Origin of the sequence: Citreicoccus inhibens (assembly GCF_019039035.1) — a bacterium.
Taxonomy (GTDB): Bacteria; Myxococcota; Myxococcia; order Myxococcales; family Myxococcaceae; genus Citreicoccus; species Citreicoccus inhibens.
In genome coordinates this window covers 456,270-501,331 of the sequence record NZ_JAHNZT010000002.1, presented here as the reverse complement: position 1 = coordinate 501,331, position 45,062 = coordinate 456,270, and the positions used below count along the sequence as shown (strand labels likewise).

General features: G+C 69.0%; 37 protein-coding genes (1 of these 37 only partly in view). 20 read left to right on the top strand and 17 right to left on the bottom strand.

The genetic code is table 11. The features are described 5' to 3' along the window. From KRR26_RS04565 to KRR26_RS04555, 3 genes are all read left to right on the top strand, one after another. A partial coding sequence (locus KRR26_RS04565) for a hypothetical protein (protein ID WP_217079196.1) occupies positions 1-357 on the top strand: 357 nt, incomplete at its 5' end. A 193-nt stretch (positions 358-550) separates the two neighbouring features. Beyond that, positions 551-2,023: a right-handed parallel beta-helix repeat-containing protein gene (locus tag KRR26_RS04560; protein ID WP_217079195.1), complete on the top strand. Its 1,473-nt coding sequence runs from the start codon at positions 551-553 to the stop codon at positions 2,021-2,023. A 201-nt stretch (positions 2,024-2,224) separates the two neighbouring features. After that, positions 2,225-2,380 (top strand): hypothetical protein, encoded by a 156-nt coding sequence (locus KRR26_RS04555; protein ID WP_217079194.1) that lies wholly within the window; start codon positions 2,225-2,227, stop codon positions 2,378-2,380. A 20-nt stretch (positions 2,381-2,400) separates the two neighbouring features. On the opposite strand, the gene KRR26_RS04550 is transcribed toward KRR26_RS04555, so the two are convergent. Beyond that, positions 2,401-2,835, bottom strand: a complete 435-nt coding sequence (locus KRR26_RS04550; protein ID WP_236068263.1) for a hypothetical protein — start codon at positions 2,833-2,835, stop codon at positions 2,401-2,403. Between the two features lie 219 nt (positions 2,836-3,054). Here KRR26_RS04550 and KRR26_RS04545 point away from each other — a divergent pair, with 219 nt between their 5' ends. The 5 genes from KRR26_RS04545 to glsA all read left to right on the top strand — a co-directional run bounded on the left by KRR26_RS04545 (position 3,055) and on the right by glsA (position 9,277). Further along, positions 3,055-3,954: a CorA family divalent cation transporter gene (locus tag KRR26_RS04545; protein WP_158611558.1), complete on the top strand. Its 900-nt coding sequence runs from the start codon at positions 3,055-3,057 to the stop codon at positions 3,952-3,954. An 18-nt stretch (positions 3,955-3,972) separates the two neighbouring features. Beyond that, complete coding sequence (locus KRR26_RS04540) at positions 3,973-5,304, top strand: APC family permease (protein WP_217079193.1); 1,332 nt, start codon at positions 3,973-3,975, stop codon at positions 5,302-5,304. A gap of 144 nt (positions 5,305-5,448) precedes the next feature. Then, positions 5,449-6,744 carry a hypothetical protein gene (locus tag KRR26_RS04535; RefSeq protein ID WP_217079192.1) on the top strand — a complete coding sequence of 432 codons (1,296 nt, stop codon included), beginning with the start codon at positions 5,449-5,451 and terminating at the stop codon, positions 6,742-6,744. 30 nt (positions 6,745-6,774) lie between these two features. Beyond that, entirely contained in the window at positions 6,775-8,382 is a 1,608-nt protein-coding gene (gene gadC / locus KRR26_RS04530) for a putative glutamine/gamma-aminobutyrate antiporter GadC (protein WP_217079191.1), read from the top strand. After that, complete coding sequence (gene glsA, locus KRR26_RS04525; protein WP_120209526.1) at positions 8,336-9,277, top strand: glutaminase A; 942 nt, start codon at positions 8,336-8,338, stop codon at positions 9,275-9,277. Before gadC ends, glsA begins: the two co-directional genes overlap by 47 nt. Before the next feature lie 47 nt (positions 9,278-9,324). Here glsA and KRR26_RS04520 read toward each other — a convergent pair whose 3' ends face one another. Further along, complete coding sequence (locus tag KRR26_RS04520) at positions 9,325-12,126, bottom strand: aminotransferase class I/II-fold pyridoxal phosphate-dependent enzyme (RefSeq protein ID WP_217079190.1); 2,802 nt, start codon at positions 12,124-12,126, stop codon at positions 9,325-9,327. A gap of 54 nt (positions 12,127-12,180) precedes the next feature. Then, the gene (locus tag KRR26_RS04515; RefSeq protein ID WP_217079189.1) at positions 12,181-14,004 is read right to left on the bottom strand and encodes an aspartate:alanine exchanger family transporter; all 1,824 of its coding nucleotides are present in this window, start codon (positions 14,002-14,004) and stop codon (positions 12,181-12,183) included. Positions 14,005-14,254: 250 nt separating this feature from the next. Here KRR26_RS04515 and KRR26_RS04510 point away from each other — a divergent pair, with 250 nt between their 5' ends. Then, positions 14,255-15,586, top strand: a complete 1,332-nt coding sequence (locus KRR26_RS04510; RefSeq protein WP_217079188.1) for an OprO/OprP family phosphate-selective porin — start codon at positions 14,255-14,257, stop codon at positions 15,584-15,586. Between the two features lie 44 nt (positions 15,587-15,630). On the opposite strand, the gene KRR26_RS04505 is transcribed toward KRR26_RS04510, so the two are convergent. Continuing rightward, the gene (locus KRR26_RS04505) at positions 15,631-17,091 is read right to left on the bottom strand and encodes a right-handed parallel beta-helix repeat-containing protein (protein ID WP_158611557.1); all 1,461 of its coding nucleotides are present in this window, start codon (positions 17,089-17,091) and stop codon (positions 15,631-15,633) included. A gap of 387 nt (positions 17,092-17,478) precedes the next feature. On the opposite strand from KRR26_RS04505, the gene KRR26_RS04500 reads away from it, so the two are divergent. From KRR26_RS04500 to KRR26_RS04485, 4 genes are all read left to right on the top strand, one after another. Then, positions 17,479-18,726, top strand: coding sequence for a hybrid sensor histidine kinase/response regulator (locus tag KRR26_RS04500; protein ID WP_233577391.1), 1,248 nt, complete (start codon positions 17,479-17,481; stop codon positions 18,724-18,726). A gap of 207 nt (positions 18,727-18,933) precedes the next feature. Next, positions 18,934-20,121, top strand: a complete 1,188-nt coding sequence (locus tag KRR26_RS04495; RefSeq protein ID WP_120209520.1) for an alpha/beta fold hydrolase — start codon at positions 18,934-18,936, stop codon at positions 20,119-20,121. Between the two features lie 93 nt (positions 20,122-20,214). After that, positions 20,215-21,387, top strand: a complete 1,173-nt coding sequence (locus KRR26_RS04490) for an acyltransferase family protein (RefSeq protein ID WP_217079187.1) — start codon at positions 20,215-20,217, stop codon at positions 21,385-21,387. Between the two features lie 208 nt (positions 21,388-21,595). Continuing rightward, the gene (locus tag KRR26_RS04485; protein ID WP_120209518.1) at positions 21,596-23,128 is read left to right on the top strand and encodes a methyl-accepting chemotaxis protein; all 1,533 of its coding nucleotides are present in this window, start codon (positions 21,596-21,598) and stop codon (positions 23,126-23,128) included. 15 nt (positions 23,129-23,143) lie between these two features. Here KRR26_RS04485 and KRR26_RS04480 read toward each other — a convergent pair whose 3' ends face one another. Continuing rightward, positions 23,144-24,532, bottom strand: a complete 1,389-nt coding sequence (locus tag KRR26_RS04480) for an MFS transporter (protein WP_236068313.1) — start codon at positions 24,530-24,532, stop codon at positions 23,144-23,146. Between the two features lie 324 nt (positions 24,533-24,856). On the opposite strand from KRR26_RS04480, the gene KRR26_RS04475 reads away from it, so the two are divergent. The 3 genes from KRR26_RS04475 to KRR26_RS04465 are packed head-to-tail and all read left to right on the top strand — an operon-like array spanning position 24,857 to position 26,974. After that, positions 24,857-25,855 (top strand): polyprenyl synthetase family protein, encoded by a 999-nt coding sequence (locus KRR26_RS04475; protein ID WP_120209516.1) that lies wholly within the window; start codon positions 24,857-24,859, stop codon positions 25,853-25,855. Next, on the top strand, positions 25,852-26,442 hold the full coding sequence (locus tag KRR26_RS04470) for a GbsR/MarR family transcriptional regulator (RefSeq protein ID WP_120209515.1): 591 nt from the start codon (positions 25,852-25,854) through the stop codon (positions 26,440-26,442). Before KRR26_RS04475 ends, KRR26_RS04470 begins: the two co-directional genes overlap by 4 nt. 10 nt (positions 26,443-26,452) lie before the next feature. After that, positions 26,453-26,974, top strand: a complete 522-nt coding sequence (locus tag KRR26_RS04465; protein WP_217079185.1) for a gamma-glutamylcyclotransferase — start codon at positions 26,453-26,455, stop codon at positions 26,972-26,974. Between the two features lie 465 nt (positions 26,975-27,439). Here the strand turns inward: KRR26_RS04465 and KRR26_RS04460 are convergent, their stop codons facing one another. Beyond that, a complete protein-coding gene (locus tag KRR26_RS04460; RefSeq protein ID WP_120209513.1) occupies positions 27,440-27,727 on the bottom strand; it encodes a hypothetical protein in 288 nt (95 codons plus the stop codon). A gap of 151 nt (positions 27,728-27,878) precedes the next feature. Here KRR26_RS04460 and KRR26_RS04455 point away from each other — a divergent pair, with 151 nt between their 5' ends. Continuing rightward, positions 27,879-28,637, top strand: a complete 759-nt coding sequence (locus KRR26_RS04455; RefSeq protein WP_217079184.1) for a class I SAM-dependent methyltransferase — start codon at positions 27,879-27,881, stop codon at positions 28,635-28,637. 3 nt (positions 28,638-28,640) lie between these two features. Here KRR26_RS04455 and KRR26_RS04450 read toward each other — a convergent pair whose 3' ends face one another. The 10 genes from KRR26_RS04450 to KRR26_RS04405 form a co-directional block, all read right to left on the bottom strand. Then, positions 28,641-30,818 carry an FUSC family protein gene (locus KRR26_RS04450; protein ID WP_217079183.1) on the bottom strand — a complete coding sequence of 726 codons (2,178 nt, stop codon included), beginning with the start codon at positions 30,816-30,818 and terminating at the stop codon, positions 28,641-28,643. Positions 30,819-30,871: 53 nt separating this feature from the next. Next, positions 30,872-31,906, bottom strand: coding sequence for an oxidoreductase (locus tag KRR26_RS04445; RefSeq protein ID WP_217079182.1), 1,035 nt, complete (start codon positions 31,904-31,906; stop codon positions 30,872-30,874). Between the two features lie 5 nt (positions 31,907-31,911). After that, on the bottom strand, positions 31,912-32,916 hold the full coding sequence (locus KRR26_RS04440) for a hypothetical protein (RefSeq protein WP_217079181.1): 1,005 nt from the start codon (positions 32,914-32,916) through the stop codon (positions 31,912-31,914). 133 nt (positions 32,917-33,049) lie between these two features. Continuing rightward, positions 33,050-33,613 (bottom strand): dienelactone hydrolase family protein, encoded by a 564-nt coding sequence (locus KRR26_RS04435; protein WP_120209509.1) that lies wholly within the window; start codon positions 33,611-33,613, stop codon positions 33,050-33,052. 56 nt (positions 33,614-33,669) lie between these two features. Next, positions 33,670-34,266, bottom strand: a complete 597-nt coding sequence (locus KRR26_RS04430) for a hypothetical protein (protein WP_217079180.1) — start codon at positions 34,264-34,266, stop codon at positions 33,670-33,672. Positions 34,267-34,310: 44 nt separating this feature from the next. Continuing rightward, positions 34,311-35,003, bottom strand: a complete 693-nt coding sequence (locus tag KRR26_RS04425; protein ID WP_120209507.1) for an STAS domain-containing protein — start codon at positions 35,001-35,003, stop codon at positions 34,311-34,313. Positions 35,004-35,241: 238 nt separating this feature from the next. After that, a complete protein-coding gene (gene glgB, locus KRR26_RS04420; RefSeq protein ID WP_120209506.1) occupies positions 35,242-37,449 on the bottom strand; it encodes a 1,4-alpha-glucan branching protein GlgB in 2,208 nt (735 codons plus the stop codon). Beyond that, positions 37,446-38,774 carry a phosphotransferase gene (locus KRR26_RS04415; RefSeq protein WP_120209505.1) on the bottom strand — a complete coding sequence of 443 codons (1,329 nt, stop codon included), beginning with the start codon at positions 38,772-38,774 and terminating at the stop codon, positions 37,446-37,448. Before KRR26_RS04415 ends, glgB begins: the two co-directional genes overlap by 4 nt. Next, positions 38,771-40,426 (bottom strand): maltose alpha-D-glucosyltransferase, encoded by a 1,656-nt coding sequence (treS, locus tag KRR26_RS04410; RefSeq protein ID WP_120209504.1) that lies wholly within the window; start codon positions 40,424-40,426, stop codon positions 38,771-38,773. The genes KRR26_RS04415 and treS overlap by 4 nt, the downstream gene beginning before the upstream one ends. 16 nt (positions 40,427-40,442) lie before the next feature. Continuing rightward, complete coding sequence (locus KRR26_RS04405) at positions 40,443-42,440, bottom strand: alpha-1,4-glucan--maltose-1-phosphate maltosyltransferase (RefSeq protein WP_120209503.1); 1,998 nt, start codon at positions 42,438-42,440, stop codon at positions 40,443-40,445. 214 nt (positions 42,441-42,654) lie between these two features. On the opposite strand from KRR26_RS04405, the gene KRR26_RS04400 reads away from it, so the two are divergent. Continuing rightward, the gene (locus KRR26_RS04400) at positions 42,655-43,248 is read left to right on the top strand and encodes a sigma-70 family RNA polymerase sigma factor (protein WP_120209502.1); all 594 of its coding nucleotides are present in this window, start codon (positions 42,655-42,657) and stop codon (positions 43,246-43,248) included. 7 nt (positions 43,249-43,255) lie between these two features. On the opposite strand, the gene KRR26_RS04395 is transcribed toward KRR26_RS04400, so the two are convergent. Continuing rightward, positions 43,256-43,603, bottom strand: coding sequence for a hypothetical protein (locus tag KRR26_RS04395; protein WP_120209501.1), 348 nt, complete (start codon positions 43,601-43,603; stop codon positions 43,256-43,258). Between the two features lie 347 nt (positions 43,604-43,950). Here KRR26_RS04395 and KRR26_RS04390 point away from each other — a divergent pair, with 347 nt between their 5' ends. Further along, positions 43,951-44,646, top strand: coding sequence for a hypothetical protein (locus KRR26_RS04390; protein ID WP_233577399.1), 696 nt, complete (start codon positions 43,951-43,953; stop codon positions 44,644-44,646). A 29-nt stretch (positions 44,647-44,675) separates the two neighbouring features. Beyond that, positions 44,676-45,062 carry the beginning of a hypothetical protein gene (locus tag KRR26_RS04385; RefSeq protein ID WP_120209500.1) on the top strand. The gene runs 570 nt beyond the window's last position, so the window shows 387 of its 957 coding nt (coding positions 1-387); it begins with the start codon at positions 44,676-44,678; its stop codon lies off the right edge, out of view.

Below are 45,062 nucleotides of genomic sequence, written 5' to 3'. Positions count from 1 at the left end.
GTGTTCCAGGAGGTCTTCGGGCGCGCGCCGTCGGGCTCGGAGCTGGCGAAGTGGAAGGGCGTGGCGCAGGAGATGGTGGACAAGGACAAGATGAACGCGTCCTCGGTGAAGCTGAACCTGCCGTCGCGCATGCGCGAGGTCCGCGACGGGCTGGACAAGACGGATGACTCGACGCTCCGCGGCCTCATCGACAACGCGTACCAGGAGGTGCTCGGCAAGGGAGGCCGCGCGCCCAGCTCGCTGGAGCGGGATGCCTGGTTGAAGTTCGCCCGCGGCATGGTCGACGACAAGGCGAACGCCACGCAGATCAAGTCCGCGCTCGTCAGCCAGCTGCGCGTCGCCTACTCCAACCTCTGAGTCGCGTCCGCCGCTGGGGTGGGGCTGCCACCCTCGCGGCGCTCCCTCGGCTTGCGTCCCAGCCTGAAGCCCGTTGAGGCGCGCCACGTGCCCTGGCGCGACCGCGAGTGCCCTCCGGGGCATGGTGGTTGATCCAGCCCCAGCGCATGGAGAGCTTGTCGGTCGCTTCCAGACAGACAGCTCAGGGGTGTCCATGATGATGCGGCGGCGAGGATGGGCGGAGCGCGGGTGGGCGATGGCGATGGCGGGGTTGGGGGGACTCCTCCTCGCCTGTGGTCAGGAGCACCCCACTCACGAACCACCGCCGGAGATGCCCCGGGTCACCCAGGCGCAGCGCGTGGAGCCCGGAGACGCGGAGGACATCTTTCGCGCGCGCTGCCCCACGACGGTCCCGCCCCAGTCCGAGACCCTCTTCGTCGCGAACACGGGTACTCACCACGAAGACAGTCCCCTCGGCTCGAGCGACAACCCCTTCACGACCATCACCGCCGCCGTCAAGGCCGCTCGCCCTGGGAGCATCGTCCAGGTGAGTCCGGGCACCTATCCGGAACAGGTCTCCATCACCCCGGACGTCGCCAGGGCGGGAACGGCCACGGCCCCCATCATCCTGCGAGGCGCCACCTCCTCGCGTCCGCTCATCGTCCCGGGGGCGGGGCGCGTGGTGGGCAGTCTCCTGGTCGTGAGCCAGCCGTATTGGATCATCGAGTCATTGGAAGTGGATGTGCGCGGCAATCCCTCGTTCGCGGCGCTCTTCGAGGGCAGCACGTATTGCTCGCAGCTCATCGACTCGCATCTGCACGGCGGCAGGACGGGCAGCGGCGTGGTCGTGAATCGCGCGTCCAACCTGCTCATTGGTGGCAGTGAGATCCACGACTTCTGGAAGGTGGGGCAGGACTCCCACGGCGTGACGGCGAAGGGCATGTCGAGCGACGTGTTCGTGGTGCGCAACAACATCCATGACGTGGCGGGGGACGCGGTGCAGTGCCAGGAGGCGAGTGGCCGGCCGGCCGGTCTCTATGTGGAGCGCAACGAGCTGCACGACGCGGGCGAGAACGCGGTCGACGTGAAGGGCTGCGACGTCGTGGCGATCCGGAAGAACACCATCCATGACTTCCCGAACCTGGCCTTGTTCCCCTGGCAAGCGGACACGTCCGCCGCGGAGGCGGTGCTCGTGCATGAGGACGCGACGAACGTCTCCATCGTGGGCAACGTCATCTCTCGCGCGGGCCGAGGCGTGTCCGTGGGAGGGACGGCGGCGACGGACCATCCCGTGGGGGTGATGATCCAGGACAACACCATCCGCGACATCTTCAACTACGCGAACCGCTTCAACGGGCAGGGCATCCGCATCGTCAAGGCGAGCGGGGTCATCGTCACGGGGAATACCATCGAGCGCACCGCCGACGCGGGGTTGCGCCTGGCCGCGGACGAGCCGCTCGTCGTGGACGGGCTCTCGGTCTTCAACAACACCCTGCGCGACATGGGCCTCTTCGTGATGTTGGGGCGCACCGAGCACCATCCCAACCTTCAGATGGACCGGAACCGGTACGAGGGACCGAGCGGCAAGTTCGTCGCCGCCGGGTTGCTCTACCAGGGGGACTTCTCGGTGTGGCAAGCCAGGCTGGCACCCCAGGGATTGGAACTGAACTCGGTGAGAGTCCCCTGAGCGCGCCCGGCGGGAAGTGTTGCGGCACCTCGCGCATTCAGTAGAGTCCCACGGCGTGGTAGCCACCTGGCGTTCCCGATGGCGGCCCGCTCCTCACCCGAGGGCAGGCCGTAGGGCGTCCCCGGTGGCGCGCGCACCCTTACGCGGCCCTTCACCCACCGGGTAGCTCACGGGCCGTCGCGGTTGGAGGTGCTTGTGGAGATGTGGATTGGACTCGTGGTGATGGTGGTCATCAGCGTCATGATCAGCCCCGCCCTCTGGAGCTCCAGCATGAGCTTGCGCAAGGAAGAGCGGGAGCGCCGCAAGCAGGAGGAGCAGCGCCACAAGGACGCGGAGCAGCAGGCCAAGTCCGAGTGAGCGCTCCCGTCTGAGGGCGCTTACTCGAACCAGGTCGGAACCACCCGCTGAACCTCGGGGAGCGCGGCGACGCGACACAGCCGCTCCCACGCGGGCTCCTGGAGTGCACCGTGCCGCTCGGTGCACTCGGACGTGGGCGTGGGCAGTTGGACGAGCACCTGCGCTGGGACATCGCAGCGAGCCCGCCCGCCCGAGGGCAGGGTCCGCGCATCGGGCACGATGGCCCGAACGCGAGCGAGCGCCTCCGTGTCGTCGCTCGGCAAGCAGAACTCCACCCAGCCATCATTCCGGCAGCTCTGCTCTCGCGTGAAGGCGAACTTCCGCGTGGGACATTCAAGCGGTGGCGGAGGCCGGGAGGCCGCGCAGCCGCTGAGCCCCAGGGCCGCGAGCAAGAGCGTCAGGTGGGACAGCCGGCGCAACGGGTGAGTCGTCGGCATGCGGACAGGGGAGGGCATGGGTCCTCGTCTCGGGGGCTCGGTGGCAGCCCCGGGCCTCGGTGACTGTACCCCGTTCGACGGGCACGGCGGGCCCTGCCTCGTGACGCGCCCCCTCGGTTGTGTCGCCGCGAAGCGCACCCCATCGTCGCCGTGACGACGTGTCTCGGGAGGTGCGGAGTGACGGAACCGTCGCGATCCCACGCGTGGCTCCTCGATGGCCGAGGTGGAGCCCGCCCCGTGTCATTCGATGCGCTGGAGCGTTGGACCCCCGTGGATGGGCCGCTGTGGATCCACCTCCACTGGGACCTCCCCAACCTCGCCGAGCTGCTCGCGAAGCCATGCGGCCTCTCCGATGCGCTGCGCGACCGCCTGCTGGACGTCTCGCATCGCGTCCAGGTGGAGGGGCTCGACCAGGGCGAGGTCCTGCTCGTCGTGCGTCCGCCGGAAGTGACGCCCGAGCACGCGGAGCGGCGGGTGGTGCGCGCCCTGGTCTCTCCCGAACGTTGCATCACCATCGCCGACCTGCGGCAGCCCGCGCTCATCGCGCTCGAGACGCGCCTGTCCCGTGGGACGGGCCCGCGCACCGCGGCCATGTTGCAGGACTTGGGGGAGGCGGTGGCCTCGAACGCCACCTTGCGGGACGCCGAGCTGGACGAAGCGCTGGCGGACCTGGAGGAGCGACTCGAAGCGCAGCGGGCGGATTCCAGTGACGAGCTGCGCGCCTTGCGCCGCGCCCTCATCGCGCAGCGCCGCTTCGTCTCGCTCTGTCGGGATGCGCTCGTTCGAGTGGACCTGCTGGACATCGACTGGGTCCACGATGAGGGCCGCTCGCTTCAACTCGTCGCGGACCGCACGGGCAGTCAGCTCAAGGAGCTGGACACCTTGATCGAACGGGGGCGCATCCTGAATGACGAGCTGAAGTCTCGCCAGGACGCGAAGACGCAGCGGACGCTGTACCTGCTCACCCTCATCTCGGGGGTCTTCCTGCCGCTGTCCTTCATCACCGGCCTGTTGGGCGTGAACGTGGCGGGTATCCCGGGACGAACCTGGCCGGGTTCGTTCCTCATCCTCTGCGCCGCCCTCGTCGCGTTGGCCGTAGGCGAGTGGCGGGCGCTTCGCCGGCGAGAGCTGGTGTGACTGTCTTGGGAGGTCGTCATGGCTGAAGCTTCCACCCCCAATCCACCCGGGCGCCGGGGCACCATGACCGTCTGGGCGGTCGCCGCGCTCGGCATCGGCTCGATGGTGGGCGCGGGCATCTTCGCCTTGCTCGGGCAGGCCGCGGTGCTCGTGGGCCCCGAGACGTGGCTCGCCTTCGCGCTCGCGGGCGTGGTGGCCGCGCTGTCGGGCTACTCGTACGCGAAGCTCAGCGCGCGATACCCCAGCTCCGGAGGCATCACGCTCTTCTATGAGAAGGGCTTCGGCCGGGGCGTGCTCTCGGGCACCTTGTCCCTCATCTACCTGGTCACCCTCGCCATCAGCGTGGCCATGGTGGCGAAGACCTTCGGCGCGTATGCCACGCGGCTGTTCCTCCCGAGGGGCGGCCACGTCTGGTTCGGTGTCCTCGGGTCGCTCATCGTCATCGTCCTCGCGGGGCTCAACGCGGCGGGTTCGGGCGCGGTGGGACGGGCCGAGGTGTTCCTGGTGTCGATCAAACTCACCATCCTGGTGGGCCTCCTGGCCGTGGGGCTCTGGTCCATGTCCCAAGAGGGCTCGCACCACCTCACCGAGCATCTGGACCTGGGGCCCGCGGCCTTCGTGTCGAGCGTGGGCCTGTGCTTCTTCGCCTACTCGGGCTTTGGAATGATGGCCAACGCGGGCGCGGACGTGGCCGAGCCGCGCAAGACGATTCCGAAGGCCATCTATCTGGCCATTGGCGTGGTGACGCTGCTGTACGTGGGCTTGTCCATCACCGTCCTGTCCCAGGTGTCGCCGGCCGAGTTGGCGCGTGACGCGGACACCGCGGTCGCTCAAGCGGCCCGCCCAGTGCTCGGCAACGCGGGCTTCACGGTGGTCGCGCTCGGCGCGCTGCTGGCGACCGCGTCCGCCATCAACGCCACGTTGTTCGCCGCGCTCAATGTCTCGACCGCGCTGGCCCGCGCCGAGCAACTCCCCAAGGCCTTCTCGACGCCGCTGGAGGGCAAGAGCACCCGGGGCTTCACCTGGGGCGTCGTCGCCATCCTGGTGATGATCAACACCTTGAGCCTGGGGGCGATCGCGAACATCGCCAGCGCCACCTTCCTCATCTGTTACCTGGCCGCGTTCGTGGCGTGTTGGAAGCTCTCGCGCCAGACGGGGGCCTCGCGGGCGGTGATTGGAACGGGCCTGGTGCTCATGGGCATCGTCCTGCTCACGTTCCTGGCCAGCACGGCGCGCAAGCAGCCCGTGTCGCTGTTGCTGGTGGTCGTCGCGGTGGGGGGCAGCGCGTTGGTGCAGTGGCTGTTGAAGTCGCGGCATCACCCGGAGTTGCCGCACTCCCAACCTCGCTGACAGGCGTCGGCGGTCCGACAGCGGCGTGCCCTCCGCGCGCAGGGTGCCGGGCACTCAGGGGCCCTCTACGTTCGCGACCACTCCGCCATGGTCACGAACGCGATGGGTCCTTTACATTCCCGGTGTCCTCGCCGTCCTCGCTGGATGGGGCTTGCCCTGGCGTCGCTCGGGCTCTGTCTGGGCGAAGCCCGAGCGCAGAGCGTGGGGCCGGGGGTCGCCTCCGCGAACCCCACCCCGGGCGAACAGATGGCGCTGGACGCGCTGCCGTTCCTCGACCAGCAGCTTCCGTCCAATGTGCAGTACTTCGCGCCCCGCCCGGACCACGCGACGTTCGATCCTTCGTTGCCAGGCTACTTCCAGGTTCCGAACACGAAGGTGTTCGTGAAGCTGGGGCTCGGGGCCACCACCGACTTCATGGTGACCTCGAAGGTGTTGGGCACGCCCACCTGGTTCACCACGTCCTCGATTCCCGTGCGCGGCCAGCCGCTGTTCCACTCGGCGGGCGCGCAGACGGTGGCCACGGCGAACCCGTCGGATGTCTCGGTGGAGATGCGCGGCAAGACCGAGCTGGGCCCCATGCGGATGCTCTTCAAGACGAGCTTCGCGCAGGCGCGGCCCACCTTCGGGTTCCATCCAGACTACTTCTACGCCCAGATCGGCAGCGTGCTCGCGGGCTTCACTGACTCGACGTTCGTGGATGTGGACGCCTACCCGAGCACCCTCGACTTCGAGGGCCCCAACGCGCTCGTGTTCTCCCGCCACGCCGTGGTGCGCTACAGCCACAAGCTGTCGGCGGATCCGCATCGGCGCATGTTCCTCCACCTCTCGCTGGAGCAGCCCGAGGTGGACGTCCCGACGGACGCGGGCACCGCGCGCTCGTGGATGCCCGACGTGGTCGCCGCGTGGCGAGCCGAGGGGGCCTGGGGCCACGCGCAGCTCGCGGGGATCGTGCGCGTCATTGGCACGCAGGCCGAGAACCGGAATGAGAGCCACTCGGTGGCGGGCGTGGGCGGCAACCTGACGGGGGCGGTGCACCTGTCGCATCGGCACACGCTGCTCGTGGGGGTCGCGGGCGGGCAGGGGCTGGGCGCCTACTTCAACGACACGGGGGGCGCGCAGTACGACGCGGCCCTGAACGCGGCGGGTGACCTCAAGGCCCTCCCGCTCCTCGGGGCATACGTCGGCGCGAAGGTCGAGTGGTGTCCCATGCTCAGCTCGACCGCGACCTATGGCTGGTTGGAGCTGTGGGACCGGAACGAGGAGCGGTCGCTCACGTCCAAGGGCTTGCGGCGCTCGCAGTACGCGTCCCTGAACCTGGTGGCGCGGCCCATGAAAGGTGTGCTCGCGGGCATCGAGGGGCTGTGGGGCTACAACCGCGCCATCGACGGCCTCTCCGGGCAGGCGGTCCGGGGACAGCTCACCCTCCAGTATCGCTACTGATTCATCGCAGGACTCGAGGAGAGAGTGTCCATGGCGTCTGGGAAACCGAGCGCGTCCACCGTCGCCAAAGCGGCGCCTGGGCTGGGCGTGCTCACGTTGGCCATCATGAACGTGACGGCGGTGGTGAGCCTGCGCGGCCTGCCCGCCGAGGCGGAGTACGGCCTCACGTCCATTTTCTATTACACTTTCGCGGCGCTGTTCTTCCTCATCCCGGTCTCGTTGGTGGCGGCCGAGTTGGCCACGGGCTGGCCCGAGCAGGGCGGCGTGTTCCGCTGGGTGGGCGAGGCGTTCGGACCGCGCTGGGGCTTCCTCGCCATCTGTCTGGTGTGGCTCGAGTCCACCATCTGGTTCCCGACCGTGCTCACGTACGGCGCGGTGTCGCTGGCCTTCGTGGGGCCCAACCAGCGGTGGGATCAGGCGCTGTCGTCGAACAAGTTCTACACCATCGTCATCGTGCTGGGCCTGTACTGGGCCGCGACGATTGTCGCCATGCGAGGGCTCAAGGCGTCCGCCACGGTGTCCAAGTGGGCGGGGCTCATCGGCACCATCATCCCGGCCGGCGTGCTCATCCTCCTGGGGTTGACGTACCTGTTCCAAGGACGGCCGCTGCAGATCCACCTGGGCTGGGACAAGGTGATCCCGGACTTCACTCAGTTCGGGAACCTGGTGCTCGCGGCCAGCATCTTCCTGTTCTACGCGGGCATGGAGATGAACGCGATCCACGTCAAGGACGCGAAGGACCCCTCGCGCACCTATCCGCTCGCCATCCTCATCGCGTCGGTGACGACGGTGGCCGTCTTCGTGCTCGGCACGCTGGCCATCAGCTTCATCATCCCCAAGACGCAGATCAACCTGACGCAGAGCTTGCTCGTGTCGTACCGCGACTTCTTCAAGGCGTTCGGCCTGGGGTGGCTGTCGCCCGTGGTGGCCGCGGCGCTGTTCCTCGGCGTGCTCGGCAGCGTGACGGTGTGGGTCTCGGGTCCCTCGACGGCGCTGGGCGTGGTGGGGCGCGCGGGCTACCTGCCGCCGTTCTTCCAGCGGGTGAACGCGCATGGAGCGCCCAGCCACATTCTGCTCGCGCAGGGGCTGCTGGTGACGTTCCTCGCGCTGATGTTCGTCATCCTTCCGTCCGTGCAGTCGGCGTATCAAATCCTCAGCCAGCTCACGTCCACGCTCTACCTCATCATGTACATGCTGATGTTCGCGGCGGCCATCTACCTGCGCTACAGCGAGCCCCACACGCCGCGCTCGTACCGCGTGCCTGGCGGCGAGGCCGGCATGTGGGTGATTGGTGGCGCGGGCCTCATCGGCTCGCTCGTCGCGTTCGTCCTGAGCTTCATCCCGCCGTCGCAGATCAAGGTCGGGAGCCCCGTGACGTATGTGCTCATCCTCGTCGCGGGCAACATCCTCTTCGTGGCCATCCCGCTCGTCTTGTACGCGCGGCGCAGGCCCGACTGGCGCAGCGCCTCTCGCATGCAGGACCTGGCGCCCTTCAACTGGGAGAAGCCTGGCGCGCCAGGGCGGCCCGGAGTGCCGCAGGGGGCGGACGAGGGCGAAGCGCTGGATCACCCGCACGTGAGGAGGGGACCCAATGGGCACGGCGTTGACGTTGACCGCCATCCAAGCGGCGACCACTGAGGCGCATCGCGCGTTCCAAGGTGTCACCGACGGGCAGAACGCCGACTACATCCCGGTGCTGGCGAAGGTGGACCCCTCGCGCTTCGGCATCGTGGTCATGCTCGCGGATGGGAAGGCCGCCGAGGCGGGGGACACGCGCTCTCTCTTCGCCATCGAGTCCATCTCCAAGGTCTTCACGCTCGCTCGGGCGCTCGACACGGTGGGGGCGGACGGCGTTCGCCAGAAGATTGGTGATAACCCCACGGGAGAGTCGTTCTCGTCGGTGCACGCGCTCGTCGTGCATGGCGGCAAGCCGCTCAATCCGTTCGTGAACGCAGGCGCCATCGCGACGGTCAGCCTGCTCGCCGCTGATTCGGCGGCGCATCGCTGGGAGCAGATCCTCGGGACGCAGCGCGCCTTCGCGGGCCGCGACCTGGAGGTGATGGACGAGGTGTATCGCTCCGAGTCGGCCACCAATCAGCACAACCGCGCGCTGGCCTGGTTGCTCGACAGCGCTCACACCCTCTACAGCGATCCCACCGAGGCCACCGACGTCTATACCCGGCAGTGCTCGGTGGGCATCACGACGTGGGACCTCGCGGTGATGGGGGCCACGCTCGCGGCGGGCGGCATCAACCCGGTGACGCGGCAGCGCGCGATCCGCGCGGAGCATGTCCCGCGCATCCTGGCCGAGATGACCATGAGCGGTCTCTATGACAACACCGGGACGTGGCAGTACGAAGTGGGCCTGCCGGGCAAGAGTGGCGTGGGCGGGGGAATCCTCGCGGTCGTTCCGGGCAGGTTGGCCATCGCCACGTTCAGCCCGCCGTTGGATCGCTTCGGTAACAGCGTGCGCGGACAGCTCGCGTCGCGTCAGCTCTCCGCCGTGCTGGGGCTCAACCTCTTCGCGACGTGAGCCGCCGACGGGGCGCCCCCCTGACGCTGGGCGGCGCCCCGAGGACGTCAGTGTGGGAGCGGCGCGCCCGCCTCGGCGGCGCGGCGGCCTCGGGCCACGAGCGCGCGTCCCTGTCGGCCCGCGTAGTCCGCGAGGGCTCGGTCGGTGAAGACGGACAGGCCCAGGTCGGCGCGGTACCCGTGCACCTCCTTCACGTCCAGCTTGAGCATGAAGTCGAGGATCTGCGGGCTGATGACCTGACCCGGGACGAGGATGGGGAAGCCCGGCGGATAGGGGACGACGAGGCTGGTGGAGACCAGCTCGCGACCGGACTCCACCGCGTCCAGGGCCTGGGCCAGCGGAATGTGCTCACGGTTCTCTTCGCCGTAGGCGAGGAAGAACGCGCCGCGCATCTCGCCCTCGGGGCTGCCAGGGTACGGACGGAAGGCCTCGTGGAAGGCGCTGAAGTCCGGCAGCGGCGGCAGGCCCGTGGTGAGCGCGCTGACGTGGCGCTCATGCAGCCGGCGCTCCGCGGCGCTCGCGCCCGCCAGCTCGCGGTCCAAGTGCTCCGCGTAGTCGCGCAGGCCATCCATGAGGAACGACAGGGAGCCCCACGTGGCGCCGATGGTCGCGATGAACAGCACGCTGTTGATGGACGTCTTGTTGACCTGGATGCCCAGCCGGTTCATCAGGACGCGCGTGCGGAACTCCGTACCGCCGATGCCGGCGTCCCCCAGGAAGAGCGTCATGCGGGTGGGGTCGAGCACGAACTCGTCGTGGCCCCAGGCCTGGGTCACCGAGCGCAGGTGGTCCGCCGAGCCCGAGCGATCGCGGAAGCCCGCGAGCCCCGAGCGACGGAAGGCCTCGGGCACGAGGTCCGCGGGCTCCAGGAAGCGGTAGTAGCGCTTGAGCAAGGGATCGTCATGCACGCGTTCGCGGCAGCGCAGCGCGAGCTGATACACGCGCTTCACCATGCCGTAGCCCTCCAGCTCCACCTGCCGGCGCGCGAGGTCCAACGACGCGACGAGTTGGTAGTTGGGGGACGTGCTGGTGTGCGTGAAGTACGCCTCCTCGAAGGGCTCGGCGGCGCGGCGCTCGAAGTCCTGATCCCACGCGTGGATCATCGAGCCTTGCCGGAACGCGGACAGGGACTTGTGCGTGGACTGCGTGGAGTAGACGCGCACCCGGGCCTTGTCGGGATCCGGCATGAGCCGCTGATTCAGCCAGGCGGACTCATTGCCTTCCATCGCGGGCATGCGGGCCTTCCAGGCGGCGTACTCCTCGCGGTACTCGCGGCTCGCCAGCCGTCGTGACAGCTCCTGGGCGGCGAACATCGCCGTGCGCAGGCGCGACAGCGGCATGAAGCCGGCGAAGCCATACCAGGCCTCGTCCCAGAGGAAGCAGACGTCGGGTTTGATCGCCAGCACCTCCTCCATCACGTGCAGCGGGTGGTAGGTGATGCCGTCGAAGGTGCAGTTGGTGAGCAGCACCATCTTCACGGCGTCCAGGCGCCCGGCGCGCTTCAACTCGAGGAGCTTCTCCTTGAGGGTGCGCAGCGGCACCGCGCCGTAGATGGCGAAGGGCTGGAGCGGATACGCGTCCAGGTAGACCGGATGGGCGCCGACCAGCGCGAGCCCGTAGTGGTGCGACTTGTGGCAGTTGCGATCGATGAGGACGATGTCGCCCGGCTTGGTGAGCGCCTGCAGGACGATCTTGTTCGAGGTCGACGTGCCGTTGGTGACGAACCAGCTTCGCTGCGCGCCGAACGCGCGGGCCGCCTTCTCCTGGGCGCGCTTGATGGCCCCCGTGGGTTCCAAGAGCGAGTCCAGGCCGCCGCTGGTCGAGCTGGACTCGGCCATGAAGATGTTGGGCCCGTAGAAGTCGCCCATGTCGCGGATCCACTTGGAGTTGAAGACCGAGTGGCCGCGCGCGACGGGCAGGGCGTGGAAGTTGCCGATGGGCCGGGAGGCGTAGTGGCGGAGGGCGTCGAAGAAGGGCGTCTCGTAGCGGTCGCGCACGCCATCCACGAGCGTGGCGTGCAGCTCGTTGGAGGACTCGTAGCGGTAGAAGACGCGCCGGAAGAGGCGCTCGGTCGGCGCGCCACGCTCGGCCAGGGACTCGTCGGTGAGCAGGTAGAGGTCCAGGTTCGGCATGTAGCGGCGCAGCAACTCCGCCAGCACGTAGCCGCGCGGACGGGTGGCGGCGCGCACCTCCTGGCGGATCTCCTCCATCGCCTCGCGCAGCACTTCCAGCGGCTGGCTCGACGCCAGGGGGAAGTCATGGCGCAGCACGCACGCCTGGATGTCCGAGTTGAAGAGCGCGGCGAGCAGCGCGTCCTCCAGGCTGTGCACGGGCAGCAGCTGATAGACGAACTCGTGCTCGCCGCGCTGGGCCTCTCGCAGCTCGCGGCGCAGCTCATCCATCGCTTCGGGCGAGAGCGTGTCCACCACCATCACGGTGAAGTAGTGCGGCGCCCCGGGGCCGAAGAGGCGCTCCTCCTCGCGGCGCGCGGTCTGGAGGTTGTCGCCGAGCAGGCACGCGCGGTCCTCATAGCGGCTGAGCAGCCGCACCATCTCGCGGATGTCGGAGGCGAGCAGATCGAAGTCGCCATGCTGCGAGCGCTCCTCCAGCCGCGCGAGCAGGCGCGGGCCTGGGAAGGCCCACAGCCGCTCCAGGGGCCGCAGGAGGTTGAACTGCGCGAGCAGCTCGCCGCGCAGCCGTGACATGTCCTCTCCCGCGGATTGCCGCGCCGCGAGGCGGACGGCCTCCTCGCGGATGCGGTTCCACAAGTCCAGCCGCGTCTGCTGCGGGTCCGCGAGCGCGGAGAGCAGCCGGGCCTTGAGGGGCGTGTGCGTCAGGGGCGTCGTCATGGTGGGCGACCTCGGTGCGAGTGGAAGGCAATGGCTCGGGCGGAGCGCGGCGGCTCAGCCCATCAGCGCGAACACGTAGGCGATCAGCGTGAGGACGAGGTTGGAGACCGCGAAGGTCACCGGGTAGCCAATGGCCGGGACGATGCTGCCCGTGGCCTCCTGCGAGGCGCGCATGCCGGCGCTGTTGCAGCGGGCCCCGGCGATGGCGCCCATGAGGACGGCCGTGTTCATCTTCATCGCGTACTGGCCAATGGCCCAGCAGATGAACGTGGGCACCAGCATGGACACCAGCCCGACGATGAGGACCGGGCCGATGGTGCCTCCGGCGATGGCGCTGGCGACGCCCGCGCCCGAGTTGATGCCCAGGATGGCGATGAAGACGTTGAGGCCCAGGTCTTCGAGCAGTTCGCGCGCGGGCTCGGGGAACGGGCCACCGAGCGCCGGGTTGTGGGTGCGCAGCGTGCTCAACGTGATGCTGACGATGAGCAGCCCCACCGCGGAGCCGAGGCTGAGCTTCACGCCGAACATGGACACGGTGAAGGTGCCGAGCAGCGCACCGGCCGAGAGCCCGAGGCCCAGGGTGATGATGTCCGTGGCGAGGCTGGGCCGCAAAAGGGTGCCCACCTTCGCCTGGATGGCATTGAGGCGGCGCTTGGTGCCGGTGACGCGCAGCACGTCGCCCTTGCGGATGACCTGATCGCGGCTGATGGGGAGCTGATCGCCGGCGCGGAAGATGGCGTTGAGGTAGAGCCCCTCGCCCTCCTCGCGGCCCAGCTCGCCCAGGGTGTGGCCCACCAACTCGGGCCGGTGCGCGATCATCTCCACCGTCTCGAAGCGGATGTCCCGCAGCTTCGAGTCGTCCACCTCGGGCCCGATCTTCGCGGGGCTGGTGAGCAGCTGCGACAAGGGGCCGGCCAGCGCCAGCTCCGCGCCTTTGTGGAGCACCAGGTCCGGCGGCGGATTGTAGACGCGCCCGTCCTGCAGCACGCGCTCGACGGCCACGCGCGGGAACGCATGGTAGACGTCCGCCACGGTGCGCCCCTCGAACTCGGACTTCTCCATCCGGTAGACGCGCACGTCCATGGGGACGTAGCCGCGGAGGAACGAATCCGAGGTGCCGGGCAAGGGCGCCTGCTCCGAGCCGGACAGCTCCTTCTCCATCTTCTTCGCGTCCGCCACCGCGTCACGGCCGAACCAGCCCGGCATGAACTTCACCATCACCGTGAAGAGCACCATGCTGACGCAGTACATGAGCGCATAGGACGTGGTGAGGTTCGCGGCTGCCTGCGGGTTTGCGTTGCTACGTTCACTCAGCGCGGCCTGGGCCGCGCCGAAGCCAGGCGTGGCGGTGTTGGCGCCGGAGAGGATGCCCGAGAGGAGCCCGGGCCCCAGGTGCATCACCGAGCGGAAGGCCAGGACGATGGCCGCGGAGAGGATGGGCAACAGCAGCGACAGGACGATGAGGTGGCGGCCTTCGCGCTCGAGCCCACCGATGAATTGCGGCCCCACCTTCATGCCGATGGCGAAGATGAAGAGGTTGAAGAAGACGGTGCTGGTGAACTCCGGGATGGTGTATTGGATGTGATGGCCGTGGTAGGCCCACAGGCTCACGGCCAGCGCCAGCAAGAGCGTGGCGGCGGTGGTGCCGAGCCCCACGCCTTTGATCTTCAGCTCGCCGAGCGCGTATCCCGCCGCGACGACGACGAAGAGCAGGATGAACGGCTGGAGGTGCAGGAAGTACAACACCGAGCCGAAGAGCCCGCTGGGACGTGCCTCGGGTTGCGCGGCCGGTGCTCCGCCTTGTGCGAAGGCGAGCGCCGCGAGACCGACGACGGTCCCCGCCGTGAGCAGGACGGTGTGACGGGTAGCAGGTCGCATCAGGGGAAACCTCCCGAGTCGTGGCCCATGGGCTCACGGTAGGGACCGGCGTCAGCGCGGAGCATGTTCTTCAGGGTGGGGCGGACGGGCCGCCGGGGCCTCGCATGGCGCGAGTCCGCCCACCGCTTCCGCCCCTCGCTGGGGCGTCTGCTGGCGGACAGGCGTTCATACTGGCGGCGGTGATGCCGCCCCCTTGGGTTCGCTCCACCATCCTCCGAGTCCTTGACCGGGAAAGCGTGGGAGCGGGCGCATGCGGCGGTGGTGGGGCGCGGGCTGGGTGGTCGCGGGGTGGATGGGCTTGATGGGCCTGGGGGCGCGCGCCGAGGCGCAGCAGTCCGATCCCCCGGTGGAGAACCCCCTGTCCGCGGTGCCCGAAGGGGATGCCTCCGCGTCCCAGGAGGGCGCGAAGCCCCCAGCGGCCGAGGGCACTGGCGGCTCGGGCACGTCCGAGGACTCCGGCGCCTCGGACGAGAAGAAGGACGCGCCTCCCAAGACGGGCTTCACCAAGGAGAAGGGCTTCCGCATCGTGTCGGACGATGGGAACTACTCTCTGGGAATCGGCCTCCAGAGCGCCTACAAGCTCGAGCCGGTCTGGGTGGATGGAAAGGGGCAGTCGCGCACCGCCTTCCCGTTCCTGCGGCCCCGTCTGTTCGGCACCATCTACCGGCCGTGGATCAGCTTCTGGACGTCGCTGGAGCTGGCGTCCCCGCTGGCGCCGTACCTGCTGGACTCGTTCATCGACCTCCAGCCGTTCAAGCCCGCGGGCTTGCGCGTGGGGCAGTACTACACGCCCCTCAGCCGGCACGAGTCCTGGGGGCCGCAGCAGATCCTCTTCCCCGAGTTCGCGCCGGTGGCGAACTACTTCTGGACCGGCCGCGACAAGGGCATCACGTTCCTGGGGACGACGGACACGCTGGAGTACTACGCCGGCATCTACAGCGGCTCGCCGCTGCGCTCGATCCGCTCCATGCCCGGGCGCTGGGTGTCCAACCTGCGCCTCACCGTCAGCCCCATGGGGCCCATGGGCTACGGCGAGCTGCCGTACATCATGTCCGGGAAGGAGGGCGCGCCGTTCCGCGTGTCCTTCACGGTGCAGGGCGCGGGCGGGAAGATCGAGCAGATCGACGAGAACTTCAACATCGAGTCCGGCGTGTTCCAACTCGTGCCCAAGGGGCCGCGCAAGTTCGTCACGGGCGGCGTGGACCTGATGGTGCAGGCCCAGCGCTTCACGTTCTTTGGAGAGGCCTACTTGCGGCGCACCGAGCCGGAGGGGGACGGCGCGCCGCGGTTCACCAGCGTGGGCGCGTGGGTGCAGGCCGACTACGTCGTCTACAAGAAGGTCGTCGACGTGGGCGTGCGACTGAGCTTCCTGAACCCCAGCACCGAGCTGGCCCACGATCTGCTGTACATCGAAGAGGTCCAGCTCGCCTGGTTCGTGGACGCGCCCACCCTGGCGTTCAAGCTGCGCTATCAGCTTGCGCACCAGCAGTCGCCTGACCCCGCGCTCGTGGGCGACGTGCAGCTGGCCAAGGACGTGGGCACCACCAACGTCATCACGTTGCAGGTCAACCTGGCCTTCTGAGGCCGGGCCGGCGAGACGCGGGTCCACCGGCCCGGTGGCGCCCGTTACTGGATGTGTTGTGTCTGGGATTGATGCAGCTCGGCGTTCGAGACCTTCAGCGTCACCATGCCGGGACGCACCGCCCGGAAGTAGAAGGTCGCCTCGGCCTGGGGATTGGACAGCTCGACGTGCGAGAGGGTGGGGCCGGAGCACGTCGGGTCCGCGTAGAAGTGGAAGCCCGGGGACGCCGCGCCCGTCGCGGTGAGGGTGAAGCGAGTCTCGCGAGGGACGACGAGGTTGCGGTTGGCGTCCTGGCTCTGCACGAGCACTTCGCTCGAACAGGCGCCCACGGGCACGGTCTGCTCGGTGGTGACGAAGTCCACGCGCGCGGGAGCGCCCGCCGTTACGTCCACCGCGAAGGTGGCGCCGGGCCGGGTGGCCGGGTCGTAGCCCGGGCCCGAGATGAGGTTGTGGTGGATGTGGTTGTGCGTGCCGAGGTCCGCGATGGCCGACTGGTAGACGAAGCCGTTCGTCACCCCGGCGGAGCGCAGGACGTTGTTGGTCACCTCGATGTCTGTTCGACGTGAGGGCGGATCTCCCTCCGCCTCGGCCTGCGCCAGGTTGATGCCGACGTCGTTGTCCTCGAGCCGGTTGTGCTGGATGGTGAGCTTGTGGGTGAGCGGCTGTTCATACAGTTCACCGCCCACCACCAGGATGCCGCTGGCCACGGTGGCGCCCGTATACGAGTGACCCGCGATGTCGTTCGCGATGATGGTGCCGGTGGCGCCGCCGCTGAACTCGATGCCGATCTGCGCGATGTCATGCGTGGGGCCCACGCCCGCGAGCACGTTGTCGGAGACGTTCACCTTCACGGCGCCGTCCGCCCGGATGCCGCACTTCTGATAGGTCGAAACGATGTTGCCGCGGACATCCACCTGCCGGAGCTGCGCGTTGTGGCCGTGGTTGCGCACCTCGATGGCGGTGCCTTCCTGACAGCCGCTGTGGCCGCCGCCCTGGTTGATTCCCGAGACCTCTGAATCGAAGACGGAGCCGGAGGCGCCGTCGAGCAGGATGCCGCGGAGCGCGTCCTCACCCGCGTCACAGATGTCCTTGAGTCCCTCGGCGGCGATCCGCAGGTTCCTCAAGTACGCCGCCTTCCCGCAGTTGCGGACGATGGCGCCCCGGAAGTGATCCTGGGGCGGATCCACCGCCGTCACCGTGTAGCCGGCGCCATCCAAGGTGAACCCATTGGGCACGGCGATGCCCGTGTCCGTCGTGCAGTCCGCGGCCAGCTTCAACACCGAGCCCGCGATGACCACCGGACACGGCACGAAGCCGCACTCGTCCGCGTAGCCCTGGGGCAGCAGCACGCCTGTCTCCGTCTTGCCGCGTGACGGACACTCCTCGCCCACGCAGGTCTCCGCGGGCGGATCCACGGTGGCGGCGTCCTCCGGTCCCAGACATCCGGTGAGCGGCAGCGCGCAGGCCTCGACGAGCAACGCCAGAATTGTCTTCCCGAGCTTCATGTCATCTCCCATGCAGGGCCGCTTGGACTCGCGGCGCGACGAGAGGTAGGGACGATGGGCCCCGCATCAACCCGGGCACGCGGGGAGGGCAGCCCTGTTGAATCGTGGCCTGAGGCCGGACCCCACGGTGGCGGACAGGCAAGGGGGCAGGGCGAGAACACGCCGAGCCCGGGTGTCTTCCGGCTTCAATCCATCAGTCACATCATCCCTGGGACTGATGAGGTGTTGGCTGGCGAACAACCGCACCGTCGTGTTTCGAAATAAACGGCGGGCGGTGCGTTACGAGGAAGAGAGTCTTTCGCGCGCGCTGTTGGACCCAGAGGCACGACCGCAGGGGGCGTGTCACTGAGACATCGGCCCATGCCGGCCACTGACCGAGCCACCTCCATGCGCCCATCCTCCTCCCCGCCGAATCCACCGCCCGATACCGCGAGCCATGTCGGACGTGCCCGCATCCTCGTCGTGGATGACGTCCCCGCGAACCTGACCGCCATGGAGGCGACGCTGGAGCCGCTCGGTCAGCAGGTCGTGTCCGTGCAATCAGGGGCCGAGGCGCTCAAGGCGCTGCTCCTGGATGACTACGCCTGCGTGGTGATGGACGTGCAGATGCCCGGGCTGGACGGCCTGGAGACGGCCCGCCTCATCCGCGCGCGAGAGCGCACCCGGCACCTGCCCATCCTCTTCATCACCGCGATCAGCCGAGAGGCGACCTACGTCACGCGGGGGTATGCGCAGGGCGCCGTGGACTACCTCCTCAAGCCGGTGGACCCCGACATCCTCCGGGCCAAGGTCTCCGTCTTCGTGGAGCTGTACCTGCGCGGCGAGCGCCTCCGCCTCCAGGACGTCGAGCTGGCCGAGCGCCGCCACGCCGCCGAGGCCCAGGCCCGCGCGACCGAGCTGGAGCGCCAGCTGGTGGGAATCGTGGGCCACGACATCCGCACGCCCCTGTCCGCCATCCTCGCCACGGCGCAGTCGCAGCTCGCCCTGGCCGCCTTGCCCGGGGCGCAGCGCAAGGCCTTCGAGCGGGTGCTGCGCGGCGGCGAGCGGATCCACCACATCGTGGATCTGCTGCTCGACTTCACGCGCGCCAGCCTGGGGGCGGGCATCCCCGTGTCGCCTCGCGAGGGCGACCTCAACGAGCTGTGCCGCAAGGTGGTGGATGAGCTGCGCACGGTGCATCCCCAGCGCGTCATCCAAGGCGAGTTCAGTCGTGACTCCCTCCCGGGTGTTTGGGACCTCGACCGGTTGGGGCAGGTGGTCGCCAACCTGCTGGACAACGCCCTCAAATACAGCCCGCCGGACTCACCGGTGCGCCTGACGACGCGCGTCTCCGGCTCGGAGCTGGCCATCGTGGAAGTCCACAATGCGGGAGCGCCGATCCCCGCGCACCTGCAGGCCCGGCTCTTCGAGCCGTTCCGCCGTGGTGACGAAGCCACCACGACCTCCGCGCGCGAGGGCCTGGGGCTGGGCCTCTACATCGCCCGGAGCATCGTCCGGGCCCACGGCGGTTCTCTGCGCGTGACGTCCAGCGCGACGGATGGGACCTCCTTCGTCGTCTGTCTACCCCGCCAGCCCCCGGAGCGCACCGCGGGCGCCGGGGACTCGCGCGGCTCCGCGCCCCCGCTCCACGCGTGAGCCTTCGCGTGGGGCAGGACAGACCCCTGAGACATTGTCAGTCATTGCAGTGCGAGCTGATTCATCCACCAAAGACAGACGCGAAGTGTTCGCGAGAATCAAACAACCAAAATCGAGCACAAAGCCTCGCATGGTGATACAATCCAAGATGTCTCCAGTTGAGACGCAGCCGCAGTGAAAATGTCCGCTCGGGGAGGGCGCGAGACAATGAACGACACCTATCTGGAAGTTCCGGCCGAGGACGGAAGCTCATTTCGGGCATGGATCACCCGTCCCGCGAGCGGGAGTGGTCCCGCGCTCGTGCTGCTGCTGGTGGAGGACTTCGACGGCAACGCGCATCTGAGACAAGTGGCGGAGCTCTACGCGGAGGAGGGCTACGTCGTCCTGGTGCCGGATCTGGTCGGGCGAGGCGAGCCCGAAGTGGCGGACATCGTGGCGACGGTGAACGCGGCGCGGGCGATGCCCGAGGTGGTGGGGCAGAAGGGGGACAAGAAGGTGGGCCTGCTCGGATTCGGGCTGGGCGGGACGTTGGCGTGTCGGGTCGCGGCGAGCGGCCTGGTGGACTGCGCGGTGGCCTACTGCGGCATCGGGCTGGATGACGTGCTGGCGGAGGCGGGAGCTGGGAGCGCGCCCATGGTGCTGCACTTCGCGGAGAAGGATGGCTTCGTGCCGCCCACCGCGGTGGCGCGCGTGAAGGAGCGCGTGGGCAAGGACTCGCCCGTGGAGCTGTATGTGTATCCGAACGTGCGCCACGGGTTTCACCGCCACGGCACCGCGGCGTATGACCGCCCGGCGGAGATGATGGCGCACTCGCGCTCCATCGCGCTGTTCCACCGGGTGATGGGCCCGAACTACGACCTGGGCATGCTCTGGGAGAAGCACTGCGAGTTCGAGTTCGGCACGCGGGACGCGGACGCGACGATGGCCACCATGGTGGCGCACCCGTACGTCAACAGCATCCCGGTGATGACCGGCGGCGTGGGCTACAACCACCTGCGGCGCTTCTACGCGAACCACTTCGTGCACAAGAATCCCAAGGACACGAAGATGATCCCCATGTCGCGCACGCTCGGCGCGGACCGGCTGGTGGACGAGGTGCTGTTCTGCTTCACGCACGACGTGGAGATGGACTGGATGCTCCCGGGCATCGCGCCCACGGGGAAGTACGTGGAGGTGCCGCTGGTGGCCATCGTGAACTTCCGCGGTGACAAGCTCTGCCACGAGCACATCTATTGGGATCAGGCGTCGGTGCTGGTGCAGATTGGCCTGTTGGATCCGCAGGGCTTGCCGGTCGTGGGCGGGGACGCGGCGAAGAAGCTGGTGGACGAGACGCTTCCGTCCAACACCATCATGCAGCGGTGGGATGAGAGCGCGCCCCATCGGCAGGCGGGCTAGTCGGCAGGCGGCGTCCGGACGGCACACGCCTCGGCTGAGCGCGCCGGCGTTGCCGTCCCCAAGAGGCTCGTGCATGCTGCCGCGCCTGCCTCCATGAGCCTCGCTCCTCGTTCGTTGCCCGCGCTCACCGGTCTGCGCTTCCTCGCGGCCTCGCACGTCGTGGTTTTCCACTACCTGGATCGCGAGGGGATGCCGGGCTGGCTCGTTCAGACGCTCATGAGCGGGCCCAACAGCGTGACGCTGTTCTTCGTGCTGTCTGGTTTCATCCTGGCCTACAGCTACCTGGGTGCGGAGCCGAATGCGCGCGTCCCGGCGCGAGCCTTCTGGGCCGCCCGGTTCGCGCGCGTCTACCCCGTGTACCTGGTGGGCCTGCTCCTCGCGGCGCCTGTCTTCGTGAGCAAGGGGTTGCAGGAGCGCGGGCTCTCGGGCGCCTCGCTGTTGGAACTCGGCGGAGTGGGTGCCGCCGTCGCGGGGTTGGTCCAGGCGTGGGTTCCCGCCGCGGCGTGCCAGTGGAACTGTCCGGGCTGGTCGCTGTCCGTCGAGGCCTTCTTCTACCTGGTGTTCCCTTTCGCGGCGCTCCCGGTGCTGCGCCTCGGGCCACGGCGGCTCGTCATGGCCCTGGGGCTCAGCGTGCTCGCGGGGGCGGCCCTGGTCGTCGCGTGGCTCGCGGTGGAGCGCACGGTCGCGGCGCCGGGGGGCCTGCTGTCGCATGACGCGTGGATGGTGGTCGGGGCCTACAACCCGCTGCTGCGGCTGCCGCACTTCCTGCTGGGCGTGTTCCTCGGTCGGCTGTACTGCCTGCGCCGCCAGCGCGTGAGCGCGTCTCCCCCCTGGGATGCGGCCCTCGTCGCGGTGGGCGGGCTGGCCAGCCTCGGGCTGATGGCGCATGGCTGGGAGCCCACCGCGCTCGCGTTCAAGGATGTGGCGCTGCTGCCCGGCTTCGCGTGCGTGTTGTGGGGGCTCGCGGGCGGGACAGAGCCCCTGGGGCGTGCGCTGTCGCATCGCATCTGCGTGCGGCTGGGCGAGGCCAGCTACGCGCTCTATCTGCTGCACGCGCCCCTCAACAACTGGCTGCGCGCGGTGGATCAGACGCTGCGCCTGGGCTGGTGGTCGCGCGGGCCCGGCTTCTTCACGGCCTATGCGCTCCTGTCCGTGGCCGTGTCCCTGGCGGTTTTCCGCTACGTGGAGGAGCCCGCGCGCCGCGGGTTGCGTCAGCGGTTGACCACGCGTCAACAGTCCGCGCCGGATCCGCGACTCGCGCCCTGAGGTCACGCTCGGACCGCGCGGGTCGCGGCGTACCCGGGAACCGCGGGACCGCACGGGTTTCCTGACGAGGGGCGTTGCGCTGCTTTGGCGGGCGCGTTCACAATATGGGGCCTCGCTGGATTCTCCAGAGGGGCTCAGCTTCCCCGTCTTCGCGTGGAAAGGACTCCCCGTGACGCCCGCGGAAAGCCCTACGGTCCCCGACGCCCGGATGCGACTCTCTCTGTCCCAGAAGTTGACGCTCGCGCCCCTCGCGGTGGCGCTCTTCTTCTCCGTCCTCTCTTTCGGGTACCTCATCCCGCGCCTCAGCGCGGCGTTCGAGGACCAGGCGCGGGAGGTGGGGATGGGGTTGCCATCCGCGCTGGCCTCCACGCTCGTGGAGGCGCTGAGCGCGCGCGAGTACGCCACCATCCAGTCGGCCATCGACTCGGTGTCGCGCTCGGGCAAGGTGGCCTACGTGGCGGTGTTCAACGGCGCGGGCCAACTGGTGGCCGTGTCCGGAGATCACGCCAACGCCATGCGCGAGCTGCGAGAGCGGCTGGCCAAGGCGGAGAACGGCGCGCTCTTCCATGTCCGAGACTCCGAGCTGCTCGACCTGAGCGCGACGGTGGCGGGCGGATCGGGCAGCGTGCACGTGGGCTTCGATCGAACGGCCGCGCGCTCGAAGGTGGAGGCCATCACCGCGAAGGTGAGCGTGGTGCTGGTGCTCGCGCTGGTCGTCTTCGGCGTGGTGGGCGTGGTGACGGGGCGGCGCATCGCCGCGCCGCTCGTGCAGCTCACCGAGGTGGCCTGGCGCATCGCGGAGAAGGGCGACCTGCGCGTGCCGGTGGAGATCCAGTCCTCGGATGAAGTGGGGCAGCTGGCGCGCGCGTTCGCGATGATGGTGGGCAAGCTGAAGGACCTGCTCCAGCAGCTTCAGTCGTCGTCCGAGGCGCTGCGCAGCTCGGTGAGCCACCTGACGGACTCGGCGGGCAAGCAGAACGAGATGGTGGCCCGTCACGCCGCCGCGCTCCAGGAGACCCAGGTCACCGCGCAGGAGATTCGCCAGACGTCGAGCATGGCCTCGCGCTCAGCGGAGGCGGTCATCGAGGTGGCCGAGCGCGCGGAGGCCCTCGGGCGCACGGGCGAGTCCGCCATCAGCGCGAGCATCGATGGGCTGGTGAACCTGCGCACGCAGGTGGAGCAGATCGCCGAGCGCATCATGGCGCTGGGCGAGCGCACCGAGCAGATCAGCGGCATCACCGAGACGGTGAAGGATCTGGCGGACCAGTCCCACCTCTTGGCCGTCAACGCGGCCATCGAGGCGGCGCGCTCGGGTGAGCACGGCAAGGGCTTCGCGGTGGTGGCGCGCGAGATTCGCGGGCTGGCGGACCAGTCCATCCGCGCGACCAACCAGGTGCGGCAGATCCTCGCGGACATCAGCACGGCCATCATCGCCACGGTGGAGATCACCGCCGCGGGAACCCAGCGCATGGAGTCGGGGCTCGCGCAGGTGCGCACGTCCGGAGACACGCTGACCCAGCTGTCCTCCATCGTGCGCGACAGCGTGGTGTCCGCCCGGCAGATCGCCCAGACGGTCAACCAGCAGGCCACCGGCATCGAGCAGATCTTCACCGCCGTGAACGAGCTGAACGTGGTGATGGGCGACACGGTGAAGCGCATCTCCACGACCAGCGACTCGGCCCAGGCGCTCAAGACGCTCTCGGAGCGCGTGGCCGAAGTGGTGAGCGACTACCGCATCTGATGCCGCGGAGGTGATTCAGCGCCGGGGCGCGCGCGCTCGCGACCGAGCGAGCGCCGTGTCAAAGGCAGGCCGAGTCAGCCAGCGCGGCAGGAGCGCGCCCAGGGAGCGCACGGGTCGCGCTCCTGGCTCGTCCACGTGCGTGACGAGCAACGCGGCCGCCAGCCGTGCCACCGACGAGAGCACGAACAGCACGTGGAGGTTGACCCACGGCAGCCCGCCGAGCGTGAAGGTGGCGGGGAGTCGCGCGGCGATGCCTCCCCCGAGCGCCGCCGCCGCCGTGTAGGCCAGCCCTCCGGCCGTGGCGAAGGCCGCGAGGTAGAAGGGGCGCCCCTCGCGCGGCGCGACCGTGAGGGGCAGCGCGAAGATGGCCAGGGCATGACCTCCCCAGAGCGCGCCCGCGAGCACCGCGTCGAACACCAGCGGCCACAGGCAGTCCGCCGAGGGCAGCAGCCACAGCGCGGGGATGACGCCGATGCCCAGCGAGCACCCAAGCAACACGGGCTGCGCGCCCACGCGATCAATCACCTGCCCCCACCAAGGCACGGTGAGGATGCGAACCGCCGCGACGGCCGCCGCGTGCAGCGCCATGAGGACGAACGTCATCTGGAGGTTCTGGAGGCTGTGCAGCGCGAAGAACGGCGCGGACACACCCACCGCCGCGTTCCACGCCACCTGGTACACGAGCACGCCGCGCACGCGGACGTCCTTCAACGGTTGAAGCGCGGCCTGCATCGCGCGCGCTGGGAGGGGGCCCGGAGGCGCGGGGTCGTGCTGAAGGGCCATCAGCAACGTGGTGATGATCCCGATCCCACATCCCACCAGGGCGAGCAGGGGGAGGGCCACACCCACGCCCCCGTCGGGGCGCAAGCGATCCATGAGCCCGCCCGCCGCGAGCGACACGACCGTTCCCGCCAGGGTGGTGAGCGCGGTGCGCCGCCCGAAGAAGCGGCCTCGGACGGCGTGCGGCACCAACTCGCCCATCCACGCCACCCAGGCATTGTTGCCCACCACACCGAGCACCGCCGATGCGCCCGCGATGGCCAGGAGCAACCGCTGCGTGGCCACGAGCCCCCAGTCCAGCCAGGGCACCAGCGCGAGCGGGAACATCACCAGGCGCGACAGGCACACCGCCGCGAGCGCCACGCGCCGGTGGCCGAACCCGCCTGTCAGCCACGCCGCCGGGAACTGAACGAACTGCGCGAAGAAGGGCAGCGCCGTCATCACCCCCACGAGGAACGGGCCCAGCTTCAGCGCGACGGCCCACGCCGTGAGCACCGTCGCCCCGGCGCACGCGGTGAACACCTCCGCGAACATCCCCTCCGTCACGGACACCCGCAGCGACTGCCTCAGTCGCCCCCGCGTGATCCCTCTCGCCTTCGCAGCACCCGGGGGCGGAGCGCCCATCAGGGGCGCGCTGGCGCCCGGCAGCGAGGTGCCTGGGCGGAACAATGGGACGCCCGAGGCGAGAGCCCCGAGTCCCCGAGCGACATGGCGGCGGAGCGCGGTGGGAGGCAACGCGATTTCAAGCGAGGTGTTGCGAGTCCTCCCGTCTGTCGCATGGCCCGCGGACGAGGCTCAACCGGACGTCCGGTGAACCCTCGACGCACGCCTGCCCACCCGCCGGCCACGACCCTCGAATCCCCCTGACTCCTCGCCCGGCGCCTCGGCGGGATTCAGGTGCAGTTCAAGCGGTCTTGAACTATATGAACGGACCAGGAGAGGGCGCACATGGATCTGGCTCGCGAGCTGACGGATTTTCTGGGGAATGTGGAGCAGCGGCTGGGCTCCATGTTGGTGGATGGGAATGCCGGTCCAGACGTGAAGGGCGACACGCTGATGGAGGCGGCCCGTCACCTGTGCCTGGGCAGCGGCAGCAAGCGGGCGCGCCCCATGCTGGTGCGGCTGTTCGGCGCCGCGGTCGGGGTGGAGGCGGAGAAGCTGGTGGACGTGGCCGTGGCGGCCGAGCTGATCCACTCGGCCAGCCTCCTGCATGATGACGTGGTGGACGCGGGCATGTTCCGTCGCGGACGGCCCACCGTGAACGCTCGCTGGGGCAACATCGTCGCGGTGATGAGCGGCGACCTCATCCTCTCCACGGGGTTGCAGCGCCTGTCCGAGCTGGATTCGCGGCTGACGCAGAGCGCGCTGTCCGTGGTCGCGGAGATGACCCGCGCCGCCATCGCCGAGGTGGAGGCGCGCGGCGACCTGGACCTGCCCATGTCCCGCCTGCGGTTCATCGCCGAGGGCAAGACGGGTTCGCTGTTCGGCTGGTGCGGCAACGCCGCCGCCACGCTCGGGATGGCGCCGGACGCGGTGGCGCGCTTCGACGGGTTCGGTCGCCACCTGGGCGTGGCGTTCCAGATCGCCGACGACATCCGCGACATCCTCGGCACCGACGTGGGCAAGCCGCGCTACGCGGACGTGCACTCGCGCACGCCCTCCATGCCCATCCTCCTGGCCGTGGCGAAGGATGAGTCCCTGCGCCGCAAGCTGAAGGACGCGTGGGCCTTCTCCGTGATCACGCCGGAGCGCACGCGGGAGATCGGCGCCGCCATCGAGGCGACGGGCGCGGTGGAGTCCTCCATGGCGCACATGAACCTGGAGATCGAGGCGTCGCTCGACAAGCTCGGGCACTACGCCGACGTGCCCGCGGGCGCGGAGTTGGTGAGCTGGGCGCGCCGGCTGTCGGAAGGCATCGCGGAACAGGTGAAAGGACGCGCTGCATGAAAGGCTACCTGTGGACGGGGGGGCCCGGTAGCCAGCGCCCCGAGGCGCCAACAGAGAACGCCCGGCTGGCGCCGTGGGAAGCCATCGCGGTGGACGCGGTGGGCAACGTCATCGAGTTCTGGGGCTTCAAGCGCAACCAGGGACGCGTCTGGGGGCTGCTCTACCTGCGCGGCGAGCCGCTGACGGCGGGAGAGATTGAGCGCGAGCTGGATCTCTCCAAGGGCGGCGTCTCCATGCTGCTCCGAGACTTGGAGCGCTGGGGCGTCGTCCAGCGCGTGCGCGTGCCGCAGGACACCGTCTGGCGCTACCGCGCGGAGACGGACCTGGTGCGCATGGTGACGCACGTCATCGAGGAGCGCGAGGCGGGCTTCGTGGCGCGCATCCGCGCGGACCTGGCGGAGGCGCGGCGTCTGGCGGAGCAGGCCGGCAACGTTCCCCACGAGCGGTTGCAGCGGCTGGAGCGCATGGCCACCCTGGGCGACCACGTCGAGCGCGCATTACGACTGTTCATCAAGACGTCCCGGTTGGACGTGGCGGGAGTGCTCGGTGCCTTCCGCGACGACACGGGCGCGCGCAAGGGCAGGTAGGAGAGGGAGCATGGACTCACATTACGATCAGGTGATGAAGGCGCGCGGGGCGGCAGAGGGCGCGGCGCCGCGGCTGTATTTCGCGTACTCGACCATCCTCGACCGAGCGGCCTTCGAGGAGTGGCGGGATCAACACAGCTACGGCTTCTTCGACCTCCCGGCGGGGGAGGTGGCCGAGGCGGTGGACGTCGACCTCGTCTATGACTTCCCCTCCCGGTGGTGGGGTGGCCGCGTGGCGGGCCTCACGGATGTCCCGGGGCGCCGGGTGTACGGCCGGCTGTTCGAGATCGCTGGGAAGGACTGGCCCATCGTTCAGCACAAGGAGGGCTTCGTCACCGGCATGTGCATCGAGCGTCCGGTGCGCGTTCGGGTCAACGGGCGAGAGCTGGAGGCCACGGCCTTCGTCACCAATCCTCGTCGCGCGTCCCAGGATGGGCCCGTGAGCCCGCGGTTCATCGAGGCGCTCGTTCGCGGTGCCCGCAGCGCGGGGCTGCCGGCGGACTACATCGCCCGGCTGTCGCGCGGCGAGTGACGCATCCGTGAGCCTCCGCCTCGAGGGTGGGGCGCCGGCGGCTCAGACATGAATCGTGTTCCACGGCCTCCACGAGCGCACCTCGTGGGGGCCGTTCTCGTTCCGCCATGCCTACATGAACGAACCTGTAGGTGTTTTTGCCCGGTCGCGCGAGACACCATGCCTACATGAACACATTGTCAGTGCATCAAGGGTCGCACCGGGCGCCACTGCCTACGTGAACATTCAAGCAGTGTTGCCGCATCGACGACAACACATGTCTACCTGAACATATCATCAGGCATTTCCCCTGCATTCCGGCTGCGAATGATGGGTATGTTGCCTACCTGAACGAACTATCAGGCAGTCGCGCGCGAGTGACGGGCACCTGCGGTCACACTTCAAAGACAATCTCACAAATCGAGATCTTGTTTGTGTTTGATTTGGCATTAATGACAGTCATTGGCCCTCCCGCTGAGGCTGGCTTCAATGCCCAGACGCGGCGGAGGCGGCGAATTCTTCCGAGCAGAATGGCTGGAACCGCGGCAGGGCCCGGGGCTTCTTCGCGCTCAGGGCTCGGCAGAGCGCCATCTGCGACAAGGAGAGCGCTCCCAGCGCGATGGCTCCTCCGAGGGCATCGCGCAGCAACAGGGGCCGCATGGCGCGCAGTCCGCGGAACCCCACGGGCAGAACGTAGAGCGGAAGGGCCACGAGCCCCGCCAGGAGGAGCCACTTCGAGCGATCAGAAAGGGCGGTCGGCGCGTTCGTAGACATGGTTGCTTGTCACGGTGGGGGCGCGCTCGTGTCAGCGAAAGGGGCTCGCATGAGGACGCACTGCGTTGACGCAGGCTTGCTTGTGACTCGGGGTGGCAATCCAGGGCTCGCCCCCTTGTCTGTTATCATCGGTGATTCAAGGAAGGTGCCGATGGAACCTCCATTCAACGCATTCGTCCGTGCCTATGAGGATGACGAGAACTTTCACTATCGGCGCTATTTCGAGGCCTGGTCTTTCTTCAACGCGCTGGGCGATGTCCGAGGCGCCTCGGTCCTGGACGCGGGATGTGGCGCGGGGCTCTACACCCGACGGCTGCGCGAGCGGGGCGCGGCGCGAGTCGTAGGCTTCGACATTGCCACCAACATGCTCGCGCACGCCCGGATGCGAGAGGCCGAAGCGCCCCTGGGCATCGAGTATGTCCTGGAGGATGCGGCCAATGCGGGGCGCCTGGGACGCTTCGACATCGTCACGGCGGTCTACGTGCTGCCGTATGCCGAGACACGCGAAGTACTCCGTGGCATGTGTCGAGGCATGGCGGAGGCCGTACGACCCGGCGGTCGGCTGGTCGCGGTCGCCGTGAATCCTGTCGGCGAGTTCTCACGCCGGGACTACTTCGCCGCGCATGGCATGCAGATCCTGCCGGCGAACGCCGAGCATGCCGCGCTCGCGGAGCTTCCCGACGGCGCTCCGCTCCGCCTCGTGTCTCACATCCAGGGCAAGCCCATTGATGTGCGGCCCTGTCGCTGGCGTCGCGCCACGCTCGAAGATGAGCTGCGCGCCGCGGGCTTCCGGGAGATCGCCTGGCCCCCGCTGTCCGTCTCCCCCGAAGGGGAGGAGCTGTTCGGCCGTGAGCACTGGCGGCCGTTGCTGGAGAACCCTCCCGCGGTGCCTCTCGTCTGCTTGAAGTGACGCTCAGCCTCGCAAGGAGCCCTGTCGCCGCAAGGCCGCTCCGTGGAGGATGGTGAGCTGTCGCGAGATTCGCTCGAGCTGAGCCTGAAGCAGCGGCGACTCCAGCGCCAGGGTCCTCGCGTCGGGCGAGGCATGCGGCACATTCCAGCCGAGCAGCTCCGTGAATGGGGGGAGGGGAACCGGCGCGCGTCGCTGCGACAGCGCCTCGGCGAGATCCTCCAAGGACTGTTCCGAGGCCCGCGTGAAGCGCTCCACGGCTCGGAGCGCCGGCTCACTGGGGCGTGGGTGTCGGGTGGAGGCCAGGGTGATGACCGCCGCGGCGAACCGCCGGGTGAAGGCGAGGAGGGTCATCAACGGTTCGAGTGACTCCGAACGCCGCCGTGGCTCCGAGAGGAGACGCTGGAACGAAGCCTCTGCATTGAGCGCCGCCAGTCCGAGCGCTCGACGGGCCTCGCTCGCGACAGGAGTTGGCGCGCGGGCCTCGCCCAGATGTCCGGGCAGGACCTGGTGGAGCAGCGCCGCGTTCGCGCGCAGGGCCGCGGCGATCTGGGTGGGGAAGCGCTCGCGCTCGGAGCGCTCCCACAGCAACCAGCTCCCCGCGAGCGCCAGGGCGCCTCCGATGAGCGTGTTGTCGATGCGCACCTGGGCGAGGCTCCAGTCGCCGGTCCCCACCTCGGCGAGGAGCACGAAGGTGAGCGTGACGAAGACGGTGTAGAGCCCGTAGTTGAGCGAGATGACGCTGACGCAGACCGTGGCCGTGACGAACACCAGGGCCATGAGCGCGTGCGGATCATGCAGCCACGAGGCGATGCCGATGGCGAGGATGCCGCCCACCACGGTGCCCAGAACGCGCTGGAGCGCCTTGAGGAACGTGGGCCCGGTGTAGGGCAGGAGGATGGTGAGCACGGTGATGGTGACCCAGTAGCCGTGGCTCGGGCGCAGTAGCGTGGTGATGCCCACGGCCACCGTCGTCGTCAGGCCGACGCGCAGCGCGTGCCGCAGCACCACGGAGTCGAGCGTCAGGTTCTCCTTCACCGGAGCCCACAGCGACAGCTCCGGCTCGACGAGCGGGCTGGCGGAAAGGGCGCGCTCCCTCGGCAGCGGGCGACTGTCCGGGAGGCTCGCCGCCGTGTCGATGGCTGTCCCCGCGTACTCGCGAAGCTGTGCCAGGACGCCCACCAGGTGCTCACTGAGCGCATGCCGGACGGTGTCCCGCGAAGGCGCGACCTCGGGCGGGATCCGGGGTGTCGGCCAGTCGAGCGCGGGGAGCTGCCGCGCGCGGCCCTCGGTCTCCACGAGGTGGGCAATCTCCTGGAGCGTGCGAGACAGGGCGCTCAGCGACGTCGCGACGGATGTCCCCGGCGCGCCCGGCCGCCGCATCCGCAGGCTCTCCAGGTCATCTCCCAGGGCGATGAGGGACATGAACATCATGTCCGCGGACTGGAGCAGGACGAGCAGCTTCTCACCCCGTCCCCGCTCGCCACGCCCCCGTCGCGTGGCGACCAGGGTGATCCGCGCGTCCTCGAGCGCCTCGCGAATGCGGCCATGCTGCGCCTGAATGAGCGCCTGCCATGCGGCCTCATCCGTGCCGGGGGCGAGCCGCTCCAGCTCCGCCGCGTAGTCCGCCACCAGCCGGAAACACCGCGCGATGGCGAGCCGCGCGGGACGGTAGGGACGAATGGGCCACAGGACGAGCGACAGGACCATCGCCCAGAGCGCGCCCGCGAGGAGAAAGAGGCTCTCCTCGAACGCGGCGCCCACGCTCGCCGCGGGCAGCGCCAGCGAGATGACGAACGTGCTCGCCGCGGTGTTGCCCGCGAGGTTCGCCGCCGCGCCATGGACGCCCGCGAAGCTGCACAACGACACCCAGACCAACGTCACGGGGATGGCGATGGCGGGATGGTGACCCGCGAGGCTCCCCACGAGCACCGACAAGGCTCCGGCCACGGCCGCGATGGCCATGCTCCGGGCGCGCGTGCCGTAGGAGCCCCCCTTGTCCGAGAACGAGGTGTTGAAGCCTCCCACGCTCATCCACAAGCCGCCTGGCAGGTTCAGGCTGGTGGAGAGCAGGACGGGGAGCACCGTGGCCAGCGCCGCGCGAAGGCCCGCCTTGACCGCGGGCTTCACCGGCGCGAACCGGGCGACCTCTTTCGAGTGTTCCACCAAACGCGGGTGCAGCATGCCCGGCCTGAATAGGAAGCCCGGTCGGGTGAATCCATCGAAATCGCCAGCCGTCAGCGCAGGGCCACGCGCCGCCCCTCGGCGTCACTCCTCAGCGCGGCCTCCACCACGCGCAGGACATCCTGCGCGCTGTCCGGGGACACGGGCACCGGAGCATCGTGGGTGATGGCGCTCGCGAGCTGCCGGTAGAACGCCTCGTAGGTCCCGGGGAGGGTGGGCACTGACTGCGCGCTGGCGAGCAAGCGACCGTGGCGCTCGGCGGGCTCGACGCCCCAGCCCGCTTGTCCGGGCCGCAAGCCTTCATGGAGTTGGGCCTCCTGAGGATCGAGCCCCGTCTTCACGTAGGCATCGCGATCGCCGCGCACGACGAAGCGCGGCCAGGGCTCGTGGACCACCGAGCCGGAGTGCAACACGACGCGCAGCTCTCCGTAGCGCAGCACCAGATGGACCCAGTCCACCGCCTTCGCTCCGGGGCGCTGGTGGCCCAGGTCCGCGAGGACGGTGTCCGGGAGCCCGAAGAGCTGCACGGCCTGGTCGATGAGGTGCGAGCCCAAATCCCACAGCGTGCCCGCGCCCGGGACGTCCTCCTCTTTCCAGCGCGCCTTGACCTGGGGGCGCAGGCGATCGAAGTGGCTCTCGAAGCTGTAGAGCCGCCCCAGCGCGCCATCTGTCAGCAGCTGTCGCACCGTGAGGAAGTCGCCATCCCAGCGGCGGTTGTGAAAGACCGTCAAGCACAGCCCGCGCTCCCGAGCGAGCGCGGTGAGGCGCTCCGCGTCCCGCACCTCCAACGCGAACGGCTTCTCCACCACCACGTGCTTGCCCGCGTTCAGCGCCGCCTCCACCAGCGAGGCATGCGTGGCGTTGGGCGTGGTGATGATCACCAGCGACACGGCGGCGTCCGAGAGCAGCGCCTCCACCGTCGTCGCGCGCACCCCGGGCATCGCCACGTCCGCCTTGCGCGTGGCGATGGCCGTCAATCGGAAGGCCGGATTCGCCGCGAGCAGCGGCGCATGGAACGTCGAGCCCGAGAGCCCGAAGCCGATGAGCCCCGTGCGAATCTCCGAAGGAGTGTGCGCGTCGACGGTCATGCCGGTTAGATCTCGTGGCCCGTCTGCTCGAAGACGATGATCTTCTTCGACTGCGGGAAGAGGATGAAGTTCAGCCGCCCCCATGCGTCGCCGTTGGGTCCAGTGGAGAACGCGCGGAAGTAGGACTTCACTTGCACTGACTCGGTGCCGTTGCCGTAGGCGGCCAGGATGGCCGCGTGCAGCGGCTGATAGGCGTTGTACATGGTGCTCAGCAAGTCCGGATACGTGATCACCACGGGCGGCACGGTGGCCTGATAGTTCCGGTAGCCGGTGTACAGCGATTGCGCCAGGACGGACTCCGCCGCGCGATCGAGCGCCGCCTCACCCGCGTACGGCCACAGGAAGTCGATTCGCCGCAGGTACGAGAACTGATCCTCGCGCACCGTGTTCTCCGCCGCGAGCAGGGCCTGGAGCGCCGCGGTGATGGGCTGCTCCGCCAGCGTCAACGTGTAGCCGGAGGGCGCGTCCGGCGGTGCGCTCAGGCACGAGCCTCCTACGCAATCCACCTGGAGCCGGTACTGCTTGCCCGCGGCGTTGCCCCAGCCCACCGCCACCAGGTACTCGCCGCCTTGCGTGAACGTGGCGAAGCCAATCTTGCTGAGCTCGCCATAGCCCGAGTCATCGTCCTGATATTGCACCACCGAGCCGTAGCTGCCCGAGGCGTTCTTGGGCCCATAGACATACAGCCCCGTGTCGAGCCCCATGGAGCTGCCCAGGTGGGTGATCTCCAGCTTGAGTTGGCTGCCTGCCTGCGCCTGGAGCGTGTAGCCGGCATAGCCCGGCACGGAGTCACACTGCGCTTGTTTGGCTCCGCCCACCGTCAGCGCGGAGGTGTACGGGAAGCTGTCTCCGATGTTTCCGCTCACGGGCGTGGCCGGTGGCGACAACAGGGCCTGGTGGCTCACCGCGACCGCGTCGGGCGCCTCCGCCTCGGGCGCGCCTCCACAGGCGCTCAGCCAACCCACAGGGAGCATCCACAACACCGCTGCCTTCATCCCGTTGCGACGCATCGTCTCCACCTCGTGTCGAGTGGGCGGGCCCGCGTTCATCCCGTGGGCCCGGCCCGGGTGTGGATCGCCGTGTGCCACTCCGATGTAAGAAACTCAAGCAACCGCAGTGAAAACAGATAGGCAAGACAGGTCCTCAGCCTGCCTCCGCGAGCCACCGGAGGGTGTTGTCCCACGTGCGCGCGGTCGAGGCGGGATGGAAGTCAGGGAGGCCCGGGTCAGTGAACAGATGGCCGCCGCCCGCGTAGCGATGCACCGTCACGTCGGCACCCGCTCGCACGAAGGAGTCTGTCCAGACGGCGAGTTCATCGTCGGGAACGAACGGATCCCCATGGGCAGCGTGCAGCACCATGCGCAGTCCAGGATGCGGGCGCTCGGCGTTCTCCGCCGCGCCATGGATGAGGACGAGCCGCAGGGGCGCCCCGCGCCTCACCGCGACGCGTTGGGCGAGCGATGCGCCCAGACTGAAGCCCAGGATGGCGTCAGGCCGGAAGTCCTCGGTGGCCGCCATCGCGCGCGCGAGAAGCTCCTGGCGGCCCATGGCGTCGCGCAGTGCAATCGCGTGCTCGAGCGCGTCGGCGGTCTGGCCCGCGTAGAGGTCCGGTGCGGTCGCGGTATGGCCCGCGGCCTCCAGGCGTTGGACGGCCTCCCGCACCGCGGGGCGCAGTCCATAGGCGGAATGCAACACGAGGATTCGCATGCGCCCAGGCTATGCGAATCCTCGAGCCGCTCCGCTGGCAGTTCAGTGCGGAGGCGTCACCACGTGACGACGTAGGTGCACGCCGTGCCGCCCTTGTTGCGGCAGCCGTTCGAGGCGTGGTGCTCGACCGAGGCGTTCGGCTCGAAGCGCTGCGACATGCCCCGGACGAGCCCGAGGTCGAAGCGGCACGGATAGGGGTTCTCGCAGACCACGTGGATCTCGTTCTTCCCCGCCACGGGCTGACAGCCGTAGTGGCCAATGCCCTCGAGCATGATGCCCGTGGCCGGATCGAACATGTCCTTGCCGTCGCGGCGGTGGTTCATGTGGAAGGCGATGTCCAGCGACTGGAGCGCCTTCTGGATGCTGTTGATGTCCGGAGGAAGCACGGCGTTCTTGGGCACCATCGTGCCCACCTTCTCCAGGCCGCGGCCGCCCAGGAGGCTGTCGATCTTCCGGTACGCCAGCAGGTAGTCCTCGATGGGGTACCAGGCGTTCGGATCGATGGCGAGCGCGCCCGTGGCGTCACGCGTCTGGACCTTCATCACCTCCAGGAGCGTGGCGACGAGCACGGAGAACGAGCGGACGGCCTCGACGATGGAATAGACGCTGGAGCCCGTGACGGTGATGCCGGGCGCGTGGGGGGCCTGTTGCATGTGGGGTCTCGGAGGAAGTCGTGCGTTCGCGAAAGGGGAGGGGCTCAGCCCTGACGGCTGGACTCGAAGGCGCGGTGCGCGGCCTGGCTGCGCAGGTACAAGAAGCACTCGCGCAGGCCGTCTCGCAGGCTCCCGAGCGTCTTCACGTCCCGCAGGTCCACGCCAATCTGGCTGAGCGTCTGCGCGATGACGGGGCTGATGCCAGTGACGACGCAGTACGTGCCCAACAGGCGCGCCGCGGTCACCATCTTCACGAAGTGGTTGGCCGTCGCCGTGTCCACCACCTCGACGCCGGTGATGTCGATGATGGCGCAGCGGGCCTTGCCCTGAGAGATGCGGTGCAGCAGCCGCTCGGTCATCTCCAACGAGCGCTGCGTGTCCACCACGCCCACGATGGGCAGCGTGAGGATGTCCTCCCACAGCTCGATGATGGGCGTGGACAGGTCGCGAATCGCCATCCGCTGCCGCTCGATGGTGGAGAGCTTCTCCTCCAGGTCCCGCCGCGCCGCGTCGAGCTTCTGGATGGAGGCCTCGTTCTCGCGGACCGATGCGTGGAGCTGCCGGGCGAAGAGGTTGATGGTCTCCTCGAAGGAGGAGAACGCGTCGTGATTCTCCACCGGGATGAGGTGGTGCGCCGGGTCAAACTCACCGAGCGAGATCATCGCGAGCACATCGCGAATGCGCTCGAGGCGGTCCACATCGACTTCGAGCATCTGGGACGAAGGCTGGTTGGGCATGGGGGATCGCGGACCCGGATCGCGGGGGGCGTGAGTCCGGGCAGACTTCAAGCGTTATGCCGAAAACACTGCCCTGCCTCAAGGGGTGAACCCCGACCCTCGGCGCGCCGGGTTGGTTGTCTGGGAATCGGGCGCAAAGCCACGCAAAAGACAGACACCGCGCGCGTGCCCTCGCCGCATGTTTCACTGTGCGGCGGGGTCTTCGCTGACGCGTGAGCGCGTGTGGGTTCAGCCGCGCTCAGCCTGGGGTGAGCCAGAGCACGGAGAGCGGGGGCAGCGTGAGGAGCGCGGACGCGGGCTGGCCATCCCAGCCCGTGGGCTCGGTGCTCACCCAGCCCTGGTTGCCCAGGCCCGAGCCGCCGTAGTCGCTCGCGTCGGTGTTGAGCAGCTCCACGTAGCGACCATGCAGCGGGAAGCCCACCCGGTAGCCCTCGCGGGGGACGGGGGACAGGTTGGCCACGCAGACCACATGACGGCCGGGCTGGCGAGCGCGCCGCACGAACGCGAACACGTTCGCCGCGGACGCGTCTGGCTGAAGCCACTGGAAGCCCACCGGCTCGCTGTCCGCGTCGTAGAGCGCGGGCAGGTCGCGGTACAGGCGGTTCAAGTCACGCACGAGCGAGTGAATGCCGCGGTGCCCCGCGTCCTCGAGCAGGTGCCAGTCCAGGCTGCGGTCGTGGTTCCACTCGGCGGGCTGTCCGAACTCGCCGCCCATGAAGAGCAGCTTCTTGCCCGGGTGGGCCCACATCCACGCGAACAGCGCTCGCAGGTTGGCGCGCTTCTGCCACGCGTCGCCGGGCATGCGCCCGTAGAGGCTGCCCTTGCCGTGCACGACTTCGTCGTGGCTCAGCGGGAGCATGAAGTGCTCGCTGAACGCATAGAGCAGGCCGAAGGTGAGCTGGTTGTGGTGGTACTGCCGATAGATGGCGTCCTTGGAGAAGTACGACAGCGTGTCGTGCATCCACCCCATGTTCCATTTGAAGTGGAAGCCCAGGCCGCCCTCGCTGGTGGGCTGGCTCACGCGGGGCCACGCGGTGGACTCCTCGGCGATCATCACCGCGCCCGGGTGCTTGCGGCGCACGGTGTCGTTGAGCTCGCGCATGAACTGGATGGCCTCTTCGTTCTCGCGGCCACCCCAGCGGTTGGGGATCCACTCGCCCTGCTTGCGGCTGTAGTCGAGGTACAGCATGGAGGCGACCGCATCCACGCGCAGGCCATCGACGTGGTACTCCTCCAGCCAGAAGAGCGCGTTGGCGATGAGGAAGTTGCGGACCTCGTTGCGGCCGAAGTTGAAGACGAGCGTGCCCCAGTCCGGCTGCGCGCCCTTGCGAGGATCCGCGTGCTCATAGAGCGCGGTGCCGTCGAACTCGCCGAGCGCATGGGCATCGCGCGGGAAGTGCCCGGGCACCCAATCCACGATGACGCCGATACCCGCTTGATGCAGCTGATCCACCAGGAAGCGGAAGTCATCCGGGTGGCCAAAGCGCGCGGTGGGCGCGTAGTAGCCGCCCACCTGATATCCCCAGGAGCCACCGTAGGGATGCTCGGCCACGGGCAGCAGCTCCACGTGCGTGAAGCCCATGGCCCGCGTGTACTCGGCGAGCGCGGGGGCCAACTCGCGGTACGTCATGGGGCGGTCGCCGTCCTCCACCACCCGGCGCCAGCTCTCCAGGTGCACCTCGTAGACGCTCCACGGCTGGTGGTGCACGTCCGTGCGCTGCGCGCGCGCAGCCATCCAGGCGGCGTCCGCCCAGCGGTAGCGCGCGAGGTCATGGACGACGGAGGCCGTGGCGGGCGGCGTCTCGGTGCGGAAGGCGAACGGATCCGCCTTCAACAGTCGCGGCCCACCATGCCCGGGACGGACCTCGAACTTGTAGCGCGCGCCTTCACCAACCTCGGGGACGAACAGCTCCCAGATGCCCGAGGCGCCCATGCGACGCATGGCGTGCAGTCGCCCGTCCCACCCATTGAAGTCACCCACCACGGAGACGCCGGCTGCGGTGGGCGCCCACACCGCGAAGGACACGCCGCTCACGCCATGGTGATGCAGCGGATGCGCGCCCATTCGCTCCCAGAGCCGCTCGTGCCGCCCCTCGCCCGCGAAGTACAGGTCCATCTCCCCGAGCGTGGGCAGGAAGCTGTACGGGTCGCGCAGCGTGAAGACCTTCTTGCCCGGGTACTCCACCTCCAGCAGGTACTGGATGGGCCCGGGGCGCGAGGGGAGGCGCGCTTCGAAGATGCCCCCCCGGCGATGAGACATCGCGATGCGCTCGCCAGACTCGGGCAGGACGACCTGCACGGACACTGCCTCCGGGCGGAAGGCGCGGATGAGCGCCCCGTCTGCGTCCGAGTGCAGCCCCAGTACGGCGTGGGGCTCGGGGTGGCGCAGCTCCACCACGCGGTTGAGCTCCGTGTCGACCTGAGCCGCCTCGGCCGGGTTCTTCACTGGGTGTTCTCCATGCGCAAGAGGGCCTGGACCGGGATGCGCACCCAGTCCGGGCGGTTCTGGAGTTCATAGCGCACTTCGTACAGGAGCTTCTCCAACTCGAACGCGCTCAGCATCACGTGGAAGGACGCCTCCGTCGTGGGCAGGAAGACCGCGCCTTCTGTGGCGCGGCGGTAACCTTCCAGGAATGCCGCGCGGGTTGGTTCCACGCGCGACTGCGGTGTGCCTCCCTCCAGCGACACCGTGGCCTCCGCGTAATCGAATGAGCGCAACATGCCCGCCACGTCGCGCAGCGGATTGTACTTCTCGCGCCGAGCGGTGAACGAGCGCGACGGCTCTCCCTCGAAGTCGAACAGGAGCCACTCGCCATGCGAGCGCAATACCTGGCCCAGGTGGAGGTCGCCATGGGTGCGCGTCTTCTGCCCCGAGGGCGGAATGAGCGCGAGCCGACGCGCCTGCTCGATGAGCCGCTCTCTCCGTCCCTCCAGGTCCGGGTGCAGTCGGCCCGCGTCCGCGAGCGTCACGCCCAACTCGCCCACGATGGACGCGCTCCAGCGCTGTAGATCCTCTTGAAGCACCGGCTCGGGCGCGAACGCGGCATCGTCGGGGGAGGCCGAGGCGAAGGCCTGGTGCAGCTCGCCCACGCATCGGCCCATCTCGCGCATCTCGTTGAGGAAGCGCTCGCTCAGGGCCCGCTCCTGGCGCAGCCGCTCCAACGTGTACCGCCAGCCGTCCACCGCGTCCGGCACGAAGCGATGCGCGAGCGCGAGCGTGGCGCCCGCCGCGCCCTCCAGCGTGAGCGCGCCCAGGAGGCGGGGCGTGGAGCGGAACTCCGTCTTCGTCGCGAGGAAGCGGCCCACCTCGTACTCGGGATTCACGCCCGCTTCGAGCTTGCGGATGATCTTCAGGATGACCTGCTCGGCCAACACCACCGAGGTGTTGCTCTGCTCCACGTTGAGGCGACGCACCGGCACAGGGGAGGGGAACGTCGCGTCGGCGGGGCCGATCCACTCCCCCACGACCCGGCCCGAGCCAGCAGGCACGGTGCGACCCTCGCGCAGGATGTGGAACAGCGCGCGCACGCAGTCATCCGTGTCCATCGCGCTCTGGATGCCCTCGGCGGCAGGCTTCGCCAACAGGAGGTAGCGCTCCGGCTGGCCCAACTCGTACACCACCTCCACCACCGCGAGGGTGAACGAGCAAGAGCCCAGGTCCAGCGGCACGTGGTCCACGACGTTGACGCTCTTGATGGGCCACGCCTTGCCGGCGAACCATCGCTGGCTCTTGAGGAAGTCCGGCAGCTTCGTCAGGTCCAAGGAAGTCACGCGAGAGTCCTCCCTGGCTCCGGCTTGTCCAGGCGGAACCACAGGAACATGTAGGGGCCCATCGACATCTGGTACGGCAGCTCGCTGATGCGAGGGAACGGCGTCTCTCCAATCAACTCCACCGGCACGAGCCCCTCGAAGTCGCGCAGGTCCAACACCGCGGGCTGGGCGAAGCGCGACAGGTTGCACACCACCAGGACCGTCTGTCCTTCGCCTTCGCGAACGAAGGCCATCACCTTGCGGTTCTCCACCGGCATGAACCGCAGGCGGCCCGTGGCGAACACGGGGTATTTCTGGCGGATGCGCACCATGCGCTTCACCCAATGCAGCAGGCTGGACTTGTGGCGCTCCTGCGCCTCCACGTTGAGGGCCTGATAGCCGTAGACGGGATCCGAGATGATGGGCGCATACAGGCGCGCGGAGTCCGCCCGGCTGAAGCCCGCGTTGCGATCGCTCGTCCACTGCATGGGCGTGCGCACGCCGTTGCGGTCGCCCAGGTAGATGTTGTCGCCCATGCCAATCTCGTCGCCGTAGTAGAGGACGGGCGTGCCGGGCAGGGTGAACAGCAGGCTGTGCATCAGCTCGATGCGCCGCCGCCCGTTGTCCATCAGCGGCGCGAGTCGCCGGCGGATGCCCAGGTTGATGCGCATGCGCGGATCCGTGGCGTACTCGCGATACATGTAGTCGCGGTCCTCGTCGGTCACCATCTCCAGCGTCAGCTCGTCGTGGTTGCGCAGGAAGATGGCCCACTGCGAGTTGTCCGGGATGTCTGGCGTCTGCTGCATGATCTCCACGATGGGGCCGCGGTCCTCCTTGCGGATGCCCATGAAGAGCCGCGGCATCACCGGGAAGTGGAAGCCCATGTGGAACTCGTCGCCGTCACCGAAGTAGACGCGGACGTCGGCGGGCCACTGGTTGGCCTCGGCCAGCAACATCTTCCCCTGGTACTCCGAGTCGATCGTCTTGCGCAGGCGCTTGAGGAAGGCGTGTGTCTCCGGGAGGTTCTCGCAGTTGGTGCCCTCGCGCTCGAAGAGGTAGGGCACCGCGTCGCAGCGGAACCCATCCACGCCCATGTTGAGCCAGAAGCGCATCACATCCAGCATGGCTTCCTGCACCGCGGGGTTGTCGTAGTTGAGGTCCGGTTGGTGGCTGAAGAAGCGGTGCCAGAAGTACTGCTTGGCCACCGGATCCCACGTCCAGTTCGAGCGCTCCGTGTCCACGAAGATGATCCGCGCGCCCTTGTAGCTGTCGTCCGTGTCGCTCCAGACGTACCAGTCGCGCTTGGGGCTCTTGGAATCGCGCCGGGCCTCTTGGAACCACGGGTGCTGGTCGCTCGTATGGTTCACCACCAGCTCGGTGATGATGCGCAGCCCTAGCTTGTGCGCCTCGTCCACCAACCGCTGGAAGTCCGCCAGCGTGCCGTAGTCTGGATGGACGCCGTAGTAGTCCGCGATGTCGTAGCCGTCATCGCGCAAGGGGGAAGGGTAGTGGGGCAGGAGCCACAGGCAGTCCACGCCCAGGTCCCTCAGGTACGGCAGCTTCTCGATGAGCCCGGGGATGTCCCCGTGACCGTCGCCGTTCGAGTCATAGAACGCGCGGATGTGCAGCTCGTAGATGAGGGCCTTCTTGTACCAGAGGGGATCCAGGTCCATGCGTCTCTCGCTGCGCTCACGCGTAGTAGTCGAAGCCGTGCTCGGTCCGGCGGAAGCGGGTCACGACCCACAAGGCCGCGGGCTGCTCGGGCGTCAGGTGCACGCGCGCTCGCGGGCCGTTCCAGAGCGCGTGCGAGCCCGACATCAGCTCGCGCACCGGGAGCGTCTCGTCCGGGCGCGCGCCCAGCCACTCCCACGGCACCTGGAGCACCGCGTCCTGGGCCGCGTAGGGATCCAAGCTCACCGCCACCAGCACCGTGCTGGCTCCATCGGGTGAACGCTTGCCGTAGAACAGCACGCGCTCATTGTCCGCGGTGAAGAACGTGAGCGAGCCGTATTGGTGCAGGGCCGCATGCTGGGCGCGCGCGGCGTTCAGCCGCGCAATCCACTCCTGGATGTTGCCGGGCCGCTCCAGGTCCCACGCCACGAGCTGGTACTTCTCCGAGTCGAGGTACTCCTCCTTGCCCGGGAGGTGGCGGCCTTCGCACAGCTCGAAGCCGCAGTAGATGCCCCACGAGGACGAGAGCGTCGCGGCCAGCGCGGCGCGAAGCCGGAAGGCCCCGGGGCCCGCGCCCTGGAGCAGCTCCGGCAGGATGTCCGGCGTGTTGGGCCAGAGGTTGCCTCGGAAATAGTCCGACACGGGCGGTCGGGTGATCTCCTCCAAGTAGGCCGTCAGCTCGTCCTTGAAGTTGCGCCACGTGAAGTACGTGTATGACTGGGTGAACCCCACCTTCGCGAGCGCCTGCATCACCTTGGGGCGCGTGAAGGCCTCCGAGAGAAAGAGCACGTCGGGGTGCGTGTCCTGGACCTCGCGGATGAGCCACGCCCAGAACTGGATGGGCTTGGTGTGGGGGTTGTCCACGCGGAAGATGCGCACGCCCTGCCGCACCCAGTGCAGCACCACCGCGCGCAGCTCGTGCCAGAGCGCCTCGCGGTGCGGCCCCATCCAGTCGAAGTTGACGATGTCCTCGTAGCGCTTGGGCGGGTTCTCCGCCGTCTTGATGGTTCCATCCGGCCGATGCTGGAACCACTCGGGGTGCTCGCGGACATAGGGGTGATCCGGCGAGCACTGGAACGCGAGATCCAACGCGACCTCGATGCCGTGACGCGCGGCCGCCTCCACCAGTGAGCGGAAGTCTTCCAGCGTGCCCAGGCGAGGATGCACCGCCATGTGACCGCCCTCTTGCGCGCCGATGGCCCACGGGCTGCCGACATCGTCCGGCTGCGCTTGAAGGCTGTTGTTCCTGCCCTTGCGCGCGGTGACGCCGATGGGATGGATGGGCGGCAGATAGACGACGTCGAAGCCCAGGCGCTGGACGTACGGCAGCCACTCGCGCGCATCGAGCAGGGTCGCGTGCGTCACCCCGTCGCGCAGCGCGGAGCGAGGGAAGAACTCGTACCACGCGCTGAAGCGCGCCTTCTCTCGGTCCGCGAACACCTCGAGCACCGGCTCATATCGTCGCGCGAGGCTCCGGTCGGGGTGGTGCGACGCCAGGTCCACCAACTCCGGCGCGAGCGCCACGGCGAGCAGGTCCGGCGAGGCGGGCTGCCGCAGTCGCGCTCCCGCGTCGGCGAGCACTCGCGCATCTTCTTGGGCCGAGCTCGCGCGGGCGCGGGCGGCGGCGCCCTCCAACAGCGCGGCGCCCTCCAGCAGCTCGCTGCGCACATCGCGGCCCGCGTCCACCTTGCGCTTCAGCTCGGAGGTCCAGGTTCGGAAGAGGTCCGGCCACGCTTCAATCGTGTACTCGTAGCGGCCGTTGTTCCTGAGCGGCACGCTGGCCTCCCAAGCGTCGTTGCCGAGCGCGCGCATGGGGACCTCGGCCCAGTCGGTGCGCTGTGAGACGGGAGTTTGCTGTCGCCAGCGCACGACGGCGGCGAGGACGTCGTGGCCTTCCTTGAAGATGTCCGCGCGAACGATGAGGGGCTCACCCGCGATGCGCTTGATGGGATGGCGCCCCGCGTCCAGCTCCGGTTGCACGCCCTCGATGAACACGCTTCCGATTCGGTCGGTCATGGCGGCTCAAGGCCCTTATAGGTCCGCGTGGCGATGGCGCCGCCGAGGCATGCTGACGAGGCCGTTGATGCACAACGCCACGCGCGCGGGTCGCGTTGGCTCGTCAACGTTAGGAACGAGGCCAGCGGGCGCCCACCCCGTGGAGCGCGCTGGATTGCCTGCCCGTACTTGAAGCTGGGATCCTCCTGGCAGGATGCGGTATCCGGCATCGCACATGGCGCCCACCGAACCCTCCGCAGCCCGAGCGAGCGACCCGGCGGATGACCGGGCCCTGCTTCTGCAGGTCGCGCTCGGGGACAGCCAGGCCATGCGGGATGTCTATGCGCGCTGCGCGGGCCGCGCGTTCGCGCTCTGTCTGCGCCTGTTGCCCGCGCGAGCCGACGCCGAGGAACTGCTCCAGGAGACCTTCCTCGAAGTCTGGCGGCGCGCGCGTGAGTTCGATCCTTCGCGTGGCGGCATGGAGACGTGGGTGGCGACCATTGCGCGCACGCGTGCCATCGATCGCCTGCGCGCGCTGGGCACGGTGGCGCGGACGGTGGAAGGCGCGACGCACAGCCCGCCTCCGGTGAGCGCGACGCCCGTCAGTCCGGACGTGGCGGTCGCCGTGGGGGAGGAGCGCTCACGCGTGCTTGCGGCGCTGCGGCAGCTGCCCTGGGAGCAGCGCCACGTGGTGGAGCTGGCCTACTTCGATGGGCTGACCCAGCGGGAGATCTCCGCGCGCACCGGAGATCCCCTCGGCACGGTGAAGACGCGCGCGCGGCTGGCGCTGGAGAAGCTGAGCGCGCTGTTGCGCGAGCCCTCGCGCTGAGGCTCCGTCAGGAGAACCGCACCTGGAAGCGCGCCAGCAGGGGTCCGGCCGCGCGCGCCTCCGCGGACGAGCGAGGCCCGCCTGGATGGAGCTGCGCCTGGAGCGCCACCAGCGCGGGCTTCATCTCCTCGAACGCGGCCAGGGCCTTCTGCTCGCTGTCGAAGAACCGGTGGTGGAGGATCCACCCTGTCACCAGGCACGACACTGCGTGGAAGTCGCGCGAGGCATCCGCTTCGTACGTGAGTCGCAACTGACCGGGAACCGCTTCATCCCGCATGATGGCGCCGCCTTGCGAGCCGGGCCCGCCCAGCGTGTTCCCATCCTCGAAGGGGCTCCAGGCGGTGTCCTCGGTCATCGTCGCGGCTCCTTGGGCGTTCAGGTGGGCGCGCAGCAGAGCATGGTTCCTCCGTGGGACCGGGACTTTCGCGTGAGGGCTGGGGCGCGGGAACCGCATGCTCCGTTGGACGTGCCCGGGGCAATCGGGCCCCTTGGGGTGGCCCCGCGCGGTTGCCGCGTGACGAGGGACGGCTCACCTTTCAATGGAGTCCCGCCCGGCAGTGGGATGCGCCGGGGGAGACTCGACAAAGGGAGGGGACCTCTCACGTCGAACCGTGCAGAGGGGTGACATGAGGGGAACAGTCCTCGTCGGGTAGGTTGGAGAACGAGGGCTCCTCGGCCTACGCTCTTCGCCCCATGAAGGCGATGCTCGTGTCCCTGCTTCTCCTCGGCGCAGCGCCGCGTGAGTCCACACCGGCGCTGCCCCCCGATGCTCTCGCGGCCCCACCTCGTGTGGATGAGTCGCCCACCGCGTGGTCCTGCACCATCGACACGCTCCGCTCTGGAAAGGAGTGTGTCTTCGAGGCCGATCTCAAGGTCGGCGCGCCGAACGCGCAGCAGGACGCCGCCAACATCCAGTTGCTCAAGGACGCTTCGCGCGCGCTCTGTGGCGAGGCCATTCGCGTGGCACGAGATGGCCAGTCCGACGCGAACCTCACGGCCGTCTGCGAGCGCAACTACGCCCGCGTCGTGGGGCAGTGCGGACTCGAGGGCGTATCGCCCGTGGTGGATGCCAAGGGTCGCTTCGCTCCTGGCGCACGCGCCTGCTACCGCGCCCTGTCCTCGGTGCTCCAGGAGGTGCAGCTCATGGCGGCCGTGGCCTCGCCGTGTTGCGAGTGCGCCGCGCGCAGCGGCTGCCCCGGCACGGGAGAGCGCTGCTACGCGGACGTGTCCCACCAGCAGTCTTCGCCCGCGGCGCTCGCGTGCCTGGACACGCGCTGTCATGACGCCTGCTCGATGATGCTGCCGCCCTCTGCGTCCATTCCTCGCGCGGCGCCCGCCCCCGCGGCGGGGCACGCGCCCCAGAAGGCGGCGGGGCGCGCGGGTTCGGCCTCGCTCTAGGCCCCTTTCATTTCGAGTCGAGGTGCACGATGTCCCGCTTCCCGAGAACCGCCCTGGCCGCGCTGGGGGCCCTCACGCTGGGGTGTAGCGCGTCGCATACCCACGCGCTGCGCGCCGATGCGTCGGCGCCTCCGCCCGCCGAGTCGCACCGACTCCCCACGCTGGTGCCGCCCGCGGAGCCGGCTCCGTCCGTCAGCGATCCCAAAGCGTTCGTCGCCCGCTTTCCCACCCCGGGCATGTGCGAGGCCGCGGCGCGGCGCCTCCAGGCCACCTCGCCTGATGAGGCCTGGGCCGCCCTCAAGGCCTGTGTCGAGTTGACGCCGTTCACGCAGCTCTCCGTGCTGCTGGGGCGCCCCTGGTCCGATGAGCTGCTCGTGCGCCCGGACGGTGCCGACCTCATCGCGCGCGTCGTGGCG

What these genes read in the sequence shown, in the direction of transcription:
- KRR26_RS04560 (WP_217079195.1), top strand. Translation starts at nt 551, where the DNA reads ATGATGATGCGGCGGCGAGGATGGGCGGAGCGCGGGTGGGCGATGGCG.
- KRR26_RS04555 (WP_217079194.1), top strand. Translation starts at nt 2,225, where the DNA reads ATGTGGATTGGACTCGTGGTGATGGTGGTCATCAGCGTCATGATCAGC.
- KRR26_RS04550 (WP_236068263.1), bottom strand. Translation starts at nt 2,835, where the DNA reads ATGCCCTCCCCTGTCCGCATGCCGACGACTCACCCGTTGCGCCGGCTG.
- KRR26_RS04540 (WP_217079193.1), top strand. Translation starts at nt 3,973, where the DNA reads ATGGCTGAAGCTTCCACCCCCAATCCACCCGGGCGCCGGGGCACCATG.
- KRR26_RS04535 (WP_217079192.1), top strand. Translation starts at nt 5,449, where the DNA reads ATGGGGCTTGCCCTGGCGTCGCTCGGGCTCTGTCTGGGCGAAGCCCGA.
- gadC (WP_217079191.1), top strand. Translation starts at nt 6,775, where the DNA reads ATGGCGTCTGGGAAACCGAGCGCGTCCACCGTCGCCAAAGCGGCGCCT.
- glsA (WP_120209526.1), top strand. Translation starts at nt 8,336, where the DNA reads ATGGGCACGGCGTTGACGTTGACCGCCATCCAAGCGGCGACCACTGAG.
- KRR26_RS04520 (WP_217079190.1), bottom strand. Translation starts at nt 12,126, where the DNA reads ATGACGACGCCCCTGACGCACACGCCCCTCAAGGCCCGGCTGCTCTCC.
- KRR26_RS04515 (WP_217079189.1), bottom strand. Translation starts at nt 14,004, where the DNA reads ATGCGACCTGCTACCCGTCACACCGTCCTGCTCACGGCGGGGACCGTC.
- KRR26_RS04510 (WP_217079188.1), top strand. Translation starts at nt 14,255, where the DNA reads ATGCGGCGGTGGTGGGGCGCGGGCTGGGTGGTCGCGGGGTGGATGGGC.
- KRR26_RS04505 (WP_158611557.1), bottom strand. Translation starts at nt 17,091, where the DNA reads ATGAAGCTCGGGAAGACAATTCTGGCGTTGCTCGTCGAGGCCTGCGCG.
- KRR26_RS04500 (WP_233577391.1), top strand. Translation starts at nt 17,479, where the DNA reads ATGCGCCCATCCTCCTCCCCGCCGAATCCACCGCCCGATACCGCGAGC.
- KRR26_RS04495 (WP_120209520.1), top strand. Translation starts at nt 18,934, where the DNA reads ATGAACGACACCTATCTGGAAGTTCCGGCCGAGGACGGAAGCTCATTT.
- KRR26_RS04490 (WP_217079187.1), top strand. Translation starts at nt 20,215, where the DNA reads ATGAGCCTCGCTCCTCGTTCGTTGCCCGCGCTCACCGGTCTGCGCTTC.
- KRR26_RS04485 (WP_120209518.1), top strand. Translation starts at nt 21,596, where the DNA reads ATGCGACTCTCTCTGTCCCAGAAGTTGACGCTCGCGCCCCTCGCGGTG.
- KRR26_RS04480 (WP_236068313.1), bottom strand. Translation starts at nt 24,532, where the DNA reads ATGGGCGCTCCGCCCCCGGGTGCTGCGAAGGCGAGAGGGATCACGCGG.
- KRR26_RS04475 (WP_120209516.1), top strand. Translation starts at nt 24,857, where the DNA reads ATGGATCTGGCTCGCGAGCTGACGGATTTTCTGGGGAATGTGGAGCAG.
- KRR26_RS04470 (WP_120209515.1), top strand. Translation starts at nt 25,852, where the DNA reads ATGAAAGGCTACCTGTGGACGGGGGGGCCCGGTAGCCAGCGCCCCGAG.
- KRR26_RS04465 (WP_217079185.1), top strand. Translation starts at nt 26,453, where the DNA reads ATGGACTCACATTACGATCAGGTGATGAAGGCGCGCGGGGCGGCAGAG.
- KRR26_RS04460 (WP_120209513.1), bottom strand. Translation starts at nt 27,727, where the DNA reads ATGTCTACGAACGCGCCGACCGCCCTTTCTGATCGCTCGAAGTGGCTC.
- KRR26_RS04455 (WP_217079184.1), top strand. Translation starts at nt 27,879, where the DNA reads ATGGAACCTCCATTCAACGCATTCGTCCGTGCCTATGAGGATGACGAG.
- KRR26_RS04450 (WP_217079183.1), bottom strand. Translation starts at nt 30,818, where the DNA reads ATGCTGCACCCGCGTTTGGTGGAACACTCGAAAGAGGTCGCCCGGTTC.
- KRR26_RS04445 (WP_217079182.1), bottom strand. Translation starts at nt 31,906, where the DNA reads ATGACCGTCGACGCGCACACTCCTTCGGAGATTCGCACGGGGCTCATC.
- KRR26_RS04440 (WP_217079181.1), bottom strand. Translation starts at nt 32,916, where the DNA reads ATGCGTCGCAACGGGATGAAGGCAGCGGTGTTGTGGATGCTCCCTGTG.
- KRR26_RS04435 (WP_120209509.1), bottom strand. Translation starts at nt 33,613, where the DNA reads ATGCGAATCCTCGTGTTGCATTCCGCCTATGGACTGCGCCCCGCGGTG.
- KRR26_RS04430 (WP_217079180.1), bottom strand. Translation starts at nt 34,266, where the DNA reads ATGCAACAGGCCCCCCACGCGCCCGGCATCACCGTCACGGGCTCCAGC.
- KRR26_RS04425 (WP_120209507.1), bottom strand. Translation starts at nt 35,003, where the DNA reads ATGCCCAACCAGCCTTCGTCCCAGATGCTCGAAGTCGATGTGGACCGC.
- treS (WP_120209504.1), bottom strand. Translation starts at nt 40,426, where the DNA reads ATGGACCTGGATCCCCTCTGGTACAAGAAGGCCCTCATCTACGAGCTG.
- KRR26_RS04405 (WP_120209503.1), bottom strand. Translation starts at nt 42,440, where the DNA reads ATGACCGACCGAATCGGAAGCGTGTTCATCGAGGGCGTGCAACCGGAG.
- KRR26_RS04400 (WP_120209502.1), top strand. Translation starts at nt 42,655, where the DNA reads ATGGCGCCCACCGAACCCTCCGCAGCCCGAGCGAGCGACCCGGCGGAT.
- KRR26_RS04395 (WP_120209501.1), bottom strand. Translation starts at nt 43,603, where the DNA reads ATGACCGAGGACACCGCCTGGAGCCCCTTCGAGGATGGGAACACGCTG.
- KRR26_RS04390 (WP_233577399.1), top strand. Translation starts at nt 43,951, where the DNA reads ATGCTCGTGTCCCTGCTTCTCCTCGGCGCAGCGCCGCGTGAGTCCACA.